Here is a 57,671-nt window from a genome sequence, read left to right as displayed (position 1 = left end):
CATCTTAACATTGCTGTTTATTCTCTCCTGCGAAAAGGAAGAATACAGCGTCATCAACCTGAATAATAATGCCATCACAGCACTGGGACATGCAGGGATGGGTATTGGAAATGCTTACCCGATGAACAGCTTTGAATCGATCTCAAAATGCCTCTCACTGGGTATGGATGGGTCAGAGTTTGACTTACAAATGACAAAAGACAGTGTACTGGTACTTTTTCATGATCAGAATCTTTCGGTAAACACCAACCAGGAAGGAATGATCCATTCCAAAACCTGGGAAGAGCTGAAGTCTGCCGTTTACAATCAATGGCCTTATCTCAATTATCATATCATATCCCTGGATCAGCTTTTTTCACACATTGAGAATCTTCATCAGTTCAAATTCACCATCGACTGCAAACTCTATACGGAAGGCGATCTAAATGCCTATACGATTTCTTATGCTAATTCCCTGATTCGGGCAATAGAACGATATCACCTCATAAAGAATGTTTGTATTGAGTCGCAAAGTGCTGATTTTCTATCCCTTATGAAAACTCAAAAACCCGATTATCAGTTATTTATTTATCCCCCCTCTTTCGAAGAAGGACTGGAAATTGCACAGAAGTTAAATTTATTTGGAATTACAATTGCCAATAGCGATATAACTAAGACCCAGGTAGAAACTGCTCATAATAATAACCTTAGGGTGGCGGTTTGGAATCTGCATTCGGAAGCAGATCATAAGGATGCCATTCGCAAGAACCCCGATTTCATGCAGACTGATAAGGTTGTTAACCTGATAAAGCTGATCAGGTAATTCACATTCCTGGCGCTTTATTAAAACAATTAACAGTATTAAAGCATAAGCAACGTTTTGTCTTTCCCTGAATACCGGGAATTTTGGACAAAACGTTGCTTTGATTTATACTATTTCGGGCCCTTTCAGGAAGAAAAGGTCATATTTTGAACTCTCTTGCCAAGCTGAATGCGAATGAGTACTGGGGTGTAAGCTGCTTCCCTTGATAGTTCTTGAAAACAGGAATATCATAAAGAAATGAAAGGTTCCATAATCCCCCTATTGAATAGGATAACTGGGGAGTAAAAACCAGTAAATGATAACCGGTATTTACTTCCTCTTCACCTTTTTGTATATCCTTGCCATGTAACTCGTTGCGAAGCTGAATGATACCAAATAAACGCGGTACTATCCGCCTTGAAACGAACAGGGAATTTAATAACAATTGCCCCGACATGTAATCATTTTTATTCGAAAAGTTATACTCATACCGGTTCAGTAAAAAGGTCCTGATATGCAAATCAGGGAACTCCTTACTGATTAAAACAGTCCCTGTTAACCCAAAAGCATTTGTAGAAGGCCTGGCATCCAATTGAAGCAGGGTCCCATTCGATGCCTTCTTAGGCTCCATTCCAAAAGGAAATTTTAATCCTAAACCTGTGGTTACTTCAAATTTCTTGGAAGGATTGATATAGAGGCCGTATTTCAGCATTGCCAAACCATTCGATAAACCCTGACCATTGTGATCGGTAAGTAGTTCATTTCTGAAGTCAACAATCTTGTTGAAAAAATAACCCATATCCAGTTGAGCCGTGATCCTGTGAGAAACACCGTATTCCACAGAAATTCCACTAAAACTATAATGGGCATTATTTGCCATATCCTGGGTATCTTCCGAAGGTTTACTTCCTTCGTAGTAGATTTCAGAATAACTATTCCTGAAAAAACCGGTTACCCTGGCACTGCTTTTATCCAGGATTCCAACATTGGTGGATGCACCTACAGGATTCCCCGTGGAACAACATTGTGCCCAAAGGTCACTTCCACAAATGATCAGGAAAACAAACAACAAGCCCGGTGAAAGAAACTTATTCAATGGAAGTAACATAGGCATCCTTGGAGATTTCATTATTGCTGCCATCTGCTACTTTGCATGTGATTTTAAATTTCCCTGCATGACAGATTGTGAATAGAATTTCAGCCCCGGAGCCTTCAATGATTCCAAGTTCATTGTCGCATGACCATGAATAATTCAGGTTCTTTCCATTAACCGTTGCAGTAATCCTGGTGAGATCCTGAATTGTGATGGTGTCTTTTTCAACAGCCAGGCTGACAAATTCAAGTTTATCAGTGCCTGTATTGTCAGTGTTTTCTTCCTTCTTGCATGCCTGTAGAAGAATCATACAAGAGATGAACAGGATAAAAACCAGGGAGGAGTATTTGCTTAAAATCTTCATTATTCAAGTATTTAAGTAACGTAATACAAACTTAGTATTTATTAGGATAAAATCCCAATAATGTATTTTTGATTATTTGATGGAATAGCGTAATCCGGCATAAACTGTTGCCCCCACAATGGGTCCCCATACCATGGAGGTATCGAAATGAGTATGATAAGGCCGCCAGTATTCAGTTACAGGATCTTTCTGAGTAAAGTTGGTAAGGTTTTCCCCACCCAAATAAACTTCGAAATATTTGAATTTCCTTGTTACCTGGGCCAGGAGTTGCACATATACCGGTGAATAAGGACTTCTCTGCAAAGCCAGTGGCATTTTCTGCGTATCCGGTATTCTTGCTTTCCCATTCAATTGCAAAGTGAGATCGAATTTCCATTTTTCAAATTTTGTCGCATAGGAAGCATTGAACAGTCCTTTGTACTTATTGCTCATGGCCTTCTCACGAAGTTTGCCGTTTTCTGTAATCCGAACGTCATTAAACCTTATGGCAGTCAGCAATGTTAAGTTCTTAATGGGTTCAAAAGTAAGCTGGAACTGGAAAATGTTGGAATAGGATTTACCATTGAGGTTATAGACAAACACTGCAGAAGGCAGGCTATCCAAATCCACAATTACCTGGTTTACAAAGGAGGTCCGATAGGCTTCTGCATCTATTTGTGCTTCTCTGCCGAAAAGATGGATATCCTGGGTAAGATTCAAACCAAAATTCCAGGCATTCTCCTGGTTGAGTTGATCACTGAAGTTTAAGACTCTCTGACTCGCCATGATGGAATAATTCTCTGAGAGAACATTAGCTGTCCGGTACCCCTTTCCTGCAGACGCCCGAAGAATTGTGCCCGAGGGTAAAGCATAGCGTATATGCATTCTTGGTGTATAAAATAAACCATACTTTGAATGATGATCGGCTCTTAACCCGGCAATTAATGTGAATTTCTCAAACAGGTGCAGGGTGTATTCAAAGAATGCACCGGGAACTATCTCATTTCTGTCGCGATTATAAAGCGTATCATGGAAGCTGAAAATTGTGAATAAGCTGTCCGGATTTTGATCCAGGTCCCCTCCTGCTACTTCATACAGATAGGTGAAATCCCTTCTCTTATAACGTTCCATGTAATTATCATACATCAGGCTAAAACCACTGATGAACTTATGATGTTCATTGAAGAGCTTATCCTGGTAGAGCAGGTTTGCATAGAAACTTTTCTGGCTGGCGTCATATTCGTTTAAACCAAGCATATCATCCTGTGTATGATATATCCCGGAAAGGATCAGGGCTACCGAGCGATCAGCGTGCTCCGGAAACATAATCCCATTTTTGAGAAAACCTTCAACACGACGTGTATGCATCTGTATCCCATAGGTTTTTGTCCCATTATTGATACCGACCGTATCTTTTGAATACTCACCAGGGACAAAATTCATGAATCCCCCGACCCTATTTTCATCAAAGAATTTTATTCCGAGATGGGAAGTGAATCTGTCGGGAATCGTATAATCCCAGCGGTTCATGAAATTATAGGTGGTATTCTCCGGAATATCCATGATCAGATCATTATTCCTGTCGAAGGCATTTTTGAAACTGCTGAAATGTCCGAAAACAGCGGTACTGGTCCTGTCTCCCAATTTATAGGCACTATGTGCATTGGCTTCCATCCGGGCATTACTGTTACCGAAAAGGTTCAGGAAGAATTTTTCTGTATTAGCAGGCTTCTTGAACTCCACCATAATTTGTCCGGTAGTAGATTCAAAGCCATTGACAACTGAAGACGCACCCTTAGAGATCAATATGGATTCCATCCAGGATCCGGGAATATAGCCCAAACCAAATGAGCTGGCAAGTCCGCGCACGAGAGGCACATTTTCGCTCAAAACCTGGCTATATACTCCTGATAATCCAAGCATCTGGATTTGCTTAGCACCGGTAAGAGCATCGGAATACATCACATCCACCGAGGCATTGGTTTCGAAACTTTCTGCGAGATTACAGCACGCGGCCTTTCGGAGTTCCTTGGAAGTCACAACCTGTACTTTTCTCGGGTCTACAGAGGAAATAAATGAGCTTCCGATTTTGCCTTCTACTTCCACTGTTTTTAACATGATGTCTTCATGCATCATTTCTACTTCCAGGAATTTTGAACCTGCTGAAACAGTGTCTGTCAGGTATCCTAAAAAGCTAAAAACAAGCTGCCTTTCATTGATGTTCTTTGCTGAGATAGTAAATTCACCATTTGGATTCGTAGTAGTTCCCTGGGTTGTTTTTAACCAGAACACATTTACACCTGGGAGAGGGTTTTTATGGCCATGATCATCTTTCTCATAGACCTGACCTTTAATATTTTGCGCTTCTGCGTTTTTCCCTGGTTGAAGGAGATATCCCACTATTACCAGGAGGATGGCAGTATATATTGTTTTCATTGAAGTAAATTTAAGTGATTGGATGTAAACCAGTGATTATCAACGTCTAAAACATTGATTTCCAATTCATAAATTATCCGGCAACAATTATTGCCAGAGTAATTAACAATCGCTTAAAGGGGAAGGGATTCGAAGTTGATGATGCATAATCACCCTGGAGATGCCTAATGGAGGCACCCGGTCCTTGTGATACGAAAAAAGACTATCATCATCAACAGCCAATGAAACAGGTAATAGTCCCGGCAGCAAAACCGGTAAAATGGAATGAATTGATAAGCCAATAACCTTATTCACTTTTTCAAAAGCAAGTACCTGTATCTTTTGAAAATAGTGTAAATTCTTACAGCAGGTTGATTTGCTAATGCCTGAATGGCTCTCTTGCTGACTGCTGTTCATCTGCTCAATTGCACACCCACAGGAAGGACTGGATTGGGTTAACCCCGGGTATATAAAAACATCTGTGAGATCACCATGACAATAATGAGTGGAATAAGAAAACCCTGTAGCAGCAACCAGAAAAACTACGGACAAAAAGATTGCCGTAATTCTTTCTACAAATTTATATTGCCGGGTTGATCTCATAATTTGCTATCGTACAAAAGTATATCAATCTGACACTTAAAAGTAACTGTCAATAGTTAAATAGTTGTTAAACCCACTTTATGAGACTTATTCTCCGGTAATAATGCGGAGTGTTTGGGGAATTATCGTAAACTCAAAAGGAGTATGCCCTAATGATTCACCATCTACTTCGAGGTACATTGGGAAAATAGACTTTATAATAATATGGGAGGATCTGAAAGTACTCACTTCCGGCAAACGGGTAAATGAGCCATCAAAGAGTTTAACGACATTTCTGATCACTTTAAACTTCCCGATATTCCTGATAATTGTCAGGTCAAATAATCCATCATCCGATTTAGCATCAGGAGCCTGCTTCATTCCACCACCATTGTACTGGCAAATTCCCACCGACATACTAAAGACTTCCTGTGTAACCGATTCATTATCCAGAACCACTGTAGTTTTGGTCGCCTTATAATAGAAAAGGCTGGAAAAAATATTAACAAAGTAGGATAATGGGCCCCCTTTGCCTTTATCCTTTTGCCTGTTGGTTTTTTTTGCAACCAGTGCATCAAATCCCATCCCGGCCATATTAAGGAAATAACGGGTTTTCTCCTGGCCCAGGCTTGAATAATACTTAACCATTCCTGCATCCTGTAGGAAAATATTTGCCTTTGCGATGATGCTAATGGCTTCTTTATAGTCGGACGGTATCTTATACATCCTGCACCAGTCATTGCCCGTACCCACAGGAATCATAGCAAGGGTTACTTCGGAAGGACTGATATGTTTTTGGGTGAAGATGCCATTCACAACTTCATTCAGTGTGCCGTCACCTCCCACAACAATAATATTCCTGAAACCTTTTTCTATATATTTCCTGGCGAGCAACATGGCATGATCCCTATGCTCGGTGAAAATGTTTATGAATTCTATTCCGGCTTCTCCAAGTAAACGTGCTATCGTCAGCCAATCATGTTGTCCCTTTCGCTTTCCTGCATTGGGATTAACAATTACAAACCATTCTGTCGACATCAATTAGATTTTATTTGCCCAGGCAGTAAAGATACAATTTACTGTCTTATTTCAATTTATTCATAGCAATGATGATAGTGGCCCTGGATTAACTTCTTTAAAATCCGAGCCTCCGGTAACAAGAATATCAACTCCTGCTTTTTGCAGCATTCATCATCCAAAGCTGCTTCAGTTTGGCATATTTCAGGAATGTGGCGTGTGCTGAGATCAGACTGATTGTAAATCCATAAAAACCATCCAGGTATCCTTGTTTTAGCACATAGCTTTTAAGAAACATCAGGGTGGGATTGACTAACAATCTCCAGATGGGAGCTTTTAAACCTTTTTCAAACATTGCCTGCGCCGAAATATCGGTAAAATGATTGGCCTGTGCCACATGACCTTTGATGGAATGATAGGAATAATGCAGCAAATCTCCTTTCAAATGAATGATCTGTCCACTCTGCAATTTGAGTTCATCATGAGGATTTGTTCCTTCCCACCTTGCATGGTTCCTGTCTACAAGTCTAAGCTTCTTATCCGGGTACCAGCCACAATGCCTGATCCATTTACCACAATAATTATTCAGCCGGTTCATCGAATACCCTTTCACAAGTGGCTGTTTCTTTACCTCCGCTATGGAAATCCTCAATTCATCCGACAGAGCTTCATCAGCATCAAGAGAAAGGACAAAATCAAAACGCGCGAGAGATAAAGCCCTGTTTTTCTGTTCAATGTACCCATCAAATGCATGCTGAACAAAATTCACGCCTTTTTCCCTGCAAATAGCTTCTGTACGATCGGTACTGAAGGAATCAAGCACCAGGATCTCATCCGCAACCCCTTGCACAGAATCAATGCAATGTGCAATTTGCTTTTCCTCATTAAGGGTTATAATAACGACAGATAATTCCGGCATAATCATCTTAGTGTTGAACACAAATGTAAACAGATTTCTTTATTGGGATTTAAAATTTATTCGAGCAGGATAAGCCTATTCTATAACGGATTTGTACCTTTGATTGATCTCCAAAATAATAATCTAATTTTAATAATTCTAGCTATGATCTTATCTGCTTGCGGTTTACGCTGTGATGAGTGCGAGTTTTTCGGAAAACAATGCAATGGCTGTTATGTAGTTCAAGGCCAGACTTTCTGGGCTAAGGAGATGATGCCAAATCAAACCTGTCCACTTTTTGATTGTTCTGTAAACAAGAAAGGTTTCAAGAGTTGCGGGAATTGTTCTGAACTGCCTTGCAAGCTTTTTAAGGAAATGAAAGACCCCAACAGCAGCGAAGAAGAACATCAAAGAATGCTGAAGGTTCGTGTGAATCTTTTAAAAGAGAATGTGTAAAAACATTCGCATCATATCTGCTTCTTTCTCCAGTTCCCCAGCCTTAAATAGGTGTAGGAAAATATTCCCAGAAGTGATGCATAAATCCATTCACTGGTCCACACCCACTCGATAGCAAGATGTAATATATTGGAAACAAACCAGGTATAGCAAATATAAAATACAAGGGTAACAATCTCTATCAGTAGGGTGATCTTTGTATTTGCTGTTCCCAACACAGCATTGAAAAGAATACTCATCAGGGAGAAAAGGAACAAAGCTGAAAGTATTACATAAAAAGTCCTGAAGCTTGCATCAACAAGGCTTTGGTCTGCAGTATATATTCCGAGTATCTGGTTGGGGAAAAAGGCAGCAATAAGTATTACTGCAAAGAGAATAATGGCACTGAACCTCATGATTTTATAGGTAATTGGCAAAACCTGTTCAGGCTTCCCTTCACCAAGCGCGTTACTGACGAGGGTATTTGTTACCGAGCAAAATGCCCATCCCGGGATCATCAGAAACATATATACCGAACGGGCAATATTGGAAATGGCCAGGGGGCGCTCTCCCATTTTTTCAATGATAAGAAAAAAGAAAAACCAAATACTCAGGGAGAGGACATACTGAATCATCACAAAAAAGGAGACTCCTAAAGTACTCCTGATGATGGACCAATCAGGCCTGATCCACCGGAATATTTTGTATCGGTGTATTTCCCGATACCGGATAGTTATTATCACAAGAAAAACCAGGGCAACTGCTTCAGCGATTGCTGAGGCTATAGCTGCGCCCGCAATTCCCATTTGGGGAAACCCGCCTTTGCCAAAAATCAACAGGTAATCAAGAATTACATTCACCACAGCCATAATAATCGAACTGATACTCAGGAAACGAGTGAAAGTAATCCCGGTATAGAAAGAGCGAAAAAGAAGTCCTGCCGTTGCAAAGAATAAGCCAAATATCCTGTATTTCAGATAGGTAGATGATGCATTAAATATTGCATCGGAAGCAACCATCAGTTTTAACAAACCATGTCCGAAGAAATAAACTCCTAACGTTACGATAAGCGATGAAATTACCAGGAAATAGAAGCTATTATCGAAGATCCTTCCGATCTCAAGGAAGTTTTTCTCCCCATACCTCCTGGCAATGAGTATTTGAACACCCGTAGTAAAACCATATCCTACCATAAAAAGGATGATATAGAAAAGTCCTCCAATGGCAGAGCCCCCAAGTTCCACTTCCCCTACCCTGCCCAGAAAAGCTGTATCTGTAACCCCAACAATGTTCTGGGCAAACAGACTGATCATTATGGGCCAGCCTATGTCCCAGATTTTACGATATGAAGGTGTGGCAGAGGTCATGTAATAAGTGATCCTAAATTATTAAGTGCCTCTTACTGGTATAACAGGAAAACCCTATTTAAAATGAAGTAAAAACAACATATACCGGCACTGCAGGAATGAAAAAAATTTTCGGCAAACTTATTGATTGCCTGAATACTTATTGAATAAAGTTTGAATAATTTTTTTCGAAAACGATAAGGTATTATTATCAAAAGACATAGATGAACTATTCTCAAACATTTATCTGATTTCAAAATCATCCCAATCCATACCCACGGTAAAACCATCCCTGAATTCTTCAATCTGATCATAATCAAGCATCAGTGTTTTCATATCCTCAACATCTGTTGAGATATCGATGAGGGGATTACCTTTGAAATCGATAATTACTGAATCGCCCTGATGCATCGTACCCTTTCCATCAACTCCTACTCTATTCACCCCGATTACATAAGACTGGTTTTCTATAGCCCTTGCAATCAACAACTGACGATAGGCATAACTTCTCCTGGCAGGCCAGTTGGCCACATAAATCAGTATATCATACTCATATTTCCCATGCTGGAAAGTGTTTTTACTCCAAACAGGAAACCTCAGGTCATAACATACCAGGGGACAAATTTTCCATCCATTGATTTCTGTAACCAGTCGTTTTTGGCCATTGGAAAACTCAAGATGTTCATTCCCGAACCTGAAAAGATGCCGTTTGTCATAATAAGAGTAATTCCCATCCGGAGTCATCCAGATTAGCCGGTTATAAAAATGATCTTTCTCATTAATAACCAAACTACCTGTTATTACCGAACCTGTTGCCCCTGCATAGTTTGCCATCCATTGCATTGTCGGGCCCTCCATAGGCTCTGCTATTGCTTTTGGATTCATAACAAAACCAGTATTGAACATTTCCGGTAATACCACCAGATCTTGTTTCCCAATTATAGTTTGGAAAAAACCTTCAAATTTGGCCAGGTTAGCACCTTTGTCTTCCCAGGCCAGATCCGGCTGGATAATAGTAACAATAAGGTTTTGCATGTTAGATTAGATTTCGTTTTATGGCAGAATTCATTATCAGGCATCCATTTACCTTGTGTAAGAAATCATGAGAATTTCAATGACGGGCAACTAATCGCTTCTTCTATTTAACGGATCATTCACCAAACCCAGAGACCTTTTATTTATCTGATTACCAATACGTAATCAAATTTTGCACAAAATTTCCGCAGCTCTTTCAAGCGTTTCTTCAGTTTTGGCGAAACAGAACCGAAGTACATGGTTATCCTGTTTTTGATGGTAAAATGGTGAGACCGGGACTGAAGCCACTCCAAATTCTTTAGTCATCCGGATTGCAAAATCCAGTTCATTTTCCTCGGAGAGGGCACTATAATCCAATAATTGGAAGTAAGTCCCCAGTGAAGGAATTACTTTAAACCTGCTTCCTTCAATCAACTTAACAAAGTAATCCCTTTTCTGTTGGTAAAACGCGGGCAGGTCAAGGTAATGCTGCTCATTTTCAAGGTATTCAGCCATAGCATATTGCATAGGAGTATTCCCGGCAAAAACGATAAACTGGTGAGATTTTCTGAATTCTGCCATCAGGTTAGCCGGAGCCATAACGTAACCTGTTTTCCATCCCGTAGTATGAAAGGTCTTCCCGAAAGAACCGATGACGAAGCTCCTGGAAGCCAATTCAGGGTACCAGCAAACACTTTCATGCCTGTTACCATCAAAGATGAGATGCTCATAAACTTCATCACTCATGATAACAATATCTGTCCCTTTGGTAATTTTCTCCAATTCCTGGAGATCTGCCGGGCTAAGAATGGCGCCAGTAGGATTATGTGGTGAATTGATGATGATCAGCCTGGTCCTTGAATTAATAAGACTCCTGATTTCTGCCCAGTTGATCTTATATCCTGGAACCATCAAAGCAGAATAACGAACGGTTCCACCATTTAATTCCACTGCCGGAGCATAGCTGTCATATGCCGGTTCTATCACAATAACTTCAGTGCCTGGAAAGATCATGGAAGATATTACACCAAATATTGCCTGGGTAGCACCTGCTGTAATATTAATCTCTGTTATTGGATCATACAAAATATTATAGGTACTCTTTACCTTCTTGGATATAGCCTCTCTCAACGCCAATACTCCCTGCATCGGAGCATACTGATTCATCCCGTTTCTCATATACTTGTAAACAAGCTCAATCAACTCTTCTGAGACCGGAAAGTTTGGGAATCCCTGGGAAAGATTTATTGCGCCTGTTTCATTCGCCAACCCCGACATCACAGCAAAAATGGAAGTTCCGGTATGGGGTAATTTTGAAGTTAATGATCCGTTGAAAGATTTCATAAAAGGGGTTTCTGGATATTCAAAAATACTCCAAAGGCAGTCATAAACAACCATAGATTTAATAAAGTGCTGACAAATGTTTTTATTACTTTTGCTCAAAATTTCAGATTAATTCTACCTATATGAAAACTGTTGATAATTATGACTTTACAGGGAAGAGAGCGATTGTTCGCGTAGATTTTAATGTTCCCCTGGACGAAAATTTCAAGATTACTGATACAACCCGAATAGATGCCGCTGTAAATACCATCAATAAAATTCTTGCTTCTGGCGGCTCTGTGATACTGATGTCGCATCTTGGCCGGCCGAAAGGTCCTTCTGCAAAGTTAAGCCTGAGGCATATCCTTCCTTATCTGAGTGAGAAACTTGGTAAAGAGGTGAAATTCGCTGATGATTGTATAGGTCAAAGTGCTGTGGATCTTTCCTCCGCATTGAAACCCGGAGAAGTTATGCTGCTCGAAAATCTTCGTTTTTATGAAGAAGAAGAAGGAAAGCCTCGTCTCCCTGATACAGTTACTGAAGAGGAGAAAAAGGAAGCTAAAGCCAGGGTAAAGGAATCGCAGAAAGAATTCACAAAAAAACTTGCTGCACTTGCTGATTGTTACGTAAATGATGCATTTGGCACAGCTCACAGGGCACATGCTTCTACTGCATTAATAGCAAAGTTTTTCCCAAAAGACAAGATGTTTGGATACCTCATGCGTGATGAAGTAACTGCTATCAAGAAGGTTCTTGAAGACAACAAACGTCCGTTTACCGCTGTGTTAGGCGGTGCCAAGGTTTCCAGCAAAATAGAGATCATCAATCACCTCATGAGCAAGGTGGATAACCTGATTATCGGCGGTGGAATGATGTTTACCTTTATCAAGGCTCAAGGTGGTAATATTGGTGGATCACTGGTTGAACCCGACTTTATTGAACTCGCAAAAAATATTCTGGATGGCGCTGCCGACCTGGGTGTTAATATTGTGATTCCTGTTGATGCCATAGCAGCAAACGCTTTCGCTGATGATGCTGAAAAAAAGCTGGTTAATTCCAATGAAATTCCTGACGGATGGATGGGATTGGATATTGGACCGGAAAGCATCCAGATGATCACTCATGTTCTGAATAACAGTCGCACTATTCTTTGGAATGGTCCGATGGGTGTATTTGAATTATGCAATTTCCAGAAAGGTACCAAGGAAGTAGCCAAAGCAGTTGCTGCCGCTACAGCCAATGGAGCATTTTCACTTGTTGGCGGCGGAGATTCAGTAGCAGCAATCAATAAATTTAAACTCGCCGACCAGGTTAGTTATGTCTCAACAGGAGGTGGTGCCATGCTTGAATCCATCGAAGGGAAAGAACTGCCGGGAGTAAAAGCCATACTTGAAGATTAAAGTTTCATTCTACCCATATACAAACCGGGACAATCTCTGTTCCGGTTTTTTTTATTTCTAATGCTGTCAGGGTATTTGCCTTAATAAGTGTCTTATATGTAACCATTTAATATCTATAATCTAATTTTATACCCTTTATATGAAAAACTCAGTTATTATCACTTTTCTTCTGCTCCTGATGTTCAAAAGCAGCTACTCACAATGGACTGGATCCATAGGCCCCGGCGGGCCGGTTAATGTTTCATCAATATTTCAATACGATTCAGTTTTAATGGCAGGGACCTCCTGTGGATTCTTTAGCGCAACAGTACTTTCTACCGATTGGAAACTGAATTCAGCATTACCTTTCGAAAGCTATACAATTATAGGCGATAGTTTATTTATAAGTGTTCCCTATAACTATTCTTTTGGAGCGGATTATGGTATTAAACGATTGGATTTATCAAATCCTGATGTCCCGGCAGTTGATTTAAATCCAGAGCAAGTAAAAGCCCTGGCCCATTCAGGCACAACCTTGTTTGCCGGTAGCCTTTCCCTTGGATTTTTAAAATCAACCGATTATGGCGTAACCTGGACTCAGGACAATGAGGGATTGTACTCTAATATGCTGAATCAAAAAAGCGTACACACTATTGAAGTCACAGATACTTATATATATGCAGGTACCGAATTTGGAGTATTCAGAAATACACTGGCTCTTGATCACTGGGAGATCATAAAAGCCGCTGATCTACTATGGGATAGAGCTTTCATAAAAGAAATAGATGGTATCCTTTACCTGGCAATTGGGAACGAACTTTATAATAGTTATAATCATGGAACTGAATGGAATCCAGTGTATACAGCTCCTTCAGCAATTACTTCCTTTATGGGTACCAGTATGCAGTTTTATTTCACTACGGTTTCCAATGGGATCTTTTGCACTCTGAATGGTGGAATTGTTTGGGATCAAATAAATACAGGCCTTACAGATCTTCATGTAAATACTATCGCATTCTTTGACACTACCCTGGTTTGCGGTACTCAATCCGACGGGGTATTCTCTTACCAGGGAAACCAATGGATAAACAATTCTGGTGGATTGGTTTGTTCATCAATTAGTTCCATTGCTGCCACTTCGGCTGGTCTTGTTACCAATGACAGGGATAAGGTATATTATTCAAATAATGGAATAAGCTGGAGTGATATTTCCCCTAATGTGTTCAAAGACTTTTTTATGTCAGCGGTCACAATGGGTGATTCTATCTTCCTTTCAGTTTACCATGACACCCTGGCAATGCCTACATATTTGAATTTTATCACCTATAGTCCCGATAATGGAGTTACATGGCTTGACCTTCTGAATCCGGTTCCATTTGAAAGTGGTAATGGCTATGCTTTGGTTAGCTCTAATGGCAGGCTTTATGCTTATGAAGATGAGTTTATGTATTCTACAGATGATGCCGGCCTTACCTGGACGGATATGAGCCTGGGGGCAGCGTACCAGTTTCATTTTTTCTCAGGACTGATTGTGCATAACAATACTCCCTTTGCGACCATTGATTCAGATGAAGCAGGCGTTCTCAAATATGATGGCAATACTGGTTGGGTCTTAGCAAATTCAGGCCTGCCTGCGGGAAGTACTATTTCCAATCTCTCAGCCTGTGATGGGGCCATGTTTGTAATGGCTTCTGATGGAGGTGTTTATGTCAGTACAGATAATGGAAACCAATGGACCCTCACCAACAACGGATCAAGGGTAAATTTTTCAATAATAGAAGATTTTGTGGCATCAGGTTCCAATATGTATGCTGCCACCGATAAAGGAGTTTTCTGCACAAACGACCTGGGGAATAGCTGGAATCCAATCAACTTCGGGCTAAAAAATACACACACAACTTCTATTGAAATTTTAGCCGATACTCTATATGTCGGAACTAAAGGAAATGGAATCTGGAAATTGGCTCTTTCAATGGTTAATCTTGGAATTCCTCCTATAAATGAAGTGAATCCATCGATTACAATATCTCCCAATCCTGCTAAAGATAAAATCACACTCTCAGGCTTACCAGCTGGAAGTCTCAATTATGCCTTATTTGACATGGCAGGGAAGCATATTCTGAACGGGAAAATTTGTAATGGGCAATCCATTATAACAGCCTCCCTGGAAACAGGGGCCTATTTGCTGCTGATTAAAGGTTCAAACAACTACTTATCCCGCAGTAAAGTAATAATCAACAAATAATTCCTAAATCTGTAAAGCTTGCCATGATTATTGACCGTTAACCAGCAAAACATTTGTATTTTTGCATCCCGTTTCAAAAAATCATGGAATCTAGCTCAAAACAAGGAAGATACGATAGAATAATTGTCCAGTTGCAAGGTTTATTGGTGAAGACTGATGACCCCATTGCAAGAATGGCGACTATTGCTGCTATCCTGAAGTTTAAGTTTACCTATTTTTTCTGGTGTGGCTTCTATAGGGTGAATGGCGACGAATTAGTTGTCGGACCATACCAGGGGCCTGTTGCCTGCCAGATTCTCAAAGGAGGTGGAGTTTGTTGGGCAAGTGTTAATGAAAAACGTTCGCTGGTGGTTCCTGATGTTCACAAGTTCCCCGGGCATATTGCCTGCGATTCAAGATCCAATTCCGAAATTGTCATCCCAATTTTTGATCCGTCTGGTCAGTTGATGGCGGTCCTTGATATTGACAGTACAGCTTTTAACTCCTTCGATGAAACGGATCGGATTAACCTGGAAAAAATAGCCACTTTTGTATATTCCCCCTCTGGAATGGCTTCTGTGATTTCCGAATCAACAGCAGGAATGAAATAATTCAGGATAATCCTTTTCTTATGAACCCTATCCAAATTTTCATTCTTAGTCTTGCATTAGCCCTCAATTCGTTGATTACATACATTGTAGCAGGGTATATTCTCAAAGGTGAAAGGCTCATAATCAAATTCCGCTTTGCAGGCATCATTTTACTGTCACAGGCCCTGCTGATAGGTACCGGTTTGTGGTTAGGGTCAAGGATCAGCGTTCTGGCTTTAGAGTCAAACTACTATATTGCCTTCGGTATTTTACTCATTATGGGATTAAAGATCATCTTTGATTCCATCAGGACCAGGCCTGAAGAAAAAAGTTTTGATGTAACAATAGTAAGGAATGTCGTCATGCTTTCCATTGCAGAAGGAATTACACCTTTAATTGTAAGTATCACCGCCGGTTTGACCACTGAAAAAAATATCTCTTCCTGGTTCATTTTAGTAATCATGCAACTCATTGCCGTCTTTACCGGATTGATCCTTGGTGCCAAATATGAAGCCAGATCATTACGTTTACGCACCGGACCTATCGGTGGATTAATTATCCTTGCCGCCTCACTCAAACTACTGATCGACCTGGTCGGTTTCTCTTATTGATACCCAAATAATCCTAAAGAATGAAAAACCTGATTCTTCTGTTACTACTTGTACTCTCATTAAATATCAATGCACAGGCACCCCAGGGATATTATGACCCGGCTGCAGGGAAATACGGAACTGCACTCAAACAAGCGCTTCATGATATTATCGACAATCATACGGTATTAAGCTACGATTTCCTGATCACCGCTTTTGAAACTACTGATAAAAAGTCCAATGGCAAGGTCTGGGATATGTATTCCGATATTCCGGGTGGCACCCCTCCCTATGAATATTCTTTTAATAATAATGATGAATGTGGAAGCTATAATGGAGAAGGTGACTGCTATAACAGGGAACATTCCTGGCCCAAAAGCTGGTTCAGTGACAAAACGCCTATGTATTCCGATTTGTTTCATCTATACCCGACGGATGGATATGTAAACAATCGCCGGTCAAATTATCCTTTTGGGAAAGTAGGCTCTACAGACTGGACATCAGATAATGGAAGCAAAGTAGGAGATTGTTCAACACCCGGATATTCCGGAACTGTTTTCGAACCCATTGATGCTTATAAGGGAGATTTTGCCCGTTCATACTTCTATATGTCAACACGCTACTTTAATGAAGATAATGGCTGGGCAGGCAGTGGTATGACCAATGGCTCACAGCTGAAGCCCTGGGCTGTAACTATGCTCATGCAATGGCACCAGGCTGACCCGGTCTCTCAAAAGGAAATTGACAGAAACAATGCCGTGTATGCTTACCAGCACAACCGTAATCCATATATTGATCATCCTGAATTTGTAAATAATGTCTGGGCTGGAAATGCCGGTTTCCTGGATCCCGTTCAATCAATCCCTCTCAATGCATATCCTAATCCTTGCTTTGGAAACCTAACCATAGAACTTCCTTCAGCATTTTCCAAACATATACCTGATCTTGTTGTTTATTCAGCAACCGGAGGAAAGGTTTCCCCTGCTGAAAAAATTTCAGGAAACAAACTCGAAATTAATTTTGATCATCAAAAGGCCGGCTTATATATCCTCAAATTAGTCGACCCGGAAACCAGCCTTGTTTATACATCAAGAATCATTCTTGAATAATTAATACCATATTACATTGACCAATATCCGATTAACCAAAGAGTTTAAATTTGAAATGGCACATGCCCTTAAAGGGTACGATGGCCCTTGCCGGCATATTCATGGACACTCTTATGAATTGTATGTCACCGTTATCGGGCAACCTTTGCAGGATGACTCATCGCCAAAAAATGGTATGCTGATGGATTTTGGTGACCTGAAGAAAATTGTAAGGAATTGCATTATTGATGAATTTGATCATGCACTCGTGCTCAACAAACTTTCTGCTGATGAATTTCTACCCTTGAAATCAGAAGTGTTTGGTAAAACGATCCTTGTTGATTATCAGCCGACCAGTGAAAATATGCTCATTGATTTTGCTGAACGACTTATCCCACTCATGCCACCACAAGTAAAATTGCATAACCTTCTCCTGCGCGAAACAGTTACTTCTTACGCTGAGTGGTTTGCTTCTGATAATCAATAAAAAAGCCGGCTTCTGGCCGGCTCTGCATTTTAAAATTGAAAAATTTTATCGGATTGCATCATTTAAGCGATGGCAATTTCCCTTACAGGTCTTTCTTTAGCTTCGTCCTTCTTTGGGATGACAATGGAAAGAACTCCATTCTTGTAGGTAGCATTAATCTTTTCAGTATCTGCAGATGTTGGCAGACTAAATGAACGATTAAACTGAGCGTAGCTGAATTCCCGACGAACAAAATTCTCAGAATCTTCTTCCTTCTTTTCTTCCTTATCCGATGAAATCGTCAGGACATTGTTATTCAGATTGATCCGGAAATCATCCTTCTCCAAACCAGGAGCTGCAATGTCAATCCTGAAATCTTCCTTGCCTTCTGCAATATTTACCGAAGGTTTATTGAATCCGTAATCAACATTGATAAAGGTTGGTAACTGCTTCCCAAAGAATTCGTCTGCGAATGAAGGGAAAAACGGGCTGCGTTTAATAATAGGTAACATGGTTAAATCCTCCTTATATTTTAGTTATGGTTTTAATGAATTGATATCCTCTCTTTTCAATTCTCATTCCAAAGCTAAAAAAGGCCAATAAATCATGTCAATATGTCATGTTAAATTAAATTTTCATGCCATTGTGTCTTGTTTAGATTAATTTTAGTCCTTAATGTCGGATTGTGGATGTCGGATTGTGGATGTCGGATGTGGGATGTCGGATGTGGGATGTCGGATGTTGAATGTGGATTGCATGTCGGATGCGGATTGATTCGGATGTGGATGTCGGATGTCGAATGTTGGATGTGGAATGTCGGATGTGGATTTCATGTTGAATTTGATGTCGGATTGGATGTCGATTGATGTCGGATGTCGAATGTGATGTCGATGTCGAATGTTGAATGTCGGATTGCGGATGTGAACCTTCCAGCCATAGGCTCCCTTCGTAACATCAGACACACAGACACACATCGACATTCACTTAATCTTCAATCGTTAATCAAAATTGCTCTTGAATTTGGATTGTCGATTAACGAGTTTTGATTTTTGAAGTCACTTCTTAATTCTCAATTCGTTAATCCTCAATCGTTAATCAAAATTGCTCTTGAATTTGGATTGTCGATTAACCCTGCCTGACTGCGAAAACTCACCCAAAGCAGCAGCATTCCTGCAGGCAGGCAGGGAGTTTTGATTTTTGAAGATCCACACTTTAATTCTGAATTCGTTAATCTTCAATCGTTAATCAAAATTGCTCTTGAATTTGGATTGTCGATTAACGACATTTGACTTGAGTGCTCCTAATCTAATTCGAATCCTCAATCGTTAATCAAATTTGCTCTAATTTGGATTGTCGATTAACCGAGTTTTGATTTTTGGAAGTGCTTTACTTCTTAATTCTGAATTCGTTAATCCTCAATCGTTAATCAAATCTGTTGGAATGGGGATAACGAGTTTGAGCTTCAATTCGTTAATCTTCAATCGTTAATCAAAATTGCTCTTGAATTTGGATTGTCGATTAACCGTGACCTGAATATAAAGCTAAAACGCAAATTTAAAACCAAACGCAAACACAGCAATTAACTCTGCATTGGATTAAGTGATTTAGTTGTAGTGCTTTACTTTCTTAATTCTGAATTTCATTAATCTTCAATCGTTAATCAAAATTGCCCATGAATTTGGATTGTCGATTAACGAGTTTGATTTTGGAAATGATTTTTCTAAAATTCTAGAATCTCCTCAATCGTAATCAAACGCTGTGAAAACGCAACCCAGCGGCCATCCGATTTTGAAGTGCTATAAAAAGCCGCAAAATTCAACGGCAAAACAAATCATAAGAATTCATTGCCTTTAAATGATTGGGATGGTTTGAATTTTATATTCTGAATTTTTCATTCTGCAATCTGCATTTTGCATTTTGCATTTTTTCATCCTCCCCAAAGTGAAATATCGATTCAGAAACTACTCCCCCGATCCCAGCTTCATTTGTATACGGGAAGCAAGCACCTGGACGGCAACCTTATTTTCACCGCCTTGCGGGACAATGATATCAGCATATCGCTTGGAGGGCTCAATGAATTGAAGATGCATGGGCTTAACCCATTTGCTGTAATGGTCGAGGACCTGCCTGAAATCACGGCCACGTTCAATGGTATCGCGGCGAATAATGCGGGTCAGACGGTCATCATTTTCAGCATCCACGAAAATCTTTATATCAAGTCGTTTTAATAATTCAGGATCAGTAAAAATAAGGATGCCTTCAACGATAATTACCTGTTTTGGCTCTATGTGGATGGTATCATGGCTTCTGGCACATTCCACATAAGAATACTGAGGCATCTCAATGGGCTTTCCCTGACGGAGAATGTCCAGATGCTCCACAAGTAAAGTCCATTCAATAGAATTGGGATGGTCGAAATTAATTTCCAGTTTTTCTTCCTGGCTCAGGTGGCCATTATCCCAGTAATAAGCATCCTGGGGGATCACTGCAACTGAACTCTTGGGAAGTCGTCGGATAATTTCCTTAACAACTGTTGTTTTTCCGCAACCGGATCCCCCGGCAATCCCGATGATTAACATAGGATAGTTTTCATTTTGGTTATTCTTTTCTAAAATTCAATCTTGCCCGGCTTCTCTCCTGTTAACTCTTCAATTACCTTCACCTTTTTCTTACTTTTATCCGGCCAGATCACTGAAGCAAGAATACTTACAGTGAGAATCCCTACAACAATAATCAAAGAATGGACCGTGGTAAAACCCCATTCCTTTAATTGCACATGCATAAGCATTTTAAATCCAATAAACATTAACAGTACTGATAGTCCATGTTTAAGGAATCGCAACATTGTAATCACATGGGCAATTACAAAAAACAGGGAACGAAGACCAAGAATGGCAAAAATATTAGAGAAGAAAACTATGTATGGGTCCTGAGTAATCGAAAAAATTGCCGGTACAGAATCAACGGCAAACACAACATCAGTAAACTCAATGACTAAAAGAACAAGGAAAAGAGGTGTGAAATAAAGTCGACTCCTATCCTTTTTATTCCTGAACCAGAAGTGTCCCCTGAAATAGTTGGGATATAATGGCAAATATTTGGATGCGAATTTAACAATCGGATGCTTGGAAGTTTCCATTTTCTCTTCCTTATTTCTGTCGAGAAACATTTTCACACCCGTGATAACCAGGAAAATTCCAAAAACATATAATACCCAATCGAAACGCTGAATCAGTGCAGAACTCAAGAAGATGAAGATAAACCTCATCACTATTGCACCCAGGATTCCCCAAAAGAGCACCCTTTTATAATACATTTTCTGCACCCCGAACGATATGAATATCAGGATCATAACAAATACATTGTCAACAGAAAGCATGTACTCAATAAGGTAGCCTGTGAGAAATTCCAGTGCAAGATTTTGCCTGTAAACACTTAATGCATCTTGCAACCCGAGTCCACTGATATCAATAGGATGCTTGTATTTCAAGATATTATTCTCAATATCCCCGATGGATTTTAATCCATGAATAATCTCGGCTTTATTAAGAATAAGCAGATAAAATCCTGCTGCAAGGGTGACCCAAATAATTGTCCAGATCAGTGCTTCCCTGAATTTTACTTCATGGCTTTTCCTATCAAATATCCCCAGGTCAATTGCCAGCATTCCGGCAATGAAAACTATGAAAACAGTAAAAAACAAGGATTCTATGGGCATAGCATTTTTATTGATCCTTCGGGAAAAGTTGTATTAACAGATCCTTAAATCAAAGTACGAAAATACAAAATGATGGAATAGGGATGCCATACGAAGTTGACAAACTACAGAAATAACTGCAAAGTATCCCGGAAACAACTTTTCATGAAATTGTTTCCAATTTTAGGCTTTGTAATGAGCGCAATCAACAGGATCAGTTAAACAGAGGCCGTCAGGCACTGTTTAAAAGAGGAAACTAAGCAAGACACCAGCTGCAACAGCACTGCCAATAACACCTGCAACATTTGGTCCCATAGCATGCATAAGCAAATGATTGGTTTTATCATATTCCAAACCTACCACCTGAGAGACCCTGGCACTATCAGGAACTGCAGAAACACCCGCATTGCCAATCAACGGATTAATTTTATTCCCTTCTTTTAGGAAAAGATTTAGGATTTTAACAAACATAACTCCACCAAAAGTTGCTATAATAAATGAACAAGCTCCTAGTGCAAAAATCCCTACACTTTTGGCAGTAAGGAAAGTAGTTGCCTGAGTAGAAGCACCAACAGTGAGTCCAATTAGTATAGTAACTATATCAATCAAAGGACCTTTTGCAGTATCAGCTAGACGCTTTGTAACCGTGCTTTCTTTTAGTAAATTCCCAAAAAACAACATTCCCAGCAAGGGTAAGCCGGCAGGTACTATAAATGTAGTGAATAACAATCCTATGATCGGAAAAAGAATCTTTTCAAGCTTGGAAACAACCCTTGGAGGCTTCATCCGGATGAGCCGCTCTTTTGGAGTTGTTAATAATCGCATAACAGGTGGTTGAATAACAGGAACAAGGGCCATATAAGAATAGGCAGAAACTGCAATAGCACCTACCAATTCCGGAGCAAGTTTTGAAGATAGGAAAATTGCAGTAGGACCATCAGCACCGCCAATAATGCCTATAGCACCGGCTTCAGCAGGGGAAAAACCCAGGGCTAATGCAGCAGCATAGGCTCCAAAAATTCCAAGTTGTGCTGCAGCTCCTATAAGAATCAATTTTGGATTTGAGATAAGGGCCGAAAAATCAGTCATTGCACCAATCCCAAGAAAAATTAAAGGAGGATAAATACCATATCGTACTCCAAAATATAGATAATTCATAACACTGCCACTCTGATATAATCCAACCTGCAGGTTTTGAGGGTCTCCATTTAAAACATGCTCCGCTCCCCAGAAAGGAATATTACCAATTAATATCCCAAATCCAATTGGCACCAGCAGCATGGGTTCATATTCCTTGGCAATGGCAAGATAAATGAATGCCAATCCAATCAAAATCATTATCAGATGCCCGAATGTAAAGTTTCCGAAAGAAGTATATTCCAGGAATCTTTGAAGATGGTCAACCAGGAATGACCACATTGAGGTAGAACCTTCCATACAATTAATCTCCGATTACAAGTAAAACATCCCCTTCCATTACACTATCCCCTTTGCCAACCTTAAGGGAAATTACCCTACCCTCTTTGTCAGCATTGATATTGTTCTCCATCTTCATAGCTTCCAGGGTAATAAGCCTCTGACCGATTTTAACAGCATCACCTTCCCTGACATGTAATTCAAGGATTACACCTGGCAATGGTGACTTAATGGTGCCTGTACCCTTAGGCGCAGAGGGACTGCTGGTTTTTGTCAATGATGGATGAGCATCTGTTGAAGGTACCGCCATGGTACGTACCAGTTTTGGTGTTTTGCTCAGTGGTATCGAACGGTCAACTTCCACTGCATAGACAGTTCCGTTTACTGAGACCTCTGCCAGGTTATCATCAATACTGATTATTTCAGCGTCATACTGGCTTCCATTTATAGTGAATTTGAACTTTTTCATCCTTAATATTTTTCTGTTATCAGGTAGTCAGGAACTCTGTAATTCTACTTGTTGATGTTTTCATCCGTTTGGGAGTGTACACTCAAAAACTTCGACTTTATCTTGGGGTCCTTCGTATTCCGTAAATTTTTGAACTCCAGGGAGAATAAGCTTTAGCAACCTTCTTTATGGTGATCACAGTATCTTCCATATCATGCAATTGGTTACGGTACAGATGTAAAGCAAGTGCAATTGCGGCATTCACTTCTCCTGGAATTTCTTCAATCTCTTCCGGCACTTCTTCACCTGGCCGCTCTTTACGAAATCTATTTTTTAGATCTATACTATATGCTTTAGCAACATATTTAAAAGTAAGATAAAGAAGAATCAGGGCCAAAAAGACAACAGTCATGGCAATGGCTGCCATCACAAATCCAAATGGATCCATTCTACCAAACTCTTCGGCTGATTTGCTCATTGCCTTTCCGGCTACCTGGGCTTGTAGTAGGATGCTACTGATCATAAAGGAAGATTTGAATGTTTTTTGGCAGGATTCACATCCTTCTTAGTGGCTAGTGCTTGTAAGGCTCTGATAATCCTGAACCTGGAATTCCTGGGCTCTATCACGTCATCAATGAAACCGTATTGAGCAGCATTGTAAGGGTTGGCAAACTTGATCTTATAATCTTCTTCATTTCTCTTTACAAACTCTTCCCTGTCGGCGGGATTCTCCATCTCAGCCAATTTCTTGCTATTCAATACTTCAATAGCCCCTTTGGGACCCATTACTGCAATTTCAGCAGAAGGCCAGGCATAATTAATGTCACCTCTCAGATGCTTTGAACTCATTACATCATAGGCTCCACCATAGGCCTTGCGCAGTATAACTGTTACTTTAGGAACAGTTGCCTCACCATAGGCGAATAGCAACTTGGCCCCATGAATAATAATTCCACCATATTCCTGGGCGGTACCAGGTAAGAATCCTGGTACATCAACAAGGGTAAGAATAGGAATATTGAAAGCATCACAATAACGTACAAAACGAGCCGCCTTGCGAGAAGCATTGATATCCAGGACTCCTGCAAGGTAATTGGGCTGATTGGCCACGATTCCAACGGACATGCCATTCAATCGTGCATAACCAGTTACAATATTCGGTGCAAAATGCCTGGCAACCTCCATAAATTCACCATAATCCACAATCAGATGAATTACATCCTTTACATCATATGGTTTATTAGGGTTATCTGGAATTATATAGTTCAAAGATTCTTCCAACCTGTCAATTGGATCATCACATGCAGCCAATGGAGGATCCTCAAGATTATTCTGTGGCATGAAACTCAATAGCTTCCTGATTAACGAAATCCCTTCCTTTTCATCTTCTGCAACAAAATGTGCCACCCCTGACTTGGAACCATGAACCATAGCACCTCCAAGTTCAGCATCTGTTACTATTTCACCTGTCACTGTTTTTACAACCTTTGGACCGGTAACGAACATATAGCTGTTTTCCTTCGACATAATGATAAAGTCGGTGAGGGCAGGGCTATATACAGCACCTCCGGCGCAGGGACCGAAAATGGCCGAAATCTGCGGGATTACGCCTGAAGCCAGGATATTCCGTTCAAAGATCTCGGCATACCCTGCCAGGCTCTGAACACCTTCCTGAATGCGGGCTCCGCCAGAATCATTGATCCCTACCACTGGGGCTCCAACCTTCATGGCCTGATCCATCACCTTACAGATTTTCTTGGCATACATTTCACTTAAAGAACCTCCAAAAACTGTAAAATCCTGGCTGAATAAATATACCAACCTGCCATCAATGGTACCGTAACCTGTAATTACTCCATCCGTCAGGTATTTTTCATTTTCAAGCCCGAAATCAACACACCGGTGGGAGACAAACATATCAAACTCCTCAAAACTGCCCTCGTCCAATAATAATTCAATACGTTCTCTTGCTGTAAGTTTACCCTTTTTATGCTGGGAATCAATACGCTTCTGTCCTCCACCTAACTTCGCTTCTTCCCGCTTTTCAAGCAGTAACTTGATTTTATCTTCTATTGCCATGGCTTTACCAATTAATCGTTTTTGTTTTCACAGAGCTCAGTTAATACTCCCATTGTAGATTTGGGATGCAGAAACCCAATATGCAGGCCTTCTGCACCTTTTCTCGGGGTTTTGTCAATCAGTTGGATACCCTTTGCTTCAACCTCTTCCAATGCACCTTCAATTCCCTTCACAGCAAAAGCAAGGTGATGAACACCTTCCCCTTTCTTTTCAATGAACTTGCCAATTGGACCTTCCGGATCAGTGCTTTCCAATAACTCAATCTTGGTTTGTCCTACCATAAAAAAAGCCGTTTTCACCTTCTGATCCTTCACTTCTTCAACAGCATAACACTTCAGTCCGAATACCTTTTCCCAGTATTCAATACTCTGTTGTAAGTCCTTGACAGCAATGCCAATATGTTCTATGTGCGAAATATCCATGTGGTTCTATTTTCATGCAAAAGTATCTTCTTTTTGTTAATAGAAAAACAATAAGCGAAAGAAATTTTCAAAAATATTTTAAATAGAATATTACTGGATAAATTATTGACAATCTTTTATATACCTATTTTTACATATCTAATTTTTTGATTTCAGGAAGAGCAGAGTCTTGCTGAATAACACAAACAAAAACGGAAAATCAAAGGTGATTTTCCGCAGTCATCATACTTCCGACAAAATTGGTGGTTATTAATGTAAAAAATGACTCTCAGGATCACTGAGAATTGAGACTATTTTATTACACATTTCAGAAAAGCCATTTTTTTTATAGTATGGTAAAACTATATTTAAATAGTCAACAAGGGTTTCCTTATTTGTAGTTAATCCTTTCAAGGTCTCCAGGCAATTTTCTTCTGCAATATTGATATATGCTTCACCATGAGTTCGTCGTATCTGCATTTTTTCCAGCTCATAAACCAATGAACCATCATTAGCATTGCTGATGCCTTTTTCTGAACCATAAATATGCAAACTCATTGCAGGATTTTCCGATAGATTACCCATGGCATGCACCAGGTTTCCATTTACCGGGGCGATGGTACCAGCCTTTACCCCTGTTTTGTCAATCAGTTGAATATTTTTCTCCTGTACTTTATACAATCGGTGATTCACATCAGAAAAAAACAACACGGCACCCCAGTCTGTCTGACCATGACTATGAATTGCCGTAAAATCACCCGGGGCCCACGACATGAGGTAAATATTAAAACTAGCCCCTTCATATAACCGGGTCCGGGCATAAGAGAAGCCCTGCTGGTGAGAAAAATCCGAAAAGGGTTCAAATTCTTCTTTCTGAAGTTTTGCTGAATGAATAAAATCAATCAGCTTGCTACTGTCTACCTCATTACAATCTTCAATTTCCTGTATCAGATATTGCAGGGTACCTGGCAGTGTTCTGTGTTCTGACCTCATAGTTGATTTTTTCTTTGCTGAAAGCAATTTTTGAGAACAAACTCTCCGCTTCCTTTTCTTACGTGAGTTGAATAAACTCATCAAGGTGGCAAAAATATTTCTTAAATGCGAGATTTAAGTGTATATCGGATATAAATAATTAACAATGCAACACAAATAATAATAGCCCAAATCATGAAATAATTAAGTAGAATTTGCCTTAAATAAAATAATTATCCACTTTAGTTAAGCCCTTCAGCTGAAAGCACAATTTAGCATAGCTATCCAAAAAGAGCATGCTAAATTGTGCTTTAGTAATAATAATATAATTGCTATCTCTTTTTTACGACCATCTTTCTGGCTTCATCAAACCCTTCCAGGCGGTAATAATATACTCCTTCCGGTAAATTGCCTGTATCCAGGCTAATCTCATGAGAACCTGCTTGCATAAAAGTATGATTCAATGGAACAGCAACAATCTGTCCCAGTGCCCCGTAAACATGAATTGTTACGTAAGCCTGGGTGGGGAGGGTGAATGGAATTTTTGTCCTCTCACTGGCAGGATTTGGCACATTTTGTCCAAGGGAAATCCGGGACGCCATTACCTCTTGAAGTTCTGTTGTTAGGCCGATACTGAATGAACCAACAACGGTTTCGCTACCCGCAAATGCAGCATCTACAGCACGCACTATCCATTGATAATTTCCGTCAGGAAGACCTTCTACCACCCATTCATTTACAGCACTCAGGGTTCCCGGCTGAGGCATCCGTTCAGGAATCACTACAGGGGTATTATCCTTGTATAGTTCCAGGTCATAAGTTAATGATGCCGTAGGTGTATGATCATCTATCACCGGTTCCCATGACAGTCGCACGGTATGGCCTGCAGTTATTTCAGATTGTAAACCGCCCGGTGCTGCTGGCGGCAGATTGATTATTTGTGCATCATTCCTGTAGAGATGCATCTGAGATTCTACAAGCCCGTTGCCACCGGGTACAAAATATTGTCCTGCAATGTAGTAATCCAGGTCACCGTCTCCATCCATATCAAGCCAGGAAAAAGTACCTCCCAGGTCACCGCTGGCACGGGGTGCCGGCAGTTCTGTTCCTGAATCAGTAAAAATTCCGTTGTTATTTGAATAGATTCTGGCTCGTCCTTCAATGTTAGTGCCGGAGTTGTAATTGCCTGCAACAAGGATATCCATATCCCCATCGGAATCATAGTCAGCCCAGGTGGCTGCACTAATATCAAACCAGCCATCAGCTTCCAGATTACTTACTGCCTCAAATGGCACATAAGTCCCATTTTCGTTCGTATAGATCCGGATCACCATATGAGTATAGGACCCATTGGCCTCGTTGACCCCTCCGGCCAGTAAAATGTCCAGGTCCCCATCTCCGTCATAGTCTCCCCATTGTGCTTCACCATATGTAACAGCAACAGATCCAAGGATTTCCTCAGCAAGGAATGTGCCGTCACCCTGGTTAAGGTATCTGCGGATATAACTGTTATCGAAGAGCGGGGCAATATTTACGACGAACAAATCCAGGTCCTGATCAGCATCCACATCTGCCCATGCGGTCTGTGCATGATTTGTTGGATCAAGCACCGGTCCGGTCTCGGTAAATAGCAGGTCTCCGTTACTATCCAACCCATCATTGCGCATCAGGGCTGTGCGGAATGAAAAAGACTGGGCATCATAAACCGATGGAATCAATAGGTCCTGGTCCCCGTCATTGTCAAAATCAGCCCAACTCATCGAACGAAGATCAAACTCTGCCTGGCTGTTTTCTTCCCAATAACCTGGCAATGTAGTATTGCTTTGAACCAGGGTACCTGAATCATTCAGAAACAGAAATGTCAGATCATTTGAGCCTGCAACCAGGTCCAGGTCACCATCACCGTCGGCATCACCCCAGGCTAAATCACTGGACCCTGAACTCATTGAACCCATGGGAACATCAACATAGGAGAAATCCCATTCATTCATGCCCGCTTGTCCTTCATTTCGCATCAGTACCAATTTATACTCTGCTCCTACATTATAGATGACATAATATCCAATCACGGCTATATCCAGGTCACCATCGTTGTCGAAGTCAGCAGGAGCTGTAGCATTTACCCAGAAATCCTCATCTGCCGGGGTGATAAATAATGGATCATTGGGAGTAATTTCAGTAAAAGACCCAAAGACAGTATCACCTTCCATTGATGGTGCATCAACAGTAACCCTGTTCAGGCCAGATTCGTAATGATCACAAATTGCTGTTAACGGGATTGTTACAAGGCTTATCAATAGAAAAGAAAAAACTCCGGCAGCTTTCATAATGCTGGAGGGAAATGAATTCCAACTTGTAGTAATTTTTGTTTTCATGGGAACAGGTTTTAATATTCCCAACAAAAATGGACTGTTTATATCCCAATTCCATCGAAATGTTGTTATACAGGAAATATTGAAGTCTGAACGGGAAAAATTGAGGATAAAGTGGCATAAACAGGATGCATATGTAATGCCTCACCGACTATAAACGAAAGAGTCTGGAAGCGACTCCGGACGCGACTCGCAGTCGCATCCGGAGTCACATGCGGACTAAACTTTCAATTTTAGTTCGATTATTCGCTCCTTATTAATTAATGTACCATTCCGAACTTCTTTCAGATCAGGATAAGAACTAAATTCCCAATCTTCAGGGTTTTTTACCAGTTTCGATTTAACAGGATTAAAATGTATATAATCCATACAGGTTTGAGGGTATTGCCACTCATGAATTTCAACATGCATGACTGTTGCGCCAAATTTCTTGTACCAGCCAGGATAAATCCCTGCTATATCATTCAGGCATATAGCTTTAGTTTCTTTCCTGAATAAGGAGCCTGTCCTATTTTCCTGAATATTTATACCACGGGTGTAGGATGAAAGTAACACCCCTATTGAAGCATTCAGTGTTTTAGTCCGGACGCGACTTGAAGTCGCACCCGGACTAAAATCCCCGGGTAAAACAAAACCTTCTTTCATTTCAAGAGACGTTATTGGAATTTCCGTCTCCCTGACATAAATCATGAGGTGAAAGTGATTAGGCATCAGACACCATGCCAGTACGTCAGCAAATGGAAGAATTTGTAACCTCAGCTTTTTTAGAAAATAGAGGTAGTTATTTCTGTTAAAAAATACTACTTGTCGGTTATTACCCTGATTGTAGACATGATAAATGCCACTTGATTCAAAATGCATAATATAAAAATTTAAAATAGTATCAATAATCCTGATGCGACTGCGAATCGCATCCGGAAAAAGCGAATGCATTCTCCGATCAAAAATAATACAAAGAGCCAGTTAAAGCTCTCTAACAAATGTTTACTCCACCGTCACCGATTTTGCCAGGTTCCTCGGCTGGTCTACATTACATCCTCTTATTAATGCCATATGATATGCCAGGAGCTGTAATGGAATTGTTGCCAGTAATGGAACAAGCATTTCATCAGTTTCCGGGATTTCAATACAATAGTCAGACATAGAATAAACAGCTTCATCTCCTTCAGATACTATCGAAATAATAACCCCTTTGCGGGCTTTGACTTCCTGGATATTGCTGACTACCTTCTCATAATGTCCTTTACGTGTAGCAACTACCAATACCGGCATTTCTTCGTCAATGAGTGCAATCGGGCCATGTTTCATTTCAGCTGCAGGATACCCTTCAGCATGGATATAAGAGATTTCCTTCAGTTTCAGTGCACCTTCAAGTGCAACAGGGAAATTGATACCACGTCCCAGGTAGAGGGCATTGGTGGTTTTGCTAAAGATTTCGGCAATTTCTTTTACCTTATCATTCGCCAATAAAGTCTTTTCTAATTTCTCCGGAATAGTACTCAACTCATGCAGAAGCCTGTAATACCTTGAAGCGGCAATACTTCCCTTCTTTTCAGCAAGCATCAGTGCCAGTAAAGTGAGAATGGTTACCTGGGAGGTAAATGCCTTGGTAGAAGCAACACCAATTTCAGGACCGGCATGGGTATATGAACCGGCATGGGTAGCACGGGCAATAGATGAACCAACTACATTGCATATCCCGAGGATGGTTGCACCTTTTGATTTGGCCATTTCAATAGCAGCCAGCGTATCAGCAGTTTCACCTGATTGTGAAATAGCAATTACAATGTCATCTTCGAAAATAACAGGATTTCTATACCTGAATTCTGAAGCATACTCTACTTCTACAGGGATCCGCGCCAATTCCTCAATCAGATATTCACCCACCAGTCCGGCATGCCAGGAGGTACCACACCCGACAATTATGATCCTTCTTGCATTTATTAATTTCCTAGTATAATCCTGTATGCCTCCAAGTACAACCAGCCCTTGCTCCATATTCAATCTTCCTCTCATACTGTCGCGAACCGTACGGGGTTGCTCATAGATCTCCTTCAACATGAAATGAGGAAATCCCCCTTTCTCAAGAGCAGTAAGGTTAAGTTCGAGAGTTTGTATGTAAGGAGTCTTTTCTGTTTTGGCAATTGTCATGAGTTTTAATCCATCCTTCAGACTAACAACCACGATTTCTTCATCCTCAGGATATAAAACCTGACGAGTATACTCTACAATAGGCGCTGCATCAGAAGCCATATAATACTCTCCATCACCTATTCCGACAACAAGTGGACTTCCTTTCCTTGCTGCAACCAGCATATCCGGTTCATCCTCCGAAATAACCACTATCGCATATGCGCCGGTAACCTGGCTAAGTGCAAGGCGGACAGTTTCAGCAAAATCAGTTTTCTCATGCTCCCTGATATCCTGAATTAGATAGGCAAGTACTTCAGTATCCGTATCACTTTTAAATTGATAACCACGTTGCTTGAGTTCTTCCTTAATGATGGAGTAATTCTCAATAATCCCGTTATGAATGATTGCAAGTTTTCCATCAGGAGAAACATGTGGATGAGCATTTACATCATTAGGTTCACCATGAGTAGCCCAGCGAGTATGGGCAATGCCCCTTGATCCGGTTAAATCCTTATCGGCTAATAATAATTCCAGGTCAGAAACCTTCCCCCTGGTCTTATAAACCTTCAGGTCATGGTTTAACAGGGCAATCCCTGCACTATCATATCCCCTATATTCCAATCGTTTGAGTCCATTGATGAGAATAGGAAGGGCTTCCTTCTTTCCAAGATATGCTACAATTCCACACATAATGTAATAACTAGTAGAAATTTGATGTTTAAAATGATGAACTTTATTTCAGTATTGCTTAGAATCCCTAACAAATATACTATTTCTTTACATCGCATTTTTTATTGCAATGTCATTTTTGTCAGAACAATATTTGTCTGAAAGTTAATTTAACAAGAAACCAAAAGTAACACAGTATGTTCGTACTGTTAAAGAGTTTAATTTACTACGGTATATTTAATATATAGCTTCAAAGCAGATTGAGGAGATTGCACTCCGTTGAGAACCAGCCTGTCGGAGACTATTGAAGCACTTGGAATAATGAGAAATAAGCCATTATTCTTCTGACTGCCATTGAGAATTTGTTGAACATACCTGGCTAAACGAAATCTGTATGTTCCTCCGGTGGAATTATAATATCCATCGAAATAGGCACTCCCCTGGTCAGCATCAGGTAATTGAAAAGGATAAAGAGTTCCATCATCCGCTACTGGATAGAGGGCGAGTTGATTTGGTGCTGTAAATGTGGAAGAAGTTGATCCGTTTGTAAGGATTAGTTGGGCATCATGGATTACTACTTTCTGAGCATCATCCCAATTATTGAGGAAAGGAAATTTTATTTTAACTCTTATACCTCCCATTGCCTGCATAAACAGGAACTGTCCACCAAGCATTGTGTCACCTTCTAATTGCTGAGTCAGCATGGGTGATGCAGATTGATAATCTTCATGACCATAGTGGTTGAAACGTTTACAATCAGTATTGATTCCGAAATTATACGTGGAGGTATCGGTTTCATTATGATAGTACATTTCAATTTTACTGCTACCGGCAACAATTTTCATTTTTATAATAGCACCACTATTAGCTCCTTCCTGGGGACTTGCGATTACTGCTATTCCCTTAAAATACTCTAGAAACTCAGTATTAGTAGTAAGATTTGATGTATCAGCATGTAGGACCTTCAATGCAAAAGCTGAGTTCAGGGGAATCCTTATTGCAGGAGCCTGGGTTGAACCCGAATAATAAGCACTATCGGTTGGTCTGGGAGTAAATGTCAACTCTCCCAGAGGGACATTCTCATTATATGTAAGAGTATGGTTTGAATAATTATGAACACTATCAATAATGCTTTCTGATAGTTCATAAACCTTCAAAGTCATATTGCTTAAAGTATCGCCATATGCGCTCAAATAAGGCAGAATCAGGAATGCAGAATCAAACACAGGGGTGTCTCCAAAATAAGTTGGCTCTTTAGCCATGCGTATTTGAGTATACCAGTCGGCAGTAGTCTTTCCAAAAACAGGGTCATTCATCTGCCCGATCAAAGCATACGAAAGGTTGTAAGTCCTGACAGAATCTTCCTGAACTGAAAATGCTGAAATGCTGATGGTATCTGAATATCCCAACTTTATCAATTCATCAGGAGAAACAAGATCCAGTCCGATTTCGCTCAGGTCTTTTGTACAAGAAAATATTACAGGGACGCTTAACAGGAATAAAATAAATCGCTTTGCAAGTTGAGAAGCATTCAAGGCCTTGGGGTTTGATAGTTTATGCTTAAGATGGCTCGATATTAAGTAACAGGCTGAGCCTGCAACACCTTTTCATAATATTCATTAAAGGCATCAATATAATTATCCTGTGATTGATGAGGTAACAAGATTTTCCCGCTTTGAGAAACATATTCCGCAACTTCAGGATGAATTTCAGGACTACCCATCACAACACCATCAGAGAAATCAATGGCTGCCTTCATCATAGAAACGAAATTTGGCTTCTTATAGTGTTTCAGATCCTTGGCTGCAATACTTTCATACTTGATCTTTGAAGCAAAATTTGTATCAAGTGCCTCCGAAAAATCATCATCATAGATGGAGGTGATAATCTTTGTGGCACTGAATAACGGGTTCTCATTATAGGCCCTTTTCAGGAACAATGGAACAAGGCTTGTCATCCAACCATGGCAATGCACTATATCAGGAGCCCAGCCCAACTTTTTCACGGTTTCTATCACTCCCCTTGAGAAAAATATGGCGCGTTCGTCATTATCAGGAAAGAAAGCATTGTTTTTATCTCTGAAAACGTACTTCCGGTGAAAATAGTCTTCATTGTCAATGAAATAAATCTGCATCCTGGCCGACTGTATAGATGCGACCTTTATGATCAGTGAATGATCAGTATCATCGATGATCAGGTTCATACCCGACAAACGAATAACTTCATGAAGTTGGTTGCGACGCTCATTGATGCTTCCGAATCTTGGCATGAAGGTTCGGATTTCACGACCCCTTTCCTGAATACCTTGTGGTAAATGCCTGGAAATCAATCCCATTGGACTGTCCTTCAGAAAAGGTGAAATATCTTGTGAGACGAATAGGACCTTGGTTTTCTCCATAGGTTAACCCTGATTTTTAGGGGAGTGCAAAGTTAAGAAAAATAATGCAATGTTTACAATAACCTATTTTGACTGAATGAATTAAAGCATCAACACTTATTCTAAAAAAAAGTATCAACTCATTCAAAACCTTGATATAATAAGTTGAATTTGAATCAAACTCTCCATTTGTTTCAGAATAACATTTACAAATTTTTAAGAAATCAAGTACCCGTTTATATTTTCATGCAACTATTCAGGGGTTATCAGAAATGTGAATTAACCTGAACTTTTAGGATATCCATGGAGATATGAAGCTGGAAGTTCCAGAATCATGAAATGGTCAATCTGAATATAGATTATCGGTTTGAAAGAAATTGTGCCATTTTAGCTAATAAGTCCTTTCTGCTGATGGGCTTCGATAGATAATCATCGGCTCCGGACTCCAGGCAGCGGGCTTTTTCTTCAGCAAGAGCATGTGCTGTTTGGGCTATTATTGGCAGATTGGGCCTGATTTTTTTTATTTCCCTGGTAGCCTGGTAACCATCCAACACGGGTATCTGTATATCCATTAATACCAGGTCAAGATCATGGTTTGTAGCAATATCAATGGCCTCCTGACCGGTTGAAGCTCTTAAGACTTTCGCCTTCGTGCGGTGAATCACAATTTCAAGGAAACGATAATTGATCTCATCATCTTCAACAACCATGACTACATTCCCGGTAAAATTGTGTTCTTTTGAGTGAGCCGGAACCGGGGAATCATTGGTTTTTGAGGGATGTATTGGATGATAGGGAATTGTAAAAAAGAACTTTGATCCTTTGCCTGGTTCAGAAATCAAACCGATTTCACCTTCCATCAATTCAACCAATCCCTTTGAAATGGCAAGTCCTAAACCAGTGCCACTATACTCACGTGCATAACTGCCATCCAATTGCATAAAACGTTCAAAAACATGTTCATGCTTTTCTTCTGGTATTCCAATTCCGGTATCTTCAACAAAGAAATGGATCTTATGATCCGGTTTGATTGAATAACCGAGGGTAATCCTTCCATCAGGAGTAAATTTAATTGCATTTGAAAGCAGATTACTTACTACCTGCTGTAAACGAATAGGATCAGTAATTATAGCAGTTACCGGATGCCGGGGCTTAACAACAACCAACTCAAGCTTGCCTTTGCCTGAATTCTTAATCTGCTCACTAAAAGCCAGGTAGATATCATCCACAAACTTATCCAGTTGTAATTCCACCTGATTGATCACTAGCTGTCCGGATTCAATCTTTGCAATATCTATGATATCATCAATGAGCCTGAGTAATAGATTTCCGCTGGATTTCACGATGGCCATGAATTCCATTTTCTCCTGCTCCATGAGTCCCGGATCCTTTAGCAGCTCTATAAATCCAAGAATATGGTTCATAGGTGTGCGAATCTCATGTGACATACTGGAAAGGAAAGCCGTTTTCAACTTGTCAGATTCTACAGCTTTTTCTTTAGCATTTTTTAGCTCCTGCTCCACATTTTTCCGTTCAATTGCATTGGCCATCATTTGGTTGGTCAATGTTAACGGGATCTTCAGGTCTTCAGTCCAGCTATCAATTGTATTTTCAGTGAAATACCCGGAAAAACCAACGAATTTGCCTCTCACCAGTAGAGGAATCAGAACAAATGAATGGAATGGATTCGCAATATCAAGAATTTCGTGAATCAACGCATCTTCAGCATTCTTTGCCTCCTGAGGGATATCCCTCACGATAATCTCTCCATTAGCAATGGTTCCATAAATTCCGGGAAGATCATTCAAGGGAATCTTTTCCATTAAATTCCCTTCATTTTCACTCTTATTCCATATGTAGGACAATAAAAAATTCTTATCTTCCTGATCAATCAAATAGATAACTGATCGGGAACAACCAGCATAAGCACCGGTAAAATCAAGTACTTCATGAATGGAATTATCGATGCAGGAAATATCCAGGTTAATCAGGTCAGCAGATACTCTGCTTAAAAAAGCAATGAAGTCATATCGTTGCTTCAACAATTCTTCGGTATGCTTCCGATTTGAAATATCTCTTACGATGGCTTGAGCAAATGACTCTCCCTTCCAATCAAAAACACTAATACTGACCTCTGCAATAAATAAGCTTCCATCCGGGCGCTTATGCATCCATTCAAAAGATTGTTGCTCCTTTTCCTGAGCTGCTCTATTATATTTTACAGCCAGGTTTAAAGAGAGAATTCCACTGGGTTGTCGGACCGGACTCAGATCAATTGCAGATTTCCCAAGGATATCTTCTCTTTTGCACCTGAAAACATCAAGGGTTCGTGCATTACATTCAATAACAAATCCATCTTTCAGCAGAAAAATAGCATCGTTGGCTGACTCAAACAACAGACGGAATCTAGCCTGGCTTTCTTTCAGGTTCTCCTGGGCTATTACTCTTTCAGTAATATCATGGTAGATACTATAAACAGCCGGCTCTTCCGCTTGTGGAATAGACTGCACGCCTACAATAGAAACATGCACAGGGGATCCATCCTTACGATAACGAATCCCTTCATGAGCCACCCTTTCTCCTACCAAAATCCTTCCGGTTAATTCAATAGCAGTGTTTTTATCACTCAACGATGGAAGAATATCATCGATCTTTTTCCCGATGATCTCGTCAAGCTGATATTGGAATAATTTCGTGAATTCCCTGTTAATGCGTTCAACAACTCCCTTTTGGTCAAGAATTACAATGGCGGCAGGCGAACTATGGAATAATTCTTCATAATAAGTCTTGTCAAGCCTGAGGGCAAGGTCTTGTTGTTCCTTCTCAATCGATCGTCCCAACAATCCGGCAAATCCCTCGAGTACTTTTATTTCAAGTTGATTCCAAACCTTTGGCGTCCTGAAATTTTCCATAGAGATCAAACCCCAGAAAACATTCCCAACAAAAACAGGAAATGCAACAATTGAGGATAATCCTTTCTTTTCCCTCTCATCAGGCCATAAGGAATCAGTCCCGGTTGATGCCCAATAAAAAGGCTGACCGTTTACCAAAATCGACCACCACCTTCCGGATTCCTCGAAGCCGGAAGAGAAAAAGTGCTGTTCAGTAAGAACTTCCTGAATATTAGACCAGGAATTAATAATCTCAACCTGGCTACTCTCAGCCTGGCTGTCACATTTACATTCAAGAATGGAAACCCTGTCAGTGCCGGAAGAAGAACTAAGCTTCGTCAGCAGATGTCTGATATCAATCTGCCAATTATCAGTTGTATAAAAGTAATGGGCAGCAACCGATAGAAACTGGTAGTTAATAGTATTGGCCTCTCTGGGATTAGAAAACATAAAGGAGAAAAGTACTATTGGGAACAGTTGGCTAAGATACGAAAGATGCCGGAATATAGCCCCCGAACATGAAAATTCAAAACATTAAAAAATATCTGCAAATACAATACAAAGACAAAAGAACCGGCAAACAGGGTTCTAACTACCTGATTGCCGGTTTTAAAAATTAGAAATGCAGATTTTAGCGGTTTGCTTTCCTGGCAATTCTGTTTGATTTCCGCCTTGAAATTCTCACCTTCATTACATAAGTGATATAATACATGGCTGGAACAAGTATCAAAGTAAGGAATGTTGCAAAGCTTAATCCGAAGATAATGGTCCATGATAATGGCCCCCAGAACATTACATTATCACCGCCTACATGAAGATGAGGATTCAATTCTGTAAACATGGTAATAAAGTTCAGGTTTAATCCTATTGCTAAAGGAACCAGTCCAAGCATAGTAGCCGTTGCCGTCAGAATTACAGGGGTTACACGAATCTGACCTGCCTGAATAATTGCATCGCGGGTTTTATAACCACGTTCCTTCAATGTATCAATGAATTCAACAATTAGAATTCCATTTCTTACTACAATACCTCCAAGGGCAACAATTCCCAGACCGGTCATAATGATAGAGATACTCATATCAAATATCACTATCCCCAACAAAACGCCTATGATACTGAAGAAAACTTCACTGATAATAAGGATAGCCTTGCTAAGTGAGTTAAATTGTGTGATCAGAATGAAAAAGATCAATCCAACAGCAATCAACATGGCCAACGAAAGGAAACTGGCTGCTTCATCCTGATCTACTTGCTCGCCTGTTATTTCGATTTCAACACCTTCACGTTTTGGATAATCTTTAGCGAGCTTTTCAATCTGGGGAACAATTTCATTAGCAGTATATCCCGATAGCACTTCACTGGATATTGATATAATCCGCTTCAGGTTTTGGCGTTTAATACCACCATAGGTATCCGTATAACCAATGGTTGCTACAGACGATAGTGGAATCGATCTTAAGTGACCGGTATTCATATCACGATAGGTGATTTTCAGGTTCAGTACATTATTAATGTTCTCACGTGTCTCTTTTGAATACTTTAACTGAATAGGGAATTCATCTTCACCTTCCTTATATTTTGAAATCTCCTTCCCAAGAACAGCTGTCCTTATTTCCATAGCTATCTGACCGGTTGAAATCCCTTCAATATTTGCACGTGTTCTGTCAATGTTCAAAACGATTTCAGGTTTCAGAGCCTGGAAATCTGTTTTAAGCTCTTCTACACCAGGGATCTGTATTGAATCAAGATAGTTTCTGAAAGCCTCAGCATCTGCAATCAAATCCTCAAGGTTTTCCCCTGTAACCTCAATATTGATCGGCTTTCCAGTGGGTGGACCCATTTCATTCTTCTTCACAGTAATTTCAGCACCTGCAATTCCTTTTACTGCATTGCGGAATGTATCCATATAATCTGTAGTGTTAATTCCAGATTCACGATTCCGATATTCCACAAAGTTTACAGTGACTTTACCTTTTTCTGAAGAAGCAGATCGGTCGAACATATCATCACCTGCACCTAAAGCGACATTAGTAATTATTGATTCCACATTGGGATTGTTCTGACCCAATACCCCCATGATCCTGCCTTCTACAACCTTCGTCAGTGAATCCGTTACTTTCTGATCTGTTCCAACAGGAAGTTTAATCAGGACATCGATGGTATTCGGCATATTATCAGGGAAGAAAAGGACCTTTGGCTGCTTTATTCCCACCAATACAAATGTCATAAAGAAGAGTACAATTACAGCGCCTAACAAATAATAGGGATTTCTACCTTTAAGAAAGAAAGCGATCTGTTTGTGATAAACCCTCATAATAGCCGGCCATGCAACTTCCTGCCACCATTTGATGTAATGCTTCAGAGCCATGTGATAGAAAAGTACCAGGATAGCTGCAAACATCATAAGGTTACCTAAACCAAAGAATGTAGCTGAATGTGTGCCAGCAAAAATGAGGTAAAATAAAGCAGAAACACCTATAATAACCAGGACCGTTCTCCACATTCTGCGCCTGTTCTTTGCAACATCCGGTTCGTCATACTCGTGACGCATGAATGATGTAGCAAATACCGGGTTAAAAATATAGGCAACAAATAAGGAAGCAAAGAGCGTTAGAATCAAGGTAACCGGCATGTAATACATAAACTTCCCGACAATACCCGGCCAAAAAGCCAATGGGAAAAATGGCGCAAGAGTAGTAAGTGTACCTGACAATATCGGAAGAAACACTTCTCCTGCCGCTCGTTTTGCTGCAGTAGTTATATCGGGTTCCTTTCGATGTATTCGATGGGTGTTTTCTATTACAACAATTGCATCATCAACAACAATCCCCAATGCAAAGATGAATCCGAACATCACAATCATATTCATGGTAAACCCAAGCCCGGGCATGATCATATAAGCTACAAACATGGAAAGGGGTACTGAAAGTCCCACAAAAAAGGCATTGGTGAATCCCATGAAAAACATAAGAATAATAGTAACCAGAATAAAACCAAGGATAATGGTATTATTCAGTTCTTCCAGGGTGTTTTTGGTATACCTCGACATATCCCCTGTAACAGTAACTTTCACATCAGAAGGAAATACCTTATCCTTCAATTCCACATTCATGATATCCTTGATCTTATCTGCAGCATTGATAAGATTTTGTCCGCTCTTCTTGATTACATTGAGTGTTATTACATTGTCCCCATTCAAACGGGAATAACTCTCCTGCTCTTTGTATCCATCTGTGATGGTGGCAATATCTTTTAAATAAACCAAAGCACCACTTGAGGACTTTAATGCGAGATTCCTGATCACATCCAGATTATTGAACTGACCAACCACCCTGATGGAACGCTTCATCCCATAAGAAGTAATATTCCCTGCCGACATGGTCAGGTTCTCTGAAGAAATGGCCCTTTCAATATCCGAAAATGTGACATTAGCTGCCTGCATTCTGAATATATCAGCATCAATCTGAATTTCCCTTTCCAATGCCCCGACAATATCAACGCGGGTAATTTCCTTTAGTCCTTCTATGCGATCCTGTGCCTGTTCAGCAAATTGTTTCAATCGATCAAGGTCATAATTACCCGATAGCTGGATATACATGATCGGAATCTCAGAAAAGTCAATTTCCATTACATCCGGATCATCCAATAAATTATTTGGAAGGTCGGAAGAAGCCTTATCTACAGCATCCTTTATCCTCTGCTTGGCTTCAGGAACATCAACATCTGTATTAAACTCAATTACCACCATCGAAAAATCCTGGAAGGAATTACTGGTGATCTTTTTTACCCCGTTTACCCCTTTTAATTGCTTTTCAATCGGCCGGGTAACAAGGTTTTCCATATCGGTGGGAGATGTTCCGGGGTATATGGTGTTAACAAGGATAGTAGGAATAACAATCTCTGGGAATTGTTCTTTGGGGATGTTTCGGTAACTCTGAATACCTAAAAGGGTGATGAACACCGCCAGCACATATACGCTGGTTTTGTTATCAATGGCCCAACTGGTCGCAAAGAATTCCTTGAATTTTTTCTGTTCCATATATTAGTTTTCTTTCATTCACTGAATAGCAATGCTAACAGGAAATTGGTTTTTTATTTTTATTCTACAAGGAATCAATTATTTAATGCGGATTGGCTGCCCTTCAACCAGTGAATTAAAGCCAGTACTAATAATCTTGTCTCCAACGGTTAATCCTGTTGAAATCTCTGCTAATCCATTATATGTCTGACCCATTTCCACCTTCTGTTTCCTGGCAACCCACTTTCCTGCTTCTTCCTTAGCCAGGAATACAAACTTCCCGGTTGGTGATTCTTTGATGAAATTTACAGGAAGTACGAAAGCGGCTTTGTTTGAGTAATCCTTAATTTTAACAACAGCAATCATATTTGCCCGATAGTCAACCTTACCAGGTCCAAGCCTGATCTCAGTCTGAAAAGTTCTGTTGGTAGGATCAATATACTTACTTGTAAAACCAACTTTAGAATGAATCTCTTCCTTATAATCAGGAAAATAAACAATCACATCATTCCCGGCTTTCACTTTAGATGCATATACTTCTGCCACATCTGCCTTAATCTTAGCTGTTGAAAAATTCACAACGCGGAAAACCGGAATTACACCTGCAGCAGCCATTTGACCGACTTTTACTCCAACTTCTTCTACGGTTCCGTTGATGGGTGATTTAATCTTATACATTTCCAATTGCTCCTTAATGGTAGCAAGGTTTTTTTCAAGGGATTCCTTGGTGTTTTTAGAAGTCAGGTATTGAACTTCTGAACCAATCTTTTGATCCCAGAGGGATTTCTGCTTATTATAAAGATTAGTGGCAAATTCAAGCTGCTGATTTAAACCGGCAATTTGTTGTTTCAATACATTGTCATCAAGCTGGGCAAGAACCTGGCCTTTCCTGACGCTTGCTCCTTCCTTCACATAAACAGCAGTAACAACACCTGGAATTTGTGGGGCAACAGCTACATTGTCTTCACCATCAACCCGGCCCTGAACATCAATGTAATGATTGAATTCCGAGGTTTTAATTTCAGAAATCATAACATCAGTATATTTGACAATCGTGCTGTCATTCATTTTCAGCTCAGCTTCCAATTTCTTGATCTGATCGGCAAGCTCGTCATGCTGTTTCTTCAGTTTTTCCAGCTCAGCCTTCTTATCTGTTGTAGTGCCACATGCTGCTAATAAAATTATCAAACTAAAGGCTAAATAGGTCTTCATTTTTGTTAATGTGCTTTTCATATACTTAGGATTTTCTTTACTATTGTTGGAGTATCTTATTTGTTAATTGATCAGGAATTAATCTTGAATGTTCAGGAGTTTCTCAAGTTTATTCTTGGAGCTCACCAATGAATATAGTGCGGTAAAATAATTAGTCTGTGCAGTAAGATATTGATTCTGGGCTGTAGTGACCTCCATACTTGAAGAAACCCCTTCTTTATATTTTATCAGTGTTTTATTATAAATCCTCTCAGTGAGCTCAATATTTCTCTTCTCATTAAGATATTTATCATAAGCCGAAGTCAGGGTATTCCTGGAATTAATGAAGTCCAACTCCAATCCTTGGGCTACATAAGCTTTTGAATTCCTTATCTTATCCAATTCCATTACCCTCTGTTTAACCATCACATTTCGCATTCCACTCGAAAAAATCGGAACCTGTAATGAAAGGCCGGCAATGTCTTTCATAGTGAAATCAAAATCAGCTTGCTGAGCTTTCTCCGTGTGCATATAAAAAGCAGCTAAAGAAGGCAGATAAGCACTTTTCTGGCGTTTCAGATTAAGAATTCCAACTTCTTCCTGGTTCTCCATCATCTTGTAGGAAATATTATTCTCAACCTGGAACTTCTTAGAAATAATGGTAGCAAGGTCTGATTCACTGATTACATTATCAAGTTCTTCAGTGAGTTTCAGTTCCGTTTCAAAAGGCAGTCCTATTTGGAATTTCAGGAGGTCATATGCAGCAGTAACCTGGTTTTCCAGGGTCTTAATTCCATTCTCCAGGACATGAAGAGTGAGCTCGATCTGGTCGACATCGGTATCTTCAATAAACCCTTGCTTATTCATTTCCTTCATATCCATTAAGGTCTTGGCAAGGTTTCCATAGGATTGTTCAAGGATTTCCTTGTTCTTTTCCACTACCATAATCATATAATAGCTGTTAGCAACAGTTTCCTTCATATCCTCAGTATTTTGCTGAAGACTGTTTTGTGATATCTGGAAGAATACCTTTGTAGCCTGTAAACCTACAATATACTCCCCACTGAATATCAACTGAGAAACATTGAATTCGAGAGTAGCATTGTCTTTTACACCCAATTCAATGGGAGCACCCGCAGCCATATTCAGGTAAACAGAATCACCAGCTGCCCCTATTGGGGACGCTGAAAATGTTGTTTGGCCACGTTCATTAGATATTGCTGTACTCGGAAAACTTAAAACCGGTACCTTAAAAATGTGCTGATAGGATCCCTTTGCACTCACCTGGGGTAAACCCATGGCTTTGGTCTCCCAGATTTTCTTTTTTGCAATTTCAATATCAAGTTTTGCATTCTTCATATTTGCATTATTCGCTAATGCATATTCCTGGGCCTGTTTCAGACTAAGGTTCATCGGAGCTGTCTGCTGTGCTTTGATATTGGTGACCAGCAAAACAGCAACCACTGTGATTAAAAGATTTAACTGAGCTTTCATTAGAACTATTTGTAGGGTTTGATACTCTGATTTAATTTTTTGTTTCTGTCAATGAATTGTAGTTAGCTGATTTTCATAGTATTCCAGTCCTTTAGTATTTGATATCCCCCTAATATGATTGTCAAACATCACCTGGAACATATTGCTGAAAGAAAAGTCTTCCGAATTAAGAAAATCAGGGTCATTGATGTATTCCAATTTCTGAACATATAATCTGGCAACAAGGTCAATGGGAAGGTCATCCCTGTAAAATCCTTCCGAAATCCCCTGCTTCATATTATCAACAATCTGTCGAAATATGATCTCCTTTTTGGCATGATTGAACTTTCTATAGACTTCCGGATAGTACTTCTGCAAATCAAATGTTATCGAAGGATTGAAATGATTCATCTCAGAGCACACCTTGCGACTGACCCGCAACAATTGATCAATAGCATTGCAGCCTTCAAGATTGGCCTGCTCAACAGCAAATACCGCATCCTTAACAACAAAATCCAATGTCTGAGAAATTAGATCTGTCTTATTCTCCACATATTGGTACATTGTTTTCTTGGATATGCCCATTTCACGGCATAAATCATCCATCGAAAGACTCCTTAATCCATATTTGATGAATAGGTGAGAACTCTCCCTTAAGATCATTTTTAATTTATCATCCATTGTGCTCATTTATATTTCGGGCAGCAAAAGTATATAATTTTGAAATACGGAAACGTTTTACAAACAAATCGTTTCCACTGTTTATTTTGTTTTAACAATTATTAATGGAAAATGTTTTGCAAAAATGCACTTCATAGAGCCCTGGAGAAATAAATATTCGGTGAATACCGGAAATCTGGCGGTGAATGACTCAAATGGAAAATTGATTAGAAAACTCAGTTATAAGCGATCAGAAATGACCACCCTAGCTCAAACTCTTTTTAACTATTCTGACTCCTGGATTCTGACTCCTGGATTCAATTTATAAGACTATTTAAGAATTTAGACAGGTCTAACAATAGATGTTCTACCTCAATGTTCCTTTCCGTAAGGATAAGGATACTGTTAATAGCAACATCAAAGCAGCAACCAGCAGGAATATCCTGCCAATATAATCACCATATCTCACATAAAAGGTAAGTCCTGAATTGGTATTAATGGTGGCCTTTTTTACATCCGGAACCCAATACTTACTCCTTTCACTAATATCACCTCTTTGATTGATAAAACATGAAATTCCAGTATTGGCTGATCGTGCAACACTTCTTCTCGTCTCAATGGCTCTGAGAACTGAAAAAAGTAAATGTTGCCGATGCCCGGGCGTATTCCCCCACCATCCATCATTTGTTATAACGAAGATCACATTTGCCCCTTGCTGAATAAACCGATTGACGAATTCTCCATACGCAGATTCATAGCAAATTACAGAAGCAATTTTTAAACTATCATTCACCTTGAAAGGAATTTGCTCTGCATCAGTCCCAAGGCTGCCGATTGTCCCACCTAAATCCAAAGCATACTTTTCAAGGAATTTGAACATCCTGGGATAAGGCATCTTTTCAACACCCGGAGTCAGTTTGGATTTGTGGTATAGTTGATAGTTACCGTTTCTTGGAATATAAAGTGCGGTATTATAAGAATCATAATAATAATCTGCATCCCTTTTTTTTCTTGCCGTTACTGTTAATTCCTGGCCATCAAGAAATATACTGCGAGTGGAGATTCCAACGATGGCTTTCATTTTAGGATATGTGGATTGGAATAACCGTATAGTGCGGAGACTTCCAATGCTGTCCAGTTGGTCTTCCCATGCATATTCCTGGATTGCACTTTCAGGAAAAACAATAAAATCAGTCATGCTATCGGCCCGACTGGCAACAAGTTCAAGCATACGACTGGTTACAATTTCGGGAGCCAATTCATACTGTTCAGTATAGGGATCGAGGTTGGGTTGTACAACAACTACATCAATGGGTGAGGGCACTTCTTTGTATTGATAATAGGTGTAGTATGAAAAAAGAATCGGCCCAATCAAAACTACCAAGGTTGATATCATCAAAAATGCAACTTTTCTACTGCAAATTTTCTGAATGAAGCGGATATGAATAAACCTGAATAACAAAATATTAACAATAAGTATCCATAATGATCCCCCAAAAATTCCGGTATATTCATACCATTGAATCCATTTGGGAAATGCAGCAAAACCATTTCCCAGGTTAAGCCAGGGCCAGTTCAGATCCCATCGGAGATGCAGGTATTCTATAGATAACCAATACCCGATCAATGCAAAATACCCGGCTCCCTCATTTAACATTTTACGATGAGTAATGTGAAATAGCTGGTAGGCACCTGTCATCAGGAAACTATTGAGAAGGACTGCTGCTACTATTCCAACAAAAGCAGAATTATAAATCCAGTAAGTTGTTAGAGTATTGAAAATCGCAAAAGCAATAAAGCCATAGCCATAAATACCGAAAGCGCCATTCTCACTTTTATTTTCAAGATGCTGATTCTCAATTACAAGTAAGGGAATAAAGCCTACGAAAAGTAAAAGGGGAAAACCATGTTCAGGCCATCCCAAGGCTAATAAAACTCCGGATAATATTGAAAGGAGTAGTTTCTGGTAACGCTTCATATTGCTGAATTATAATGACAAAAATACCAATAATAAAGGTACCTCCTGATTCTACAGGTGTGTCCGTCAGCAATGTTAAGAATAATATTTCAGGAATGTCCTATTGACTCTTCTTCGAAAGATGACCAATGATAATTATAAAGGCCATCCATCAGTCGCTTCTCTTTTTCTTCAGGAGATAAGCTTTCATATTTCAGTTTTTCTTCCTCAAAACGTTTCTGTTTCTCCTCTTCTATTTTATGAATTTCTGAAAGATAGGTATCTACCATTCTTTTATGCAGATATTCATTGGCTACGGAAGGAAATAATTCAAGCAGCAGTTCTTCCTTTTCATTAACAGCAAGCTTAACACCCCCATATTCTTCAAATACTGGATTGTCCTGTCGTTTATAATATCGGGTGTCGTATGGAGTCTCTTCTTTTACGCCCGCTAATTTGTACCTGAATTCAGGATCAACCGGAACGGGAGTGCGTCCGTAGATTCCTTTTATCAGGTTGACAAATTGTATTGATTTCGTGGTATACATTGGCTCACCTTTCGATTCATCAATGGCACAGTTTACTGCCTGGACACCAACAATCTGGCTGGTGGGTGTAACTAAAGGCGGGCATCCCGAGACAAGACGTACCAAAGGAATTAATTCCATTGCCCGGGGCAACAGTTTTTCAAGCTTCAATTGCTTCAACTGGGCCAGCATATTCGAATACATTCCGCCTGGGATCTCAGCTTCCCTGATCTTATCATCAGATTCAGGGAAACCAAACCAACTTTCAATCCTATGGCAGACTTCCAGCAAATCATCCTCCTTGTCAGCTTTGGCATAGGCAATGGCCAGCTCAAACATCTGCTCAATATCTTTTGGCAATTTATCCGTAAGAATATTGAATTCTCTGGGAAATAATTGTGTTGAATCAAACTCCGCCAGTTCATGCCTGATTGCTCTAAGCTCTTTATCTAATTCAATTACAGCCTCTAAATTAACGCCTGTTTCTATGTCCATATGGTCACAAAAGAGCTGTATCACTTCAAAAGCCGGTGCAGCTGTCCCACCCGAAAAACTCATCAGGGAGGTGTCAACGATATCAGCACCATTAACAATTGCCATAAGAGTGGAAGCCATCCCATAACCGGGAGTGCAGTGGGTATGGAAATCCAAAGGGACTGAAACATGACGTTTTAATTCCCTCACCAGCCTGCCGGCTTTCCCGGGGGTAATAAGGCCTGCCATATCTTTGATTGAGATGATATCAGCCCCCAACTTCTCCAATTCTTTAGCTTTCTCTATGAAATAATCATTTGTGAAAATATGGGAGGGTAAAAGCTTTGCATGAAGAAGGGCCCGCAGTTTTTCACGCGTGGAATAACGAGGATCTACAGTATAAACCACTGTACAATCAGCAATTCCTCCATTCTCTTTCACAAATTTTATCGTCGACCTCACATTCTCTGCGTCATTCAAGGCATCAAAAATCCGCATGATAGAAATACCGGAGCGAATAGCATTTCGGTTAAACCCTTCAATAACATCATCCGGGTAAGGATTATATCCAAAAAGATTCCTTCCTCTCGACAGGGCAGCAAGCAATGAAGTGTCACCAATCCCTTCATGTATCTTCTCAAGCCTGTCCCATGGATTCTCATTCAGGTATCGCATAACTGAATCCGGCACAGCTCCTCCCCATACTTCCATGGCATAAAATCCAGCTTTGTTGAAACCAGGTAGCGTCCGGTCCACTTGCTTCTGGTTCATTCGGGTAGCAAATAAGGATTGCTGTCCATCTCGAAGAGTGACATCCCGGATTAAAAGACGTTTTTTCATGGGTCAGGCTTCAACTCCTTGAGACTATACATCGCCGGCCTGTCGCTCGATGCAGACAAATATTAATATCCTGAATTATTGTTATTAAAATAACAGTGGCTCTTGTTATTCAAATAACAGTACAAAATTATAAATATTGTTCATTCCACATACATATAGCTAAAATATATTCTTTTAAAGATAAACTATCTAACCACCTTTTAAGTCATTGTTTTACTGATATTTACCGAATTAATTTAAATTATTGATCAGTCATCTGTTACAGTTACTCATCGGTAATAACTAATTAACAGATTTGATTCTATGATGCAACCCTGCTTGCAATGGTGCTAATTAAGTGAAATGGTTTTACCGGATAAATGCTTACATTGATCCTTTTCAATTGCCATTTCATCGATTTAATACTCCTAACCGCCTGATTGCCTGTTAATTTTTAAGACCTTTGATTCCCAAATATTCAATACATGATTCAATTTAGGAAACATAGCTTAACAAGAAAACAGTCAAGTGAATAGTTCTGCCTTGAACTGACTGTTTTTAACTATTTTCGCATCAAATAACCAACCTAATAAACCATAGTCATGTTAAAATCAGGCATTATCTCCATGGTATTTCTGATGATTATATTATCCTGTATGTCAGGATGTAAATCATCAGGAAGTAAAAATACAGCGCAGGCTGATTCAACAGCAGTAAGTGAGATGCAAAAAAAAGTCGATGAATATGCTACAGTGAAGCTTACAACAAACCTGGACCAGCTCACTGCTAAAGAAAAAGAAATGTTACCCATCCTTATAGAGATCGCTCAAATCATGGATGATCTCTTCTGGGAACAAACGCTTGGAAATAAGGAAGCATTTCTTGATACCATTTCTGATCCGGCAACAAAAAGGTTTGCTGAAATCAATTATGGTCCCTGGGATCGGCTGGATGAAAATAATGCTTTCATTGCAGGTTTTGACATTAAACCAAAAGGGGCAAACTTCTATCCCCAGGATATGACGGAAGTTGAATTCAAGGCTTTCAATGATGCTAATAAATCCAGCTTATATACTTTGTTGCGTCGCGATGATGCAGGGAAATTAACCACGGTTTGGTTTCATGAAGCCTACAAAGAGAAAATTGAAAAGGCTGCCGAACTTCTGAAGAAAGCAGCGGAACTTGCTGAAGATCCTGGATTAAAGAATTATTTCCAGCTGAGATCTGATGCCTTACTCACCGATGATTATTTCAAAAGTGATATGGCATGGATGGATATGAAAACAAATACCCTGGATTTCGTTGTTGGTCCGATCGAAAACTATGAAGATGAACTTTTTGGATACAAAGCAGCATATGAAGCAGCCATTTTAGTTAAAGACAAGGAATGGAGTAAAAAACTGGAGAAATACAGCGCTCTGCTCCCTGAATTACAGAAAGATCTGCCTTGCGACCCGAAATTTAAAAAGGAAGTACCTGGTTCATCCTCCGATCTGAATGCCTACGACATCCTTTATTATGCCGGTCATACCAATAGTGGTGGCAAGACCATTGCCATCAATCTTCCCAATGATGAAAAAGTGCAACTTGCCAAAGGTTCCAGGAGGCTGCAATTGAAAAATGCTATGAGAGCCAAATTCGATATGATCCTGGTACCCATCAGTAATGTCCTCATTGAACCTGAACAACGCGCAAATATCAAATTTGATGCATTCTTCAGTAATGTTATGTTTCATGAAGTAGCCCATGGTTTGGGAATTAAAAATACCATCAATGGTAAAGGTACTGTTAGGGAAGTGCTGAAAGAACAATATTCTGGCTGGGAGGAAGCAAAAGCAGATATCCTTGGGCTTTACCTGGTCACTAAACTCATCGAAAAAGGTGAACTTACCGGTATTACCGCAGAAGATGCATTTGTTACTTATATGGCCGGACTGATTCGCTCAGTTAGATTTGGCGCTGCAGAAGCCCATGGTAAAGCTAATATGATGTGTTTTAATTACTTTGAGGATAAGGGTGCTTTCAGTAGAAATAGTGATGGTACCTTCAAAGTTGATTTTGAAAAAACCCGTAATGCGATGAATGAATGGAGCGCTTTCATTATCAAAATCCAGGGAGAAGGTGATTATCTGAATGCAACCAAATACATGGGAATTCATGGAAAGGTCAGGGATGAACTCAAAACCGGATTAGAAAAACTCAAATCTGCAAATATTCCTAAAGATGTGGTTTTTGAACAAGGTAAAGAGGTCCTGGGTTTATAATCATCGCTTTCATACATAAGAATCCATACTAAATTTAAATAATAACATTAACATGAAAAAAACACTAATCACCCTTATAGCTATAGTTTCGTTTGGCATACAATCATTTGCCTGGGAAGCACCTGATGAAGGAATGTGGCTGCCAATGTTTGTTGAAAGGCTGAACTATGTAGACATGCAGAAAATGGGTCTGAAACTTACCCCTGAAGAATTATACAGCATCAATCACTCAAGCTTGAAAGATGCCATTGTAAGTCTTGGAGGATTCTGCACAGCGGAAGTGGTTTCCCCGGAAGGATTACTTTTTACTAACCACCATTGTGGTTATAATGCCATTCAGACACATTCATCGGTAGAACATGATTACCTGACTGATGGATTTTGGGCAATGTCAAAACAGGAAGAACTCATGAATGAGGGCCTCACAGTTTCTTTCCTTGTGCGAATGGATGATGTAACCGCTGATGTATTAAGTGTTGTAACCCCTGATATGGATGAGAAAGCGCGTTCTGCTGCGATCACAAAAAAGGTTGAAGAATTGAAAAAGGAAGCTACAGCGGATGGTAAATATAATGTAGACCTGAAAAATTTCTTCAATGGAAATGAATATTACCGCTTCGTGTATATGGTATACAAAGATGTCCGTCTCGTTGGAGCTCCTCCTTCAAGCATTGGTAAATTTGGCGGTGATACCGATAATTGGATGTGGCCACGCCATACTGGTGATTTTAGCATATTCCGTATCTATACTGCTCCCGATGGCACACCAGCTGAATATTCCAAAGAAAATATTCCCCTAAAAGCCGAAAAATATCTGCCAGTCTCTTTGAAAGGATACAAGAAAAATGATTTTGCAATGATTTGGGGTTACCCGGGTCAAACCGACAGGTATCGTACCAGCTGGGGTGTTGATGCAACCCTTAATGATATCAATCCTTCAATCATTAAAGTACTAGGCAAAACTCTTGAAATTCAGAAAGTTGGCATGGATGCTGACAATGCAGTCAGAATTGCCTATGCTTCCAACTATGCAGGGATAGCAAACTTCTGGAAAAATAAATTAGGCGAAAGCCGCGACCTGAAAAGGCTTGATGTAATTGAACTCAAACAAAAAATTGAAAAGGACTTCGATACCTGGGTGAAGGCAAATCCTTCCCGCATTGAAAAATATGGAGAAGTAACCAGTTCATTCGCTGATGTTTATGACCAATATAAAAAACAGAACCTTTATCCATTAATGTGGCAAACTCAGTTATTCTTTTTTAGCTCCCAGGCATTCACTTTCCCCGGACAAGCTGATGGAATCGAAACTATACTGAAGTCTGGTGCTAAAGGGGATGCCCTTAAGAAACAACTTGAAAAATATAACGAAATTGGTGCCGGCCACTTTAAAGACTATAATGCAAGTATCGAGCAAAACGTTTATACTGCCTTAATGGAAATGTTTAAAGCTGATATCCCAACTAACCAACATCCTGAAATCTATCAATTGATTGACAAAAAATATAAGGGTGACATAAAGAAGTTTGTAGACGAAATGTTCAAGACTTCTATTTTCTGCACTGAAGCGAACTTTAAAGCTTTCCTGGAAAAACCATCACTGAAGAAACTCAATAATGATCTTGCTTATAAAACGTATTCTTCTTTCATGGAAAATTTCCAGAAAGCTCAGGCAACCAATCAGCAACTTTCAAGTAAATTAAAGAAAACCAACCGCCTGTTCCTTGCTGGTTTGCGCGAAATGAACCCTGATAAAAGTTACTACCCTGATGCCAATAGCACCATGCGTATGACCTATGGTAAGGTACTTGATTATTTCCCGGCCGATGCTGTTCATTATAACTACTTCACTACACTCGACGGAGTGATTATGAAAGAGGATCCAACCAATGAAGAATTTATTGTCTCTCCTAAATTAAAGGAACTCTATCTCAAAAAAGATTATGGCTCCTATGGTGAAGATGGGAAAATGTATACCTGTTTCCTTACTGACAATGATATTACAGGTGGTAATTCAGGCAGCCCGGTCCTAAATGGTGATGGTCATCTGATTGGAATCGCTTTTGATGGAAACTGGGAGGCTATGAGTGGAAATATAGCCTTTGAACCCGAACTTCAACGTACAATCAATGTGGACATCCGTTATGTATTGTTTGTTATCGACAAATATGCGGGTGCCAAAAATCTGATCGATGAACTTACAATTGTGAAATAATCTCAGATTCAAAGAAAGGCCTCCTTCGGGGGGCCTTTTTTTTATTTGTTTTGCTGATTCCTATACTTAAAAACTTTCTAACTTTGGCTAAACTCCTAACAACCCTTTCATTGGAAGAAAAAAGCAATTCAGCTGTCTATATCCCTCAGTTTGATATCATTCGTTTCTTTGCAGCCTTTATGATTGTCATTTACCATTCATATATAGCGTGGAAAGGCTGGTTTGGGCTACCCGGAATTTTATCTGCCGGAGATTACAAAACATTTTCCGGGTTTGGTGCTCATGTTGATCAGTTTTTAAGAAACCTGCCCATCGGGGTGGATATTTTCTTTTTTATCAGTGGATACCTCCTCACCTATTTACTGGTTATTGAAAAACAGAAATACGGGAAAGTAAATATTCCCAAATTCTATATCCGGCGTGGATTAAGGATCTGGCCTTTATATTTTTTCCTTGTTGCTATTGCTCCATTTCTTGTAAGCTGGCTGGGAGAAAAACAACCTGTATATTGGCCAACGATTGCACTCATCAATAACTTCCAAACCATCAATACCCAGGAATGGATTTATCCCTTCTCTCATTTTTGGTCCATTTGTATTGAAGAACACTTCTATATCTTCTGGCCTATTATTGTAGCCTTTATTCCGATTAGGAAACTTCCGCATGCTATCACCCTTCTCCTGGGATTCAGCTGGTGCTATAAAATTTATACTTACCTGTTCCTGGCATCCAATTGGTATGAGTTATACCTGCATACATTCAGCAGGATGGATGTGATTCTTCTCGGAGGACTATTGGCGGTATTTTATATCAAAAAGCCCTTTACCTTTAAAATGCATTGGATTAGCATTTCCTTGATCTCAGTCATCCTGGTTATCCTGTTATCTTTTGATGATATGAGTAATTATGAAAATATGCTGAATGGAGTTACCAGAAGATTCGTTTACATCGTATTGATAGGGCTAATCATGATGGATACTCTCTTTAACCCCGACAGGAAAAGTTTCCTTGGAAAATTTAAACCTATACTTTACCTGGGAAAAGTATCTTATGGTATCTATATGTACGGCAACATCCTGGTATTGGTAGTTATCAAGAAAGTTCTGATGGATTATCACATCAATAATATTTACCTCTACTTCCTGATCATCTTCCTTGCCTCCCTGATTATCCCTGTTATTAGTTATGAGCTTCTCGAAAAACCCTTTCTCAGACTGAAGCAGAGATTTGCATTAGTGAAGACCCGACTCTAACCATTCATACTCGATAAGTATAAAAAAAGGGAGAAGTCGTTACCGGCTCCTCCCTTTTCTATCTATATCTAATTATTACTTTGTTTTTACACCCGATTCCTTTTTACCTTTTGTTACAACAGGTTTCTGGGTATTTGTGCCGCTTGGTTTTGCTTCAGGTTTCCCTGGAGTTCCCGTGGTGGGTGTAACCTTAGGCTTCCCATTTGATTCCATCCAGATCACCTTTTTAGTTGCTCCCGGTTTCTGAACATTCCCTTGTTTGGGATTCTGCTGTGTTTTATTTACAGCTGAATTGGTAGTAGGTTTCGACACGCCCGGAGATGGCTGGGTAGTATTCCCCCCAGTTTTGGATTTTCCACCCGCTTTTTTGTATTCATTTGCTTTGCGCTCCGCCTCTGCAGCCTGCTCAGGGGTCATGGAGTTGTACTTCTTCTTCATCTCCGCCTGTCTTTTTTTATTCTTCTCCAGGTTTTCCTGTTTCTGCTTATCGGCGGCAACACCTACCTTCTGAGCATAGGCAAATCCGGTAGACATCACTACACTTACAATAATGGTTAAGGTAAAATACTTGATTGTTTTCATCTCAAAGTTATTTTGTGTGGCAGCATGGTTACAAACACTATGCCACTATTAAATAGATTAGTTCAATTTTTTCTGCCAAATTTCTTCTCCGGTACTGCTGGTTCGGTTGAGGAAAATGAAACTTCCCCCGCTATTACTCAAACCTGTTATACTAAAACCACCATCTGCATGTTGGATTATTCCAACTCCCTGGTCAACATCATCACCACCATAAGTCTTTGTCCAGCTCAAATTTCCACCTGAATCATACTTATTCAGGAGAATATTCTGATTAGCGCTTCCAGAAGCAGCAGTAATCCCGGTAATAGCATACCCGCCATCATCAGCAAGTACAAGAGTGGTGCCATAATCAAATCCAGTGCCTCCAAATGTTTTTTCCCACACTTTTTCCCCGGAAGCAGTTACTTTAATCAGGTAAAGATCCTGTCCGTTGGCTTCAACCATTCCCCCGATGGCAATGGTTCCATCAGAGGCAATCTCCAATGAATAACCCAGTCCTTCACTAAACGTTTTTGTCCAGAGACTGTCACCCGTTGAACTAAGCTTCATAAGGAATGCATCTCCACAACAACTGACATTCCCTGCCATTGAGCCGGTAATGAATACTGATCCATCAGAAGCTTCAGCAATTGCATATGCTTCATCGTATTTGGCGGAAGTAGAGGTATTGCTGCCAATCCGTTTATCCCAAACCTTTTCACCGGACGAATTGACTTTTGCCAGGTAAATATCCCTGTCATCATCAAAATCATCCATGATATATCCGCAAGCTATGTAGCCGCTATCACTGGTCGAAGTAAGTGAGAACCCCTGGGAAATGGACCCAACACCAAATAAACTTGCCCATTCTGCCGAACCATCCTCCTTTACCTTCCTGATCAACATTGAAGTCCTGCTATTTGATGTTGTCGATGTCTGGAAACCACTTGCTACATATCCTCCACCCACACCATTGATAACATGATAGTATGCATCTGAATTATTATCACCATAGGAAGATTCCCAAATCACCTCCCCGCTGGAATTCACTTTGGTTAAAAAAGCATCAAATCCTGAACTTTCAGAATTATTAAATCCCGCAATAACCATATTGCCATCAGGAGCCGCAACCAAGGAATTTCCTCCCCTTTGGTACGATTCCACTATTTCATCCTTCTTACAGGATTGAAGAAAAATCAAAGTCACCAATAAGAGTATGGCCGAAATCTGTTTCATAACAAGAATAATTTAGATAATGTCGTGATCCTGCAAAATTAGGAATAGTTCACAACATATTCTTCCTGTTTACCAGGTTGAATAGGGGTGCTGCGACAGATAGGTGTTAAAAAAACGTAAATCACCGGTTACTTCACTAACAATCCAGTCAGGGATATCAAAGGTTTCATCCTCCGAAGCCAATTCTATTTCTGCAATCCAGAGGCCTTTATTATCGAGAAGAAATTCATCTATCTCCCAAAGGTGTTTTTTAAAGATGTGATGATACCGAATCTTGGAGATTTTACCTGGTAACGTAAATTGATCAAACAAATCCTGCCCGTCTTCAAATGGGATTTCATATTCAAATTCAGGTCTGACCCCATTTCGATCCATTCCCTTGATAGTAAAAAAGGCTTTATGTCCGGAGATACGGATACGAATGGACTTTTCCTGGCTAATCAGCATGTAACCCTGTCGGATGATCACTCCATCCAACCCTTGAGGTAGCTTAGCCGGGTCAACCAGAAATTTCCTTTCAATCTCTAACGCCATCAGCTGTTTTCTATTAGTAATAATGTATTGACCCTGTCAATTGCGAATATCCAGCTCCTTGATCAGATTAGTAGCCCCTGCATATTTTTCAATAATAAAGAGGACATACCTGATATCAACGTTGATGGTTCGCTGAAGTTCCGGTTCAAAAGCATAGTTCCCGCTCATAGCTTCCCAGTTCCCGTCAAAAGCAATTCCAATCAGCTCACCATCTCCATTCATTACAGGACTTCCAGAGTTTCCACCGGTGATGTCATTGGTGGTGAGGAAAGCTACTATCATCTCCCCATTTTCACCATAGTTCCCATAATCTTTATCTTCATAGAGCTTTTTAAGTTTTTCAGGAACTACAAATTCCCAGTTCGTTGGATCTTCCTTTTGAATTAATCCTTTCAGGGTAGTAACATAATTAAAATCTACAGCATCAGCCGGACTGTAATCCAACACTTTCCCATAAGTGAGGCGCATAGTACTATTGGCATCCGGGTAGAACTTCTGATCAGGCAACATTTCCCTTAACCCTTTCACATAGAGTCGCCTTCCTGTTGCCAATAAATCTGTTCCTGGCTTAACCAGTTTGTCAATTTTCTGGGCATTTTCACTAAATGACCGCTGTAATATCCATGCCGGATCTTTACTGAGCTGTTTCATAGAAGGATTGGCGAGGAAAGCATCTACTTTTTCCTGGCTGGTAAAGATGGATTTAGAGAAAACATATTCAGCGTACTTTTCAAAATTCCCTTTATACTTTTTGAAAATAGTCTTGAGCTGCGCTGGTTGAAATTCTGAAGGCACATCTTCATAATACAACTTCAGCATAGCGGCAAGCATTTTCTGATCAGTAGGGGCGCTATAATTCTTGAAATATTGCTTGGATGCAGTACCAGTTTTTTCTGTAACTGATTTGAGTTTTGCCTCATCTGTTTCACCCATGGCTTTGGCTAATGATTCAAACTGCCTGGCATAAGCTATGATCTCACAGCCTCTCACAATCGCTTCCGAATTGTACCTCACCGCCATTTCATAGGTGTTGATGATTTCATATGCTTTTTCTATGCTTTTAAGGGCATCTTTATAAATTATTGTTTTATCAGGATTTGCTTGTACCCAGGTGAGAAATTGTTTCTCCAATTGCCTTTTCCTGTCAGCTACTGCTAATCTCTTCAGCCCTTTGTTCTGCCCGATGAAAAACTTCCAGTAATTAGCCGTTCCTGCATATTTTGAAGCATATTTTATTCGAACTGCTGCATCAGCATTCATATCTTCCCGCAGGATTTCCAGTTTCTTTGTCCTGATTTTCACAATAGCAGGATTGTTCCGTTCCAGGGCCCAATCAAGGGTATAAGAAGTAGCATACCGGTCGGTGGTTCCAGGGTATCCCATAATCATAGCAAAATCATTTTTCTTCACCCCTTTGATAGAAATAGGTAAAAACTTGCGGGGTTTTAAA

At 40.0% G+C, this 57,671-nt stretch carries 45 protein-coding genes and 1 pseudogene (2 of these 46 cut by a window edge); 12 read left to right on the top strand and 34 right to left on the bottom strand.

Features of this window, described 5'->3' with window-relative positions; all coding sequences use genetic code 11:
- A protein-coding gene (locus tag IPH84_08635) for a hypothetical protein (GenBank protein ID MBK7173287.1) crosses the window boundary here: on the top strand, window positions 1–802 show its 3' portion. 20 nt of this gene lie to the left of the window's left edge; 802 of the gene's 822 nt are visible here — the last part of the coding sequence; the start codon falls outside the window, past its left edge; the stop codon is at window positions 800–802.
- A gap of 139 nt (window positions 803–941) precedes the next feature.
- Here IPH84_08635 and IPH84_08630 read toward each other — a convergent pair whose 3' ends face one another.
- The 6 genes from IPH84_08630 to IPH84_08605 all read right to left on the bottom strand — a co-directional run bounded on the left by IPH84_08630 (window position 942) and on the right by IPH84_08605 (window position 7,150).
- Window positions 942–1,889, bottom strand: a complete 948-nt coding sequence (locus IPH84_08630; GenBank protein MBK7173286.1) for a hypothetical protein — start codon at window positions 1,887–1,889, stop codon at window positions 942–944.
- On the bottom strand, window positions 1,870–2,238 hold the full coding sequence (locus tag IPH84_08625) for a hypothetical protein (protein ID MBK7173285.1): 369 nt from the start codon (window positions 2,236–2,238) through the stop codon (window positions 1,870–1,872). Before IPH84_08625 ends, IPH84_08630 begins: the two co-directional genes overlap by 20 nt.
- Window positions 2,239–2,310: 72 nt before the next feature.
- Window positions 2,311–4,653, bottom strand: a complete 2,343-nt coding sequence (locus tag IPH84_08620) for a TonB-dependent receptor (GenBank protein MBK7173284.1) — start codon at window positions 4,651–4,653, stop codon at window positions 2,311–2,313.
- A gap of 102 nt (window positions 4,654–4,755) precedes the next feature.
- Window positions 4,756–5,184 (bottom strand): hypothetical protein, encoded by a 429-nt coding sequence (locus IPH84_08615; protein ID MBK7173283.1) that lies wholly within the window; start codon window positions 5,182–5,184, stop codon window positions 4,756–4,758.
- 138 nt (window positions 5,185–5,322) lie between these two features.
- Complete coding sequence (locus tag IPH84_08610; protein MBK7173282.1) at window positions 5,323–6,252, bottom strand: diacylglycerol kinase family lipid kinase; 930 nt, start codon at window positions 6,250–6,252, stop codon at window positions 5,323–5,325.
- A 127-nt stretch (window positions 6,253–6,379) separates the two neighbouring features.
- A complete protein-coding gene (locus IPH84_08605; protein MBK7173281.1) occupies window positions 6,380–7,150 on the bottom strand; it encodes a glycosyltransferase family 2 protein in 771 nt (256 codons plus the stop codon).
- Window positions 7,151–7,294: 144 nt separating this feature from the next.
- Here IPH84_08605 and IPH84_08600 point away from each other — a divergent pair, with 144 nt between their 5' ends.
- A complete protein-coding gene (locus IPH84_08600) occupies window positions 7,295–7,585 on the top strand; it encodes a DUF3795 domain-containing protein (protein ID MBK7173280.1) in 291 nt (96 codons plus the stop codon).
- Window positions 7,586–7,596: 11 nt separating this feature from the next.
- Here the strand turns inward: IPH84_08600 and IPH84_08595 are convergent, their stop codons facing one another.
- The 3 genes from IPH84_08595 to IPH84_08585 form a co-directional block, all read right to left on the bottom strand.
- Window positions 7,597–8,931, bottom strand: coding sequence for an MATE family efflux transporter (locus tag IPH84_08595; GenBank protein MBK7173279.1), 1,335 nt, complete (start codon window positions 8,929–8,931; stop codon window positions 7,597–7,599).
- A gap of 222 nt (window positions 8,932–9,153) precedes the next feature.
- Window positions 9,154–9,945 carry a nitrilase family protein gene (locus IPH84_08590; protein ID MBK7173278.1) on the bottom strand — a complete coding sequence of 264 codons (792 nt, stop codon included), beginning with the start codon at window positions 9,943–9,945 and terminating at the stop codon, window positions 9,154–9,156.
- Window positions 9,946–10,110: 165 nt separating this feature from the next.
- A complete protein-coding gene (locus tag IPH84_08585) occupies window positions 10,111–11,268 on the bottom strand; it encodes an aminotransferase class I/II-fold pyridoxal phosphate-dependent enzyme (GenBank protein MBK7173277.1) in 1,158 nt (385 codons plus the stop codon).
- A gap of 122 nt (window positions 11,269–11,390) precedes the next feature.
- Here IPH84_08585 and IPH84_08580 point away from each other — a divergent pair, with 122 nt between their 5' ends.
- From IPH84_08580 to IPH84_08555, 6 genes are all read left to right on the top strand, one after another.
- On the top strand, window positions 11,391–12,647 hold the full coding sequence (locus tag IPH84_08580; protein MBK7173276.1) for a phosphoglycerate kinase: 1,257 nt from the start codon (window positions 11,391–11,393) through the stop codon (window positions 12,645–12,647).
- Between the two features lie 139 nt (window positions 12,648–12,786).
- Window positions 12,787–14,871, top strand: coding sequence for a T9SS type A sorting domain-containing protein (locus tag IPH84_08575; protein ID MBK7173275.1), 2,085 nt, complete (start codon window positions 12,787–12,789; stop codon window positions 14,869–14,871).
- Between the two features lie 83 nt (window positions 14,872–14,954).
- Window positions 14,955–15,461, top strand: coding sequence for a GAF domain-containing protein (locus tag IPH84_08570; GenBank protein MBK7173274.1), 507 nt, complete (start codon window positions 14,955–14,957; stop codon window positions 15,459–15,461).
- Between the two features lie 20 nt (window positions 15,462–15,481).
- Window positions 15,482–16,051 (top strand): manganese efflux pump, encoded by a 570-nt coding sequence (locus tag IPH84_08565; protein ID MBK7173273.1) that lies wholly within the window; start codon window positions 15,482–15,484, stop codon window positions 16,049–16,051.
- Window positions 16,052–16,071: 20 nt separating this feature from the next.
- Window positions 16,072–17,139 carry an endonuclease gene (locus IPH84_08560; protein MBK7173272.1) on the top strand — a complete coding sequence of 356 codons (1,068 nt, stop codon included), beginning with the start codon at window positions 16,072–16,074 and terminating at the stop codon, window positions 17,137–17,139.
- Window positions 17,140–17,155: 16 nt separating this feature from the next.
- Entirely contained in the window at window positions 17,156–17,605 is a 450-nt protein-coding gene (locus IPH84_08555) for a 6-carboxytetrahydropterin synthase (GenBank protein ID MBK7173271.1), read from the top strand.
- A gap of 62 nt (window positions 17,606–17,667) precedes the next feature.
- Here IPH84_08555 and IPH84_08550 read toward each other — a convergent pair whose 3' ends face one another.
- A complete protein-coding gene (locus IPH84_08550; GenBank protein ID MBK7173270.1) occupies window positions 17,668–18,096 on the bottom strand; it encodes an Hsp20/alpha crystallin family protein in 429 nt (142 codons plus the stop codon).
- Between the two features lie 177 nt (window positions 18,097–18,273).
- Between IPH84_08550 and IPH84_08545 the strand changes: the two genes are divergently transcribed.
- Window positions 18,274–18,450, top strand: coding sequence for a hypothetical protein (locus tag IPH84_08545; GenBank protein MBK7173269.1), 177 nt, complete (start codon window positions 18,274–18,276; stop codon window positions 18,448–18,450).
- 1,095 nt (window positions 18,451–19,545) lie between these two features.
- On the opposite strand, the gene udk is transcribed toward IPH84_08545, so the two are convergent.
- The 20 genes and pseudogenes from udk to IPH84_08445 all read right to left on the bottom strand — a co-directional run bounded on the left by udk (window position 19,546) and on the right by IPH84_08445 (window position 48,179).
- Window positions 19,546–20,163, bottom strand: coding sequence for a uridine kinase (gene udk / locus IPH84_08540; GenBank protein MBK7173268.1), 618 nt, complete (start codon window positions 20,161–20,163; stop codon window positions 19,546–19,548).
- Between the two features lie 29 nt (window positions 20,164–20,192).
- Window positions 20,193–21,302 carry a TerC/Alx family metal homeostasis membrane protein gene (locus IPH84_08535; protein ID MBK7173267.1) on the bottom strand — a complete coding sequence of 370 codons (1,110 nt, stop codon included), beginning with the start codon at window positions 21,300–21,302 and terminating at the stop codon, window positions 20,193–20,195.
- 222 nt (window positions 21,303–21,524) lie between these two features.
- On the bottom strand, window positions 21,525–22,700 hold the full coding sequence (locus tag IPH84_08530; GenBank protein ID MBK7173266.1) for a sodium ion-translocating decarboxylase subunit beta: 1,176 nt from the start codon (window positions 22,698–22,700) through the stop codon (window positions 21,525–21,527).
- A 22-nt stretch (window positions 22,701–22,722) separates the two neighbouring features.
- On the bottom strand, window positions 22,723–23,166 hold the full coding sequence (locus IPH84_08525; protein ID MBK7173265.1) for a biotin/lipoyl-binding protein: 444 nt from the start codon (window positions 23,164–23,166) through the stop codon (window positions 22,723–22,725).
- 97 nt (window positions 23,167–23,263) lie between these two features.
- Complete coding sequence (locus IPH84_08520) at window positions 23,264–23,623, bottom strand: OadG family protein (GenBank protein ID MBK7173264.1); 360 nt, start codon at window positions 23,621–23,623, stop codon at window positions 23,264–23,266.
- A gap of 41 nt (window positions 23,624–23,664) precedes the next feature.
- Entirely contained in the window at window positions 23,665–25,224 is a 1,560-nt protein-coding gene (locus IPH84_08515) for an acyl-CoA carboxylase subunit beta (protein MBK7173263.1), read from the bottom strand.
- An 11-nt stretch (window positions 25,225–25,235) separates the two neighbouring features.
- Window positions 25,236–25,646, bottom strand: a complete 411-nt coding sequence (gene mce / locus IPH84_08510) for a methylmalonyl-CoA epimerase (protein ID MBK7173262.1) — start codon at window positions 25,644–25,646, stop codon at window positions 25,236–25,238.
- A gap of 249 nt (window positions 25,647–25,895) precedes the next feature.
- On the bottom strand, window positions 25,896–26,618 hold the full coding sequence (locus IPH84_08505; protein MBK7173261.1) for a cysteine dioxygenase family protein: 723 nt from the start codon (window positions 26,616–26,618) through the stop codon (window positions 25,896–25,898).
- A gap of 311 nt (window positions 26,619–26,929) precedes the next feature.
- Window positions 26,930–28,972, bottom strand: coding sequence for a VCBS repeat-containing protein (locus IPH84_08500; protein ID MBK7173260.1), 2,043 nt, complete (start codon window positions 28,970–28,972; stop codon window positions 26,930–26,932).
- A 258-nt stretch (window positions 28,973–29,230) separates the two neighbouring features.
- Window positions 29,231–29,332 (bottom strand): annotated as a pseudogene (locus IPH84_08495) (transposase).
- A gap of 621 nt (window positions 29,333–29,953) precedes the next feature.
- Window positions 29,954–31,792, bottom strand: a complete 1,839-nt coding sequence (gene glmS / locus IPH84_08490) for a glutamine--fructose-6-phosphate transaminase (isomerizing) (GenBank protein MBK7173259.1) — start codon at window positions 31,790–31,792, stop codon at window positions 29,954–29,956.
- A 197-nt stretch (window positions 31,793–31,989) separates the two neighbouring features.
- Complete coding sequence (locus tag IPH84_08485) at window positions 31,990–33,306, bottom strand: DUF4270 domain-containing protein (protein ID MBK7173258.1); 1,317 nt, start codon at window positions 33,304–33,306, stop codon at window positions 31,990–31,992.
- Between the two features lie 41 nt (window positions 33,307–33,347).
- Window positions 33,348–34,169, bottom strand: a complete 822-nt coding sequence (locus IPH84_08480; GenBank protein MBK7173257.1) for a glycogen/starch synthase — start codon at window positions 34,167–34,169, stop codon at window positions 33,348–33,350.
- 338 nt (window positions 34,170–34,507) lie between these two features.
- Window positions 34,508–37,489, bottom strand: coding sequence for a PAS domain S-box protein (locus IPH84_08475; protein MBK7173256.1), 2,982 nt, complete (start codon window positions 37,487–37,489; stop codon window positions 34,508–34,510).
- A 181-nt stretch (window positions 37,490–37,670) separates the two neighbouring features.
- Window positions 37,671–41,078 (bottom strand): efflux RND transporter permease subunit, encoded by a 3,408-nt coding sequence (locus tag IPH84_08470; protein MBK7173255.1) that lies wholly within the window; start codon window positions 41,076–41,078, stop codon window positions 37,671–37,673.
- A gap of 78 nt (window positions 41,079–41,156) precedes the next feature.
- On the bottom strand, window positions 41,157–42,269 hold the full coding sequence (locus IPH84_08465; protein ID MBK7173254.1) for an efflux RND transporter periplasmic adaptor subunit: 1,113 nt from the start codon (window positions 42,267–42,269) through the stop codon (window positions 41,157–41,159).
- 78 nt (window positions 42,270–42,347) lie between these two features.
- The gene (locus tag IPH84_08460; protein MBK7173253.1) at window positions 42,348–43,742 is read right to left on the bottom strand and encodes a TolC family protein; all 1,395 of its coding nucleotides are present in this window, start codon (window positions 43,740–43,742) and stop codon (window positions 42,348–42,350) included.
- Window positions 43,743–43,790: 48 nt separating this feature from the next.
- On the bottom strand, window positions 43,791–44,402 hold the full coding sequence (locus IPH84_08455; protein MBK7173252.1) for a TetR/AcrR family transcriptional regulator: 612 nt from the start codon (window positions 44,400–44,402) through the stop codon (window positions 43,791–43,793).
- 346 nt (window positions 44,403–44,748) lie between these two features.
- Window positions 44,749–46,359, bottom strand: a complete 1,611-nt coding sequence (lnt, locus tag IPH84_08450) for an apolipoprotein N-acyltransferase (GenBank protein MBK7173251.1) — start codon at window positions 46,357–46,359, stop codon at window positions 44,749–44,751.
- An 89-nt stretch (window positions 46,360–46,448) separates the two neighbouring features.
- A complete protein-coding gene (locus IPH84_08445) occupies window positions 46,449–48,179 on the bottom strand; it encodes a carboxylase (GenBank protein ID MBK7173250.1) in 1,731 nt (576 codons plus the stop codon).
- Between the two features lie 635 nt (window positions 48,180–48,814).
- On the opposite strand from IPH84_08445, the gene IPH84_08440 reads away from it, so the two are divergent.
- The 3 genes from IPH84_08440 (at window position 48,815) to IPH84_08430 (ending at window position 53,890) form a co-directional block, all read left to right on the top strand.
- Window positions 48,815–50,422 (top strand): Zn-dependent hydrolase, encoded by a 1,608-nt coding sequence (locus tag IPH84_08440; GenBank protein MBK7173249.1) that lies wholly within the window; start codon window positions 48,815–48,817, stop codon window positions 50,420–50,422.
- Window positions 50,423–50,474: 52 nt separating this feature from the next.
- Window positions 50,475–52,637, top strand: a complete 2,163-nt coding sequence (locus IPH84_08435) for a S46 family peptidase (protein MBK7173248.1) — start codon at window positions 50,475–50,477, stop codon at window positions 52,635–52,637.
- Between the two features lie 83 nt (window positions 52,638–52,720).
- Entirely contained in the window at window positions 52,721–53,890 is a 1,170-nt protein-coding gene (locus tag IPH84_08430; protein ID MBK7173247.1) for an acyltransferase, read from the top strand.
- 75 nt (window positions 53,891–53,965) lie between these two features.
- Here IPH84_08430 and IPH84_08425 read toward each other — a convergent pair whose 3' ends face one another.
- From IPH84_08425 to IPH84_08410, 4 genes are all read right to left on the bottom strand, one after another.
- Window positions 53,966–54,472 carry a hypothetical protein gene (locus IPH84_08425; GenBank protein MBK7173246.1) on the bottom strand — a complete coding sequence of 169 codons (507 nt, stop codon included), beginning with the start codon at window positions 54,470–54,472 and terminating at the stop codon, window positions 53,966–53,968.
- A 57-nt stretch (window positions 54,473–54,529) separates the two neighbouring features.
- On the bottom strand, window positions 54,530–55,687 hold the full coding sequence (locus tag IPH84_08420) for a hypothetical protein (protein ID MBK7173245.1): 1,158 nt from the start codon (window positions 55,685–55,687) through the stop codon (window positions 54,530–54,532).
- A gap of 69 nt (window positions 55,688–55,756) precedes the next feature.
- Window positions 55,757–56,221 (bottom strand): CYTH domain-containing protein, encoded by a 465-nt coding sequence (locus IPH84_08415; GenBank protein MBK7173244.1) that lies wholly within the window; start codon window positions 56,219–56,221, stop codon window positions 55,757–55,759.
- A 36-nt stretch (window positions 56,222–56,257) separates the two neighbouring features.
- On the bottom strand, window positions 56,258–57,671 hold the 3' portion of the coding sequence (locus IPH84_08410) for a S46 family peptidase (protein MBK7173243.1). 734 nt of this gene lie beyond the right edge of the window; only the last 1,414 of its 2,148 coding nucleotides appear in the window; the start codon falls outside the window, past its right edge — the gene reads right to left on this strand; its stop codon occupies window positions 56,258–56,260.

The organism is Bacteroidales bacterium (genome assembly GCA_016707785.1).
In the GTDB taxonomy this organism is placed as follows: domain Bacteria; phylum Bacteroidota; class Bacteroidia; order Bacteroidales; family UBA4417; genus UBA4417.
Note: the sequence above shows the minus strand (reverse complement) of the source record. Positions and strands in the feature narration are given on the sequence as shown.

Coding starts and splice junctions, on each gene's coding strand:
- IPH84_08625 (MBK7173285.1), bottom strand. CDS start 2,238: ATGAAGATTTTAAGCAAATACTCCTCCCTGGTTTTTATCCTGTTCATC.
- IPH84_08585 (MBK7173277.1), bottom strand. CDS start 11,268: ATGAAATCTTTCAACGGATCATTAACTTCAAAATTACCCCATACCGGA.
- IPH84_08515 (MBK7173263.1), bottom strand. CDS start 25,224: ATGGCAATAGAAGATAAAATCAAGTTACTGCTTGAAAAGCGGGAAGAA.
- IPH84_08565 (MBK7173273.1), top strand. CDS start 15,482: ATGAACCCTATCCAAATTTTCATTCTTAGTCTTGCATTAGCCCTCAAT.
- IPH84_08590 (MBK7173278.1), bottom strand. CDS start 9,945: ATGCAAAACCTTATTGTTACTATTATCCAGCCGGATCTGGCCTGGGAA.
- IPH84_08465 (MBK7173254.1), bottom strand. CDS start 42,269: ATGAAGACCTATTTAGCCTTTAGTTTGATAATTTTATTAGCAGCATGT.
- IPH84_08620 (MBK7173284.1), bottom strand. CDS start 4,653: ATGAAAACAATATATACTGCCATCCTCCTGGTAATAGTGGGATATCTC.
- IPH84_08575 (MBK7173275.1), top strand. CDS start 12,787: ATGAAAAACTCAGTTATTATCACTTTTCTTCTGCTCCTGATGTTCAAA.
- IPH84_08605 (MBK7173281.1), bottom strand. CDS start 7,150: ATGCCGGAATTATCTGTCGTTATTATAACCCTTAATGAGGAAAAGCAA.
- IPH84_08520 (MBK7173264.1), bottom strand. CDS start 23,623: ATGAGCAAATCAGCCGAAGAGTTTGGTAGAATGGATCCATTTGGATTT.
- IPH84_08580 (MBK7173276.1), top strand. CDS start 11,391: ATGAAAACTGTTGATAATTATGACTTTACAGGGAAGAGAGCGATTGTT.
- IPH84_08570 (MBK7173274.1), top strand. CDS start 14,955: ATGGAATCTAGCTCAAAACAAGGAAGATACGATAGAATAATTGTCCAG.
- IPH84_08470 (MBK7173255.1), bottom strand. CDS start 41,078: ATGGAACAGAAAAAATTCAAGGAATTCTTTGCGACCAGTTGGGCCATT.
- IPH84_08530 (MBK7173266.1), bottom strand. CDS start 22,700: ATGTGGTCATTCCTGGTTGACCATCTTCAAAGATTCCTGGAATATACT.
- IPH84_08480 (MBK7173257.1), bottom strand. CDS start 34,169: ATGGAGAAAACCAAGGTCCTATTCGTCTCACAAGATATTTCACCTTTT.
- IPH84_08545 (MBK7173269.1), top strand. CDS start 18,274: ATGTCGGATTGTGGATGTCGGATGTGGGATGTCGGATGTGGGATGTCG.
- IPH84_08455 (MBK7173252.1), bottom strand. CDS start 44,402: ATGGATGATAAATTAAAAATGATCTTAAGGGAGAGTTCTCACCTATTC.
- IPH84_08525 (MBK7173265.1), bottom strand. CDS start 23,166: ATGAAAAAGTTCAAATTCACTATAAATGGAAGCCAGTATGACGCTGAA.
- IPH84_08440 (MBK7173249.1), top strand. CDS start 48,815: ATGTCAGGATGTAAATCATCAGGAAGTAAAAATACAGCGCAGGCTGAT.
- IPH84_08425 (MBK7173246.1), bottom strand. CDS start 54,472: ATGAAAACAATCAAGTATTTTACCTTAACCATTATTGTAAGTGTAGTG.
- mce (MBK7173262.1), bottom strand. CDS start 25,646: ATGGATATTTCGCACATAGAACATATTGGCATTGCTGTCAAGGACTTA.
- IPH84_08560 (MBK7173272.1), top strand. CDS start 16,072: ATGAAAAACCTGATTCTTCTGTTACTACTTGTACTCTCATTAAATATC.
- IPH84_08595 (MBK7173279.1), bottom strand. CDS start 8,931: ATGACCTCTGCCACACCTTCATATCGTAAAATCTGGGACATAGGCTGG.
- udk (MBK7173268.1), bottom strand. CDS start 20,163: ATGTTAATCATCGGGATTGCCGGGGGATCCGGTTGCGGAAAAACAACA.
- IPH84_08475 (MBK7173256.1), bottom strand. CDS start 37,489: ATGTTTTCTAATCCCAGAGAGGCCAATACTATTAACTACCAGTTTCTA.
- IPH84_08445 (MBK7173250.1), bottom strand. CDS start 48,179: ATGAAAAAACGTCTTTTAATCCGGGATGTCACTCTTCGAGATGGACAG.
- IPH84_08420 (MBK7173245.1), bottom strand. CDS start 55,687: ATGAAACAGATTTCGGCCATACTCTTATTGGTGACTTTGATTTTTCTT.
- IPH84_08535 (MBK7173267.1), bottom strand. CDS start 21,302: ATGCCCATAGAATCCTTGTTTTTTACTGTTTTCATAGTTTTCATTGCC.
- IPH84_08630 (MBK7173286.1), bottom strand. CDS start 1,889: ATGTTACTTCCATTGAATAAGTTTCTTTCACCGGGCTTGTTGTTTGTT.
- IPH84_08550 (MBK7173270.1), bottom strand. CDS start 18,096: ATGTTACCTATTATTAAACGCAGCCCGTTTTTCCCTTCATTCGCAGAC.
- IPH84_08500 (MBK7173260.1), bottom strand. CDS start 28,972: ATGAAAACAAAAATTACTACAAGTTGGAATTCATTTCCCTCCAGCATT.
- IPH84_08435 (MBK7173248.1), top strand. CDS start 50,475: ATGAAAAAAACACTAATCACCCTTATAGCTATAGTTTCGTTTGGCATA.
- IPH84_08460 (MBK7173253.1), bottom strand. CDS start 43,742: ATGAAAGCTCAGTTAAATCTTTTAATCACAGTGGTTGCTGTTTTGCTG.
- lnt (MBK7173251.1), bottom strand. CDS start 46,359: ATGAAGCGTTACCAGAAACTACTCCTTTCAATATTATCCGGAGTTTTA.
- IPH84_08600 (MBK7173280.1), top strand. CDS start 7,295: ATGATCTTATCTGCTTGCGGTTTACGCTGTGATGAGTGCGAGTTTTTC.
- IPH84_08610 (MBK7173282.1), bottom strand. CDS start 6,252: ATGTCGACAGAATGGTTTGTAATTGTTAATCCCAATGCAGGAAAGCGA.
- IPH84_08505 (MBK7173261.1), bottom strand. CDS start 26,618: ATGAGGTCAGAACACAGAACACTGCCAGGTACCCTGCAATATCTGATA.
- glmS (MBK7173259.1), bottom strand. CDS start 31,792: ATGTGTGGAATTGTAGCATATCTTGGAAAGAAGGAAGCCCTTCCTATT.
- IPH84_08415 (MBK7173244.1), bottom strand. CDS start 56,221: ATGGCGTTAGAGATTGAAAGGAAATTTCTGGTTGACCCGGCTAAGCTA.